At 68.9% G+C, this 57671-nt stretch carries 52 protein-coding genes (1 of these 52 cut by a window edge); 30 read left to right on the forward strand and 22 right to left on the reverse strand.

The annotated features are described in order from the left end of the window. Nucleotides 1-725, forward strand: a 725-nt coding sequence (locus WD271_03835; GenBank protein MEX1006957.1) for a hypothetical protein, incomplete at its 5' end; no start/stop codon positions are given. Here WD271_03835 and ligA read toward each other — a convergent pair. From ligA to WD271_03850, 3 genes are read right to left on the reverse strand one after another with little or no spacing between them, the layout of a single operon-like run. Continuing rightward, the gene (gene ligA / locus WD271_03840) at nucleotides 714-2738 is read right to left on the reverse strand and encodes an NAD-dependent DNA ligase LigA (protein MEX1006958.1); all 2025 of its coding nucleotides are present in this window, start codon (nucleotides 2736-2738) and stop codon (nucleotides 714-716) included. The genes WD271_03835 and ligA overlap by 12 nt on opposite strands. A 30-nt stretch (nucleotides 2739-2768) precedes the next feature. Then, the gene (locus tag WD271_03845) at nucleotides 2769-3353 is read right to left on the reverse strand and encodes a hypothetical protein (GenBank protein MEX1006959.1); all 585 of its coding nucleotides are present in this window, start codon (nucleotides 3351-3353) and stop codon (nucleotides 2769-2771) included. Between the two features lies 1 nt (nucleotide 3354). Then, nucleotides 3355-4365 (reverse strand): hypothetical protein, encoded by a 1011-nt coding sequence (locus WD271_03850; GenBank protein ID MEX1006960.1) that lies wholly within the window; start codon nucleotides 4363-4365, stop codon nucleotides 3355-3357. A gap of 226 nt (nucleotides 4366-4591) precedes the next feature. Here WD271_03850 and WD271_03855 point away from each other — a divergent pair, with 226 nt between their 5' ends. Then, nucleotides 4592-5485 (forward strand): hypothetical protein, encoded by an 894-nt coding sequence (locus tag WD271_03855; GenBank protein MEX1006961.1) that lies wholly within the window; start codon nucleotides 4592-4594, stop codon nucleotides 5483-5485. Nucleotides 5486-5496: 11 nt separating this feature from the next. Here the strand turns inward: WD271_03855 and mnmA are convergent, their stop codons facing one another. Together mnmA and WD271_03865 are read right to left on the reverse strand one after the other, a co-directional pair. After that, nucleotides 5497-6540 (reverse strand): tRNA 2-thiouridine(34) synthase MnmA, encoded by a 1044-nt coding sequence (mnmA, locus tag WD271_03860; protein MEX1006962.1) that lies wholly within the window; start codon nucleotides 6538-6540, stop codon nucleotides 5497-5499. Further along, entirely contained in the window at nucleotides 6537-7709 is a 1173-nt protein-coding gene (locus WD271_03865; GenBank protein ID MEX1006963.1) for a cysteine desulfurase family protein, read from the reverse strand. Before WD271_03865 ends, mnmA begins: the two co-directional genes overlap by 4 nt. A 78-nt stretch (nucleotides 7710-7787) precedes the next feature. On the opposite strand from WD271_03865, the gene WD271_03870 reads away from it, so the two are divergent. The 9 genes from WD271_03870 to moeB all read left to right on the forward strand — a co-directional run bounded on the left by WD271_03870 (nucleotide 7788) and on the right by moeB (nucleotide 17339). Further along, nucleotides 7788-8021, forward strand: coding sequence for a hypothetical protein (locus WD271_03870; protein ID MEX1006964.1), 234 nt, complete (start codon nucleotides 7788-7790; stop codon nucleotides 8019-8021). A 51-nt stretch (nucleotides 8022-8072) separates the two neighbouring features. Further along, a complete protein-coding gene (gene scpA, locus WD271_03875; GenBank protein ID MEX1006965.1) occupies nucleotides 8073-10199 on the forward strand; it encodes a methylmalonyl-CoA mutase in 2127 nt (708 codons plus the stop codon). A 277-nt stretch (nucleotides 10200-10476) separates the two neighbouring features. Further along, entirely contained in the window at nucleotides 10477-10782 is a 306-nt protein-coding gene (locus WD271_03880) for a HEAT repeat domain-containing protein (GenBank protein ID MEX1006966.1), read from the forward strand. Next, nucleotides 10758-11717 carry a methylmalonyl Co-A mutase-associated GTPase MeaB gene (gene meaB / locus WD271_03885; GenBank protein ID MEX1006967.1) on the forward strand — a complete coding sequence of 320 codons (960 nt, stop codon included), beginning with the start codon at nucleotides 10758-10760 and terminating at the stop codon, nucleotides 11715-11717. The genes WD271_03880 and meaB overlap by 25 nt, the downstream gene beginning before the upstream one ends. A gap of 95 nt (nucleotides 11718-11812) precedes the next feature. Next, nucleotides 11813-14026, forward strand: a complete 2214-nt coding sequence (locus WD271_03890; protein MEX1006968.1) for an EAL domain-containing protein — start codon at nucleotides 11813-11815, stop codon at nucleotides 14024-14026. A 161-nt stretch (nucleotides 14027-14187) separates the two neighbouring features. Next, nucleotides 14188-14799 carry a hypothetical protein gene (locus WD271_03895; GenBank protein MEX1006969.1) on the forward strand — a complete coding sequence of 204 codons (612 nt, stop codon included), beginning with the start codon at nucleotides 14188-14190 and terminating at the stop codon, nucleotides 14797-14799. 239 nt (nucleotides 14800-15038) lie between these two features. Continuing rightward, a complete protein-coding gene (locus WD271_03900) occupies nucleotides 15039-15311 on the forward strand; it encodes an antibiotic biosynthesis monooxygenase (protein MEX1006970.1) in 273 nt (90 codons plus the stop codon). A gap of 12 nt (nucleotides 15312-15323) precedes the next feature. Then, nucleotides 15324-16076 carry a Sir2 family NAD-dependent protein deacetylase gene (locus WD271_03905; GenBank protein ID MEX1006971.1) on the forward strand — a complete coding sequence of 251 codons (753 nt, stop codon included), beginning with the start codon at nucleotides 15324-15326 and terminating at the stop codon, nucleotides 16074-16076. Between the two features lie 75 nt (nucleotides 16077-16151). Beyond that, entirely contained in the window at nucleotides 16152-17339 is a 1188-nt protein-coding gene (gene moeB / locus WD271_03910; protein MEX1006972.1) for a molybdopterin-synthase adenylyltransferase MoeB, read from the forward strand. 317 nt (nucleotides 17340-17656) lie between these two features. Here the strand turns inward: moeB and WD271_03915 are convergent, their stop codons facing one another. The 3 genes from WD271_03915 to WD271_03925 are packed head-to-tail and all read right to left on the reverse strand — an operon-like array spanning nucleotide 17657 to nucleotide 21389. After that, nucleotides 17657-19249, reverse strand: coding sequence for a cupredoxin domain-containing protein (locus WD271_03915; protein MEX1006973.1), 1593 nt, complete (start codon nucleotides 19247-19249; stop codon nucleotides 17657-17659). Further along, on the reverse strand, nucleotides 19246-20817 hold the full coding sequence (locus WD271_03920; GenBank protein MEX1006974.1) for a leucyl aminopeptidase: 1572 nt from the start codon (nucleotides 20815-20817) through the stop codon (nucleotides 19246-19248). The genes WD271_03915 and WD271_03920 overlap by 4 nt, the downstream gene beginning before the upstream one ends. Nucleotides 20818-20831: 14 nt before the next feature. Then, the gene (locus WD271_03925) at nucleotides 20832-21389 is read right to left on the reverse strand and encodes a cob(I)yrinic acid a,c-diamide adenosyltransferase (protein MEX1006975.1); all 558 of its coding nucleotides are present in this window, start codon (nucleotides 21387-21389) and stop codon (nucleotides 20832-20834) included. A 43-nt stretch (nucleotides 21390-21432) separates the two neighbouring features. Between WD271_03925 and WD271_03930 the strand changes: the two genes are divergently transcribed. Genes WD271_03930 through WD271_03985 form a run of 12 tightly spaced genes read left to right on the forward strand, consistent with a single transcriptional unit; the run spans nucleotide 21433 to nucleotide 31721 of the window. Further along, entirely contained in the window at nucleotides 21433-22368 is a 936-nt protein-coding gene (locus WD271_03930; GenBank protein MEX1006976.1) for a decaprenyl-phosphate phosphoribosyltransferase, read from the forward strand. A gap of 8 nt (nucleotides 22369-22376) precedes the next feature. Continuing rightward, the gene (locus WD271_03935; protein ID MEX1006977.1) at nucleotides 22377-23735 is read left to right on the forward strand and encodes an FAD-binding oxidoreductase; all 1359 of its coding nucleotides are present in this window, start codon (nucleotides 22377-22379) and stop codon (nucleotides 23733-23735) included. Nucleotides 23736-23750: 15 nt separating this feature from the next. Next, entirely contained in the window at nucleotides 23751-24512 is a 762-nt protein-coding gene (locus WD271_03940; GenBank protein ID MEX1006978.1) for a decaprenylphospho-beta-D-erythro-pentofuranosid-2-ulose 2-reductase, read from the forward strand. Next, a complete protein-coding gene (locus WD271_03945; protein MEX1006979.1) occupies nucleotides 24512-25087 on the forward strand; it encodes a 2'-5' RNA ligase family protein in 576 nt (191 codons plus the stop codon). The genes WD271_03940 and WD271_03945 overlap by 1 nt, the downstream gene beginning before the upstream one ends. Next, nucleotides 25080-25466, forward strand: a complete 387-nt coding sequence (locus tag WD271_03950) for a hypothetical protein (protein MEX1006980.1) — start codon at nucleotides 25080-25082, stop codon at nucleotides 25464-25466. The genes WD271_03945 and WD271_03950 overlap by 8 nt, the downstream gene beginning before the upstream one ends. Then, nucleotides 25463-25795, forward strand: coding sequence for an antibiotic biosynthesis monooxygenase (locus tag WD271_03955; GenBank protein ID MEX1006981.1), 333 nt, complete (start codon nucleotides 25463-25465; stop codon nucleotides 25793-25795). The genes WD271_03950 and WD271_03955 overlap by 4 nt, the downstream gene beginning before the upstream one ends. Before the next feature lie 23 nt (nucleotides 25796-25818). Then, nucleotides 25819-26091 (forward strand): type II toxin-antitoxin system prevent-host-death family antitoxin, encoded by a 273-nt coding sequence (locus tag WD271_03960; protein ID MEX1006982.1) that lies wholly within the window; start codon nucleotides 25819-25821, stop codon nucleotides 26089-26091. Further along, nucleotides 26088-26480: a type II toxin-antitoxin system VapC family toxin gene (locus WD271_03965; GenBank protein ID MEX1006983.1), complete on the forward strand. Its 393-nt coding sequence runs from the start codon at nucleotides 26088-26090 to the stop codon at nucleotides 26478-26480. The genes WD271_03960 and WD271_03965 overlap by 4 nt, the downstream gene beginning before the upstream one ends. Next, nucleotides 26477-26836, forward strand: coding sequence for a VOC family protein (locus WD271_03970; protein MEX1006984.1), 360 nt, complete (start codon nucleotides 26477-26479; stop codon nucleotides 26834-26836). Before WD271_03965 ends, WD271_03970 begins: the two co-directional genes overlap by 4 nt. A 30-nt stretch (nucleotides 26837-26866) precedes the next feature. Beyond that, nucleotides 26867-27520, forward strand: a complete 654-nt coding sequence (locus tag WD271_03975) for an HAD-IB family hydrolase (protein ID MEX1006985.1) — start codon at nucleotides 26867-26869, stop codon at nucleotides 27518-27520. Nucleotides 27521-27575: 55 nt separating this feature from the next. Beyond that, nucleotides 27576-31040: a methionine synthase gene (gene metH, locus WD271_03980; GenBank protein ID MEX1006986.1), complete on the forward strand. Its 3465-nt coding sequence runs from the start codon at nucleotides 27576-27578 to the stop codon at nucleotides 31038-31040. A gap of 3 nt (nucleotides 31041-31043) precedes the next feature. After that, nucleotides 31044-31721 (forward strand): methyltransferase domain-containing protein, encoded by a 678-nt coding sequence (locus WD271_03985; protein MEX1006987.1) that lies wholly within the window; start codon nucleotides 31044-31046, stop codon nucleotides 31719-31721. A gap of 21 nt (nucleotides 31722-31742) precedes the next feature. On the opposite strand, the gene WD271_03990 is transcribed toward WD271_03985, so the two are convergent. Genes WD271_03990 through WD271_04000 form a run of 3 tightly spaced genes read right to left on the reverse strand, consistent with a single transcriptional unit; the run spans nucleotide 31743 to nucleotide 34544 of the window. Continuing rightward, nucleotides 31743-33182 (reverse strand): hypothetical protein, encoded by a 1440-nt coding sequence (locus WD271_03990; protein MEX1006988.1) that lies wholly within the window; start codon nucleotides 33180-33182, stop codon nucleotides 31743-31745. Next, complete coding sequence (locus WD271_03995; protein ID MEX1006989.1) at nucleotides 33175-33606, reverse strand: acyltransferase; 432 nt, start codon at nucleotides 33604-33606, stop codon at nucleotides 33175-33177. The genes WD271_03990 and WD271_03995 overlap by 8 nt, the downstream gene beginning before the upstream one ends. Next, nucleotides 33603-34544 (reverse strand): NAD-dependent epimerase/dehydratase family protein, encoded by a 942-nt coding sequence (locus WD271_04000; GenBank protein ID MEX1006990.1) that lies wholly within the window; start codon nucleotides 34542-34544, stop codon nucleotides 33603-33605. Before WD271_04000 ends, WD271_03995 begins: the two co-directional genes overlap by 4 nt. Nucleotides 34545-34605: 61 nt before the next feature. On the opposite strand from WD271_04000, the gene WD271_04005 reads away from it, so the two are divergent. Genes WD271_04005 through WD271_04020 form a run of 4 tightly spaced genes read left to right on the forward strand, consistent with a single transcriptional unit; the run spans nucleotide 34606 to nucleotide 38521 of the window. Then, on the forward strand, nucleotides 34606-35163 hold the full coding sequence (locus WD271_04005) for a DapH/DapD/GlmU-related protein (GenBank protein MEX1006991.1): 558 nt from the start codon (nucleotides 34606-34608) through the stop codon (nucleotides 35161-35163). After that, entirely contained in the window at nucleotides 35160-36311 is a 1152-nt protein-coding gene (locus WD271_04010) for a DegT/DnrJ/EryC1/StrS family aminotransferase (GenBank protein ID MEX1006992.1), read from the forward strand. Before WD271_04005 ends, WD271_04010 begins: the two co-directional genes overlap by 4 nt. Nucleotides 36312-36324: 13 nt before the next feature. Next, complete coding sequence (locus tag WD271_04015) at nucleotides 36325-37320, forward strand: Gfo/Idh/MocA family oxidoreductase (protein MEX1006993.1); 996 nt, start codon at nucleotides 36325-36327, stop codon at nucleotides 37318-37320. Nucleotides 37321-37327: 7 nt separating this feature from the next. Next, nucleotides 37328-38521 carry a glycosyltransferase family 4 protein gene (locus WD271_04020; protein MEX1006994.1) on the forward strand — a complete coding sequence of 398 codons (1194 nt, stop codon included), beginning with the start codon at nucleotides 37328-37330 and terminating at the stop codon, nucleotides 38519-38521. On the opposite strand, the gene WD271_04025 is transcribed toward WD271_04020, so the two are convergent. Beyond that, nucleotides 38482-39681, reverse strand: coding sequence for a DegT/DnrJ/EryC1/StrS family aminotransferase (locus tag WD271_04025; protein MEX1006995.1), 1200 nt, complete (start codon nucleotides 39679-39681; stop codon nucleotides 38482-38484). The two genes, WD271_04020 and WD271_04025, sit on opposite strands and share 40 nt — an antisense overlap. Nucleotides 39682-39760: 79 nt before the next feature. On the opposite strand from WD271_04025, the gene WD271_04030 reads away from it, so the two are divergent. Together WD271_04030 and WD271_04035 are read left to right on the forward strand one after the other, a co-directional pair. Continuing rightward, entirely contained in the window at nucleotides 39761-41074 is a 1314-nt protein-coding gene (locus tag WD271_04030) for a glycosyltransferase (protein MEX1006996.1), read from the forward strand. Between the two features lie 109 nt (nucleotides 41075-41183). Then, nucleotides 41184-43088: a hypothetical protein gene (locus tag WD271_04035; protein MEX1006997.1), complete on the forward strand. Its 1905-nt coding sequence runs from the start codon at nucleotides 41184-41186 to the stop codon at nucleotides 43086-43088. 72 nt (nucleotides 43089-43160) lie between these two features. Here WD271_04035 and WD271_04040 read toward each other — a convergent pair whose 3' ends face one another. The 9 genes from WD271_04040 to lpdA form a co-directional block, all read right to left on the reverse strand. Continuing rightward, nucleotides 43161-45632 (reverse strand): glycosyltransferase, encoded by a 2472-nt coding sequence (locus tag WD271_04040; GenBank protein ID MEX1006998.1) that lies wholly within the window; start codon nucleotides 45630-45632, stop codon nucleotides 43161-43163. Continuing rightward, nucleotides 45629-46657 (reverse strand): methyltransferase domain-containing protein, encoded by a 1029-nt coding sequence (locus WD271_04045; GenBank protein MEX1006999.1) that lies wholly within the window; start codon nucleotides 46655-46657, stop codon nucleotides 45629-45631. Before WD271_04045 ends, WD271_04040 begins: the two co-directional genes overlap by 4 nt. Then, complete coding sequence (locus WD271_04050; protein MEX1007000.1) at nucleotides 46654-47859, reverse strand: ABC transporter ATP-binding protein; 1206 nt, start codon at nucleotides 47857-47859, stop codon at nucleotides 46654-46656. The genes WD271_04045 and WD271_04050 overlap by 4 nt, the downstream gene beginning before the upstream one ends. A 2-nt stretch (nucleotides 47860-47861) precedes the next feature. Next, a complete protein-coding gene (locus WD271_04055) occupies nucleotides 47862-48686 on the reverse strand; it encodes an ABC transporter permease (GenBank protein MEX1007001.1) in 825 nt (274 codons plus the stop codon). Between the two features lie 68 nt (nucleotides 48687-48754). Continuing rightward, nucleotides 48755-49618 (reverse strand): hypothetical protein, encoded by an 864-nt coding sequence (locus tag WD271_04060; GenBank protein MEX1007002.1) that lies wholly within the window; start codon nucleotides 49616-49618, stop codon nucleotides 48755-48757. Nucleotides 49619-49626: 8 nt separating this feature from the next. Next, complete coding sequence (locus WD271_04065) at nucleotides 49627-50712, reverse strand: Xaa-Pro peptidase family protein (protein ID MEX1007003.1); 1086 nt, start codon at nucleotides 50710-50712, stop codon at nucleotides 49627-49629. A gap of 17 nt (nucleotides 50713-50729) precedes the next feature. Next, on the reverse strand, nucleotides 50730-52406 hold the full coding sequence (lipA, locus tag WD271_04070; GenBank protein ID MEX1007004.1) for a lipoyl synthase: 1677 nt from the start codon (nucleotides 52404-52406) through the stop codon (nucleotides 50730-50732). Next, the gene (locus tag WD271_04075; protein MEX1007005.1) at nucleotides 52406-53818 is read right to left on the reverse strand and encodes a dihydrolipoamide acetyltransferase family protein; all 1413 of its coding nucleotides are present in this window, start codon (nucleotides 53816-53818) and stop codon (nucleotides 52406-52408) included. Before WD271_04075 ends, lipA begins: the two co-directional genes overlap by 1 nt. Nucleotides 53819-53860: 42 nt before the next feature. Then, complete coding sequence (gene lpdA / locus WD271_04080; protein MEX1007006.1) at nucleotides 53861-55267, reverse strand: dihydrolipoyl dehydrogenase; 1407 nt, start codon at nucleotides 55265-55267, stop codon at nucleotides 53861-53863. 323 nt (nucleotides 55268-55590) lie between these two features. Here lpdA and WD271_04085 point away from each other — a divergent pair, with 323 nt between their 5' ends. Continuing rightward, on the forward strand, nucleotides 55591-56937 hold the full coding sequence (locus WD271_04085) for a hypothetical protein (protein ID MEX1007007.1): 1347 nt from the start codon (nucleotides 55591-55593) through the stop codon (nucleotides 56935-56937). On the opposite strand, the gene WD271_04090 is transcribed toward WD271_04085, so the two are convergent. After that, nucleotides 56934-57671: the 3' portion of a tetrahydrofolate dehydrogenase/cyclohydrolase catalytic domain-containing protein gene (locus tag WD271_04090; protein MEX1007008.1), read on the reverse strand. Its footprint extends 156 nt past the window's final position; the window shows 738 of its 894 coding nt (coding positions 157-894); its start codon lies beyond the right edge, outside the window; it ends in the stop codon at nucleotides 56934-56936. The two genes, WD271_04085 and WD271_04090, sit on opposite strands and share 4 nt — an antisense overlap.

The raw sequence follows: 57671 nt of genomic DNA on the forward strand, positions 1-57671 counted from the left end.
CGTACCCGAAGTACGGCAGCACCGCAGTTATCCGGGCCGCCGAGGCACGGCGGGTGGCAGCCGAGGCCGCGCTCGGACTGCCACCGAACCCGGCCAACTTCCAGTCGCCGGCGACGATCGCGCTGTTCTCGGGAGACCTCGCGGCTGCCGCCGAGCACGCCCGCCGGTGGATCGCGGTCGCGCGCGAGGCGGGTGATCGCTACGAGACCGTCCAGGGGCTCACCATTCTCCCGGCAGCCCTGATGGAGGACATCCCGGCCGCACTCCGCGCGATCGAGGAAGCGGTCGACGAGGCTCGACGGCTCGGGAACCCGTCGAACCTCTCGTGGGCACTCACGACCTTCGGGATGAACCTCTCCGTGGTCGATCCCGAGCGCGCCATCGATGTGCTCGAGGAAGCGGTGACGGTGGGAACCACGAGCGGGAACCAGCAGGGCGTCGCGTCGGCGCTCGGCGGGCTTGCCTATGCGCGCGCACAGCTCGGCGACCACCGAGGGGCGCTTCCCGCCCTGGTCGCAGCAATCGGCCAGCAGCTCCAGGTCGGCGACCACTTCAGCATCGCCGGCACACTGCTCACGGTCGCCGAGATCTTCACCGAGCTCGAAGCCCACGAGAGCTCGGCCATTGTCCACGGCGCGGTCGACGCGATGAACGGGGACCGGGGCTGGTTCGGGCCGCCGGCGGAGGACCGCCAGCGGTCGATCGCCGAGCACCTACTCGAGTAGCTCCCGAAACTTCGCTTCGTCGATGATCTCCACGCCGAGCTGTTCGGCCTTCGCCAGCTTCGTACCCGGGCTCTCCCCGGCCAGCACGTAGCTGGTCTTCTTCGACACGCTGCCGGTGACCTTCCCGCCGCGCGCCACGATCTCTGCGGTCGCCTCCTCGCGCGTCAGGCCTTCGAGCGTGCCGGTGAGCACGAAGGTGAGGCCCGCGAACGACTGGCCGGCCGCCGATGGTTCCGCGCGCGGTGGACCCTCGAAGTTCACCCCCGCGGCGCGCAGCTTCTCGACGACCGCGCGATTGCGCTCGTTGGCGAAGAACGTGGCGACGCTCTCCGCGATGATGCCGCCGACCCCGTCGACCGCGGCGAGCTCCTCGCTCGACGCCGAAGCGATGCGGTCGAGGCTCCCGATCTCACGCGCGAGCGCGCCCGCCGCCGCGGGCCCGATGTGCGAGATCCCGAGGCCGACCAACAATCGTGCGAGGGGCTGCCTGCGCGACGCGTCGATCGCGTCGATCAACAGTTGCGCGGAGCGCTCGCCGATCCGTTCGAGCGGAACGAGTTGCTCCGCCGTGAGCGAGTAGATGTCGCCCGCATCCGAGAGGAGACCGGCCTCGACGAACTGTCGCACCCGTTCCTCGCCGAGACCCTCGATGTCCATGGCGCCGCGGCTCGCGAAGTGCACGATCCGCTGCACGCGCTGCGCGGGGCAGTCGACGTTGATGCAGTGGTGGTTCGCCTCGCCCTCGAGCCGCACGAGGGGCTGGCCGCACACCGGACACTGTGTGGGGAACTTCCACTTGCGCAGTCCACGCTTGCGCTTGGCGAGCACCGGGCCGACCACCTCGGGGATCACGTCGCCCGCCTTGCGCACGATCACGGTGTCGCCCTCGCGCACATCCTTCCGGGCGACCTCGTCTTGGTTGTGCAACGTGGCGAGCCCGACCGTGGAACCGCCGACGAAGACCGGCTCGAGCTGCGCGAACGGCGTGGCACGTCCGGTGCGGCCGATGCTGACCATGATGTGGCGCAGCAGCGTGGTCTTCTCCTCGGGCGGGAACTTGAACGCGATCGCCCAGCGCGGCGCCTTGCTCGTGAACCCGAGCTCGTTGCGCTGCGCGAGGTCGTCGACCTTCACGACCGCGCCGTCGATCTCGTAGCCGAACGAGTGCCGGTTCGCCTGTATCCGCTCGCAGAATTCGTAGACCGCGTCGATGTGATCCAGCACCTCGATGTGCTCGTTGACGGGTAGGCCGAGCTCCCGGAGCCACTCGAGCGTCTCGTGGTGCGATCGCAACCTCGGACCGCCGTCTTGCACGCCGAGCTGGTACGAGTAGAAGGCGAGGTCGCGCGACGCGGTGATGCGGGTGTCCTTCACGCGGAGGCTGCCCGCCGCCGCGTTGCGCGGGTTCGCGAAGAGCCGCTCGCCCGCGTCACCCTGACGGCGGTTGAGCTCCTCGAACGACACGAGCGGCATGAACACCTCGCCCCGGGCCTCGAGCCGAGCGGGCACGTTCGACCCGGTGAGCCGGTGCGGGATTCGGTCGATGGTCTGAACGTTGGCGGTGACGTCCTCGCCGGTCTCGCCGTCACCCCTCGTTGCCGCGCGAACCAAGCGGCCGCCCTCGTACAGCAGGGAGATCGCGAGCCCGTCGAGCTTGGGTTCGCCGACGAAGCGGCCGGCCTCTCCCACGACCCGTTCGACTCGCCCGTGCCACGCGAGCAGCTCGTCGCGATCGAACGCGTTGTCGAGCGAGAACATGCGCACAACGTGTCGGACCGGGGCGAAGGTGGAGGACACGACGCCGCCGACCTCGGTCAGCGGCGAGCCTTCGCGGAGCTGCGGGTACTGCTCTTCGAGCGCTTTGAGCTCGCGCTCGAACTCGTCGTACTCGCCGTCGGAGATCTCCGGCTCGTCGCTGTAGTAGCGCTCGCGGTGATAGCGAACGAGATCGCCGAGCGCGGCCGCCCGATCCGCGATCTCCGAAGGAACACCGTCGTGACGATTCGCGGCCATCGACCGCAATCTACCGACCTGGTGTGACAGCTACGTAGTAGTGGTCGGCGGCAGCGTCGTGGTGGTGGTGGTCGTCGTGGTGGTGGTCGTCGTCGTTGTCGTCGGGGGTGCCGTGGTCGTGGTGGGCGCCGTGGTCGTGGGCGGTGCCGTGGTCGTGGTGGGCAGCGTCGTCGTGGTGGGCGCCGTCGTCGTGCTCGACGCCGTCGTGGTGGGCGACGGCTTGTTGTCGTCGCCCCCGCTCAGCGCAACCGCCGCGAGCACACCGACGAGCACGATCACGAGCACGATCACCGCCGCGATGAGCCACCGCTGCGCACGCGACATCCCGCCGTCGGCAGCACCGCCGGGCGGCTGACCGTCGCCGGCTCCTCCACCCCCGGCTCCTCCACCCCCGGCACCGGCCGCGGCACCCGCGGCTGCACCCGCCGCTCCGGCACCGGCTGCGGTCATCGCAACCGTCGGTGCGCCGGTGCCCGGGGCGGCCTCCGGCGTCTCGCCGGCTACGGCGTCGTCCGCAGTTGGTTCGACCGCCGCACCGCAATTGCCGCACACCGTGGCGCCGGCTTCGAGCGGCTGGCCGCACACGCCGCAATAGCGGGTCGAGGTCGACTCCAAGTCAGGCTCCCAGCGTGAGACGGGCGGCAACGGCCTGGTCGTGGACGCGAGCGGCGAGCTCTCGCGCGATACCGAGCACTCGCTCGGCCTGCGAGGCACCATAACCCGCGAGCCCGCACGCCGGGGTGATGATCCCGCGTGCGCGGAGCTGCACCGGATCGCACCCGCGCCGGGTGAGCTCGCACCACACGCTCGCCAACCGGCGCCAATGCTTGTCGGCTGATTCACCGACGGGACGGTCGGTGGGGATGGCGCCCCATGCGATCCAGCCGTCGCCGTCGAGGAACCGCGCGATCGGGATCGTGTCGCGCACGAGCGACTCGCTCACCTCGACACCGAGCACTTGCGGCCCGGCCTCGAGCGCGAGCCCGAGGTCGCCGTCGCCGCACACGTGGACACCAGTGACGCAGTCGACAGCCGCGAGCGCGCCGGACAACACGTCGATGGCCGACTCGCGATCGAGCGGAGCGTCGCCGCGGCGCCACGCCACCAGCGCGGGCTCGTCGAAGAACAACACGACCGACGTGTGCGGCAAACGCGCGCTCACGATGTCTTCGAGCGCAACCGACCACCCGCGCGTAGCCTCGGCCGCCCGCCGGAACGCGCGGCGAGCGGGCATTCCTGCGGTGCGGAGCGCGACGCCGAGTGTGAGTGGGCCGGTGACCTGAACCTTGACCCGAACCGGCGGCCGCTCGAGCGCGCCCGCGGCGTCGAGAAACGCGAGCAGCCCGGCGTGCGCGTGCTCGTCGAAGACGCATTCCGGCGCGAGTTCCGACGCGCCCCCGATGTCGAGGGAACCGTCGGCCGCGACCGTGACTTCGGGGAGCGCGCCGAGCCATTGCGCGAGCATCCCCTCCCGCGGGTCGCGCGCCGGAAGCTGGGGTGCCGCGGGCAACTCGGGGAGGCACCGCAAGACGGCAACGGCTGCGGCCTGCGGATCGGTGTGCGGCAGGCTGCCAATGCCGGTCGCGAGGCCGGGGAGGAGTACCGGCGCTCGGAGGGTCGGCGTCATGCTCTTCCGCTCTTGGTGCAACGCATCGGGCCGCACTGCTCCACGTTCGGCAAACGGCTCACTGCGGTGCAGGAGCGAACGGTAGCGGACCGGGTATCCCGGTCCGCCGTGAGCGACCCATGTATGGGTACCTGCGCCGCGGTCGCTCGCCTCATGGGCTCGTACTATACGGATACTCGGGACGCGCGCCGGAAGCGGGCTTCCGCGTGACGCTTTGCGAAACGGAGTGACCCTGACCCGTTCGATCCCGCTGTGGTTCCTGCGCATCGCGTGGATCACGCTGCCGCTCACCGCCGGCCCCGCGGCCTCGGCCGCACTGAGCAACTGGTCGGACGCGCCGCGGGTGGTCGCCGAGGTGCTCCTCTGGCTCGCGTGGAGCGCGGGGCTGCTGGCAACCCTTGCGCCGCGACCTCAGGCCCTCACCGCGCTCCGCGCCATCGCACCCGCGTTCGGGGTGTTCGCGATCGCGGTCGCATTCGACGGCCGCGCGTCGACGACGGCGACCGTCGCTGCTCTGATCGCGACGACGATCACAGCCGTGCTCGCGTCGGGTCACGACATCGCGATCGCGGCCGTGAACGCGCTCGCGTACGGCGACGAGCAGCGCGTGCCCCTGCGCGTCCCACCCGCACTGTTCCTCGCTCCGCTACCGCTCGCGCGCGCGCTCGTCGTGGGCAGCGTGATCGCAGCCCCGTTGCTCCTTGCCGACGGGCGCATCGTGCTCGGCCTGGTGTCGCTCGCAGTCGGGGTGCCGTTGGTCGTGCTGCTCGTGCGTGCGCTCCACGGTCTGTCGCGGCGCTTTGCGGTGCTGGTGCCCGCCGGATTCGTGGTGGTGGACCCGATGACCCTCACCGATCCCGTGCTCTTCGTGCGCGAGCGCATCGCGGGCATGCAAGCGGTCGATACCGACGTTGCGTCACGTTCCGCGGTGCTCGACCTCCGACTCGGGGCGGCGATGGGCTCGGTGGCGTTGCGCTTCAACGAGCCCGCGGAGATCGTCCGAGCCGGTCGCGCCCGGAAACCGGCGGAGACGGTGCGGACGGCGGGCATCCTGATCGCGGTGGTCCGTCGTGACGAGATGCTCCGCCTCGCCGCCTCTCGGCACATCCGCGTGCAGTAGCGCGCGGCAGTTCAGGCTGCGATGCCACCGCCGACGAGCGTGTCGCCGTGGTAGAGCGCGACGACCTGACCGCGCGCGACGCGCGGTTGCGCGTGCGCGAAGCGGACGACGTTGGCGTGGAGACGAGCGGCAGCCGGCTCGCCGTGCGCGCGCACCTGCACGAGCAGCGATCGCTCACGCGGCGCGCCGTCGACGAACGTGAGATCGCGCACCGCGACCTCGTGGCGCAACAGGTCCGCTCGCGATCCGACCGTGACCGTGGCGGTGCGCGTGTCGATGTCGACCACATAGCGGCGCTCGCCCGCGGCAATGCCCACCCCGCGGCGCTGGCCGATCGTGAACGATGCGACCCCGGGATGCACACCGAGCACCGCCCCCGCGGAGTCGACGACGGTGCCCGGCACCATCGCGCTCCGTTCGGCGAGGAAGTCGACGCGGCCGTCCTTCTTCACGAAGCAGACGTCCATGCTCTCGGGCTTGTTCGCGGTGCGGAGCCCGAGGCGCGTCGCGTGCGCGCGCACTTGGGGCTTCGTGAGCTCGCCGACCGGGAACACGGAACGAGCCAGCTCGCGCTGCCCGAGCATGTAGAGCACGTAGGACTGATCCTTGGCGCGGTCGGCGCCGCGAGCGAGTTCGTACCGATCACCGTGCTGCAGGACGCGCGCGTGATGGCCGGTGGCGACGCGATCGAAACCGAGCGCACTCGCGCGATCCAGGAGCCGCCCGAACTTGATCGCGCGGTTGCACTCGACGCACGGGTTCGGGGTATGACCGGACGCGTACGCGTCGACATAGGGGTCGACCACGCTCGTGGTGAACTCATCGGTGAAGTTGAAGACGTAGTGCGGGATCCCGAGCTGCGCGGCGACGCGGCGAGCGTCTTCCACGTCGGACACGCTGCAGCAACCGGAGTCGGAGTCGCCCCCCCAGAGCTTGAGCGTGACACCAGTGACGTCGTGCCCGCGTTCGTGCAGCAACGCAGCCGCAACCGACGAATCGACCCCGCCGCTCATGGCGACGAGGACTCGGGGTCGAGGCGTCGTGTGCCCCGTCATGTGACGGTGCCGGCAGCGCGCAGCTTCGCGACGGCTTCGGGAACGACGGCGAGCGCGACATCCACATCGCGGTCGACCGAGGCGTGTCCGAGGCTGAGCCGGATCGAGGAGAGCGCGGCGTCGCGCGGCACCCCCATCGCTTCCAGGACGTGCGATGGCTCCGTGGCACCCGACGAGCACGACGAGCCCGCGGCCGCGCACACACCGGCCGTGTCGAGCATCACGAGGAGCGCCTCCGCCTCGACACCCTCGAAGCCGACGTGCGCGTTTCCTGCCACCTTCTGACCGCGCTCACCGTTCTCGAACGAGCCCGAGATCGACGCGAGCAGCCCGTCGACGAGCCGGTCGCGCATCGTTGCGATGCGCGCACCGTCGACGTCGCGTGAAGCAACGGTGGCCTCCAGTGCCGCCGCCATCGCGACAGCGCCGGCAACGTCGGAGGTGCCCGCCCGAAGCCCCTGCTCCTGGCCGCCGCCCTCGATCATCGGCTCGAGCGGCACGACGCCGCGCACGACGAGCGCGCCGGTGCCCTTCGGACCGCCGAACTTGTGCGCGGAGATCGAGACGAGGTGCGCGGGCTGGGTGGCACGGCTCACGTCGAGCCACGGAACCGCCTGCACCGCGTCGGTGTGCACCACGGCCCGGGGAGCACGCGCCCGCACCAGTTCCGAGAGGGCGTCGAGAGGCTGGATGGTGCCGACCTCGTTGTTCACGAGCATCACGGACACCAACACCGTGCGATCGTCGAGCGCGTCCTCCAGCGCGGCGAGGTCGACGATGCCGTCGCGGCGGGCCTGCACGCGCGTGACCCGAAAGCCGGCGCGAACCAGGCGGTCGCAGGACGCGAGCACGGCCTTGTGCTCGAACGCCACGGTGACGACGCCGTCGCCGAGCCCGGCCTCGCGCGCGGCGCGGGCTGCGCCCTTCACGGCAAGGTTGTCGGCCTCGCTTCCCCCGGCCGTGAACACGACCTCCCCCGGGCTCGCGCCGAGGGCATCGGCAACGGTCTCGCGGGCCTCCTCGAGCGCCGTTTTCGCCGCCCGCGCGACCGAGTGACCGCCCGACGGATTCCCGAAATTGCCCGCCAGGAACGGCGCCATCGCCGCGACCGCCTCCGGCCGCATGGGGGTGGTCGCGGCGTAGTCGAGGTAGGCACCGGTGGGCGTCACAGGCGCACAAGTCTAGAAGTGAGCCGTGCGACACCAGGCCGAGGAATAACTGTCATACCCCCGGGCGATACTCCTGATGTGAGCACGCAACTGCGCCTCGTCGAATCCCCCACGAAGCAGCCGAAGCGAGGCGGCACCCACGCGCCCAAGGCCCGAGCGAAGACCACCACCCGCGGTGCGCGCCGCGCGGTCCACTGGGGCGCCTGGGAGCTCGATGACCACACTCGTCGGATCGGGCGCGCCGGCGTGGCCGCCGCCCGGCAAGCCCTCGAAGCGGCTCGGGTGGCCCAGGAGCTGCGCCAGGCAAGCTGAACCCAGGGCTCCGGCTTCGCCCCCCTCGCGGGTGAGCCGTAGCCTTTGCGCATGAGTCACGAGCCGACGCGGCGCGATTGGGAAGAGCTCGCGAACGAGGAGTCGAAGGGCAACCCCGAGACGCTCGTCTGGCACACGCCCGAGGGCATCGCGGTCAACCCGCTCTACACCGCCGCCGACCTCGAGGGCCTCGAAGCCGTCGACTCTCTGCCCGGGTTCGAGCCCTTCCTCCGCGGCGTGCGGGCAACCATGTACTCCAACCGGCCGTGGACCGTCCGTCAGTACGCGGGGTTCTCCACCGCCGAGGAGTCGAACGCCTTCTACCGCGCCAACCTCGCCGCCGGGCAGATGGGGTTGTCGGTGGCCTTCGACCTCGCGACCCACCGCGGCTACGACAGCGACCATCCGCGCGTCGTCGGCGACGTTGGCATGGCCGGTGTCGCGATCGACTCCGTCGAGGACATGAAGATCCTCTTCGACGGTATCCCGCTCGACAAGATGACCGTGTCGATGACCATGAACGGCGCGGTGCTGCCGGTGATGGCCGGCTACATCGTCGCCGCCGAGGAGCAGGGCGTTCCCGAGGAGCAGCTCGCCGGAACGCTACAGAACGACATCCTCAAGGAGTTCATGGTCCGCAACACCTACATCTACCCGCCAGGTCCGAGCCTGCGGATCGTCACCGACATCATCGAGTACACGACGCGGCGCATGCCGCGGTTCAACTCCATCTCGATCTCCGGGTACCACATGCAGGAGGCCGGCGCGACCGCCGTGCAGGAGCTCGGGTTCACGCTCGCTGACGGAATCGAGTACGCGCGCGCCACGGTCGATCGCGGGCTCGACATCGACGAGTTTGCCCCGCGCTTCTCGTTCTTCTTCGGGATCGGCATGAACCTGTTCATGGAAGTGGCCAAGCTGCGCGCCGCGCGCCTGCTGTGGTCACGTTGCATGAGGCAGTTGGGCGCGACAAAGCCGTCGTCGCTCATGCTCCGCACCCACTGCCAGACGTCCGGCGTATCGCTCACGGAGCATGATCCCTACAACAATATCGTTCGCACCACCATCGAGGCGCTCGCCGCGGTGCTCGGCGGTACGCAGAGCCTGCACACGAATTCGTTCGACGAGGCGATCGCGCTGCCCAGTGAGTTCGCGGCGCGGGTTGCTCGCAACACGCAGCTCATCCTCGCCGAGGAGTCGGGCATCACGCATGTGGTCGACCCGCTCGGCGGGAGCTACTACGTCGAGGCCCTCACCAACAGCCTCGCCACTGAAGCTTCGAAGCTGATGGAAGAGGTGGAGGCGCTCGGCGGGATGACCAAGGCGGTCGAGTCGGGCATGCCCAAGCTCCGCATCGAGGAGGCGGCCGCTCGGCGCCAGGCCGCCAGCGATCGCGGCGCGGAAGTGATCGTCGGCGTCAACAAGTACCGACTCGAGCAAGAGCCCGAGGTCGACGTACGCGAAGTCGACAACACGAGCGTGCGCGAGCAACAGCTCGCACGGCTCGCGACCTTGCGCGCCAACCGTGACGAAGCGCGCCTCGACGACGCTCTGCGCGCGCTCCGCGACGGTGCCGCCGGTGACGCCAACCTCCTCCAGCTGTCGATCGAGGCATCGCGCGCGCGCGCGACCGTCGGCGAGATCTCCGACGCGCTCGAGGACGTGTTCGGCCGCCACCGAGCCACGATCCGCAGCATCTCCGGCGTGTACGGCGCGGCGTACGCGGGCGACGAAGACTACGCGCGCATCCACGACGCGGTCGAGAAGTTTGCGAGGCGCGAGGGCCGCCGGCCGCGGCTGCTCGTGGTCAAGCTCGGCCAGGACGGCCACGACCGCGGCGCGAAAGTGATCGCCACCGCGTTTGCCGACCTCGGCTTCGACGTCGACGTCGGGCCGCTCTTCCAGACGCCCGAGGAGGCTGCGCGCGACGCCGTCGAGAACGACGTGCACGTCGTCGGCGTGTCGAGCCAGGCGGCCGGGCACAAGACGCTCGTACCCGAGCTCATCGCACAGCTGCACAAGCAAGGCGGCGGCGACGTGCTCGTCGTCGTCGGTGGCGTGATTCCCGCGCAGGACTACGACGAACTGCGCGACGCCGGCGTCGCCGCCATCTTCGGCCCGGGCACCAACATTCCCGCCGCCGCATCGGAGATCCTGGGCTTGCTCTCATCACGCTGAGCAGCGGGAAGTCCAAATCGGTTGTTCGTCACGCTGGCGGTCTGTTCCACTTTCGTCATGGCATTGACCGACTGTGAGCGCGAGCAGGTCGAGTCGTACGTGCGGACTCGATCTCGTATCCCGGCAACGGAGCTCCGGGCGACGCGGTCGCAGCTTTCGCGGGATGTGGCGGCGTTGGTGCAGCGCGGTGCGCGCGAGCATCCAAACGCGAGGGTCAGGCGGGAGTGTCTCGGCGTGCTCGCACGGGCTCGCGTGCGAGCGATGTCGAATCGGTGCGTTGTGCGTCGAGGACACGGTGACGGATCTGATTGGCGTGCTCGATGCCGATCCGAATCCGAAGGTGCGGCATGAGGCGGTGTTCGTGATCGCTCGGCTCGGGCGTCGCGACCCACGCGTCAAGGAGGTGTTGGCGCGGGCCGCTCGCGAGGACGCCGATCCGTTGGTACGGCAGGTGGCGTTCGCAGCGGCCGAAGGGCGGGGCCGCGATGTGCGCAGTCGGAAGGCGCTGCGACGACGAGAGGCCCGACGGGCGAGCCGTCACGCGGGCAGACTGGCGGTGTGGATACCCTCGCCCAGCAGGTGATCGACGGGGATCGGCGCGCGTTGGCGCGGGCGATCACGTTGGTCGAGTCGACACGGGGTGACCACCGCGAGGACGCGGAACAACTCCTCGCCGAGGTGCTGCCGCACACGGGCGAGGCGGTCCGGATCGGGATCTCCGGAGCGCCGGGTGCGGGGAAGTCGACCTTTATCGAGGCGCTGGGCCTCTACTTGGTCGAGCGAGAGCATCGCGTCGCCGTCCTCGCCGTCGATCCGTCCAGCACGCGCAGCGGTGGGTCGATCCTCGGCGACAAGACGCGCATGGAAGATCTGACGCGATCACCCCTCGCGTTCGTGCGGCCGTCGCCCACCCGGGGAACGCTCGGTGGCGTCGCTCGGCGTACACGCGAAGCGATGCTGCTGTGCGAGGCCGCCGGGTTCGACGTCGTACTCGTCGAAACCGTCGGTGTCGGGCAGTCGGAGGTGAAGGTCGCTGCCATGGTCGATCTGTTTCTCGTGCTCGTTGCGCCGGGTGCCGGCGACGAGTTGCAGGGTCTGAAGCGCGGGATCATGGAGCTCGCCGATCTCGTCGTCGTGAACAAGTCGGACGGCGAACTCGCGCGCGCTGCGGGCGTGACCGCCGGTGACTACGCGAGCGCGCTGCACCTCATGCGGCCGCGCACGCCGGCATGGACACCGCGAGTGCTCCAGTGCTCCGCGCTTCTTGGCGAGGGCATCGACGCGGTGTGGGATGCCGTCGCAGACTTCCGCGCCGCGGTCGGTACGACCCTTTCGGTGCGGCGCGCCGAGCAGGCCCGGGAGTGGATGTGGTCCGAGGTCACCGAGGCTCTCCTCGACGCGCTCCGCGGCGACGAGCGGGTCGCCGCCCTGGCCGCGAGGCTCGAGAACGCGGTTGCAGCAGGCCAGACAACGCCCACAGCAGCTGCTGCGGCGATCGTGGAGGCCCTGAAACCCTGACCGTTTCACGAGCGAACGGCTGCGAGCCGGGTATCCCGGCTCGCAGTGAGCGACCGATGCTTAGGTCGAGGCCGGAAAAATCCGACAGATTGCCCATGAAGTCGGAGACCGTCCTGGTCCTCTCCGCGCTCGCGGGCGCCGTCTTCCTCGCCATTGTGTCCATGAAGATGGTGGGGCGCCGCGCCGCGACCACCGTTGACCGGGTCACCGAGCTGCTCGAGCGGAACGAGGCTCGCTTCCGCGCCATGGTGCGGGACTCGAGCGACATCATGGCGATCATCGACGCGCACGGCTACCTCACCTACGCGAGTCCTGCGACGGAGCGGATCCTCGGGCTCGATGCCGAGGCGCTCGTCGGCACGAACACCTTCGACCTCATCCATCCCGAGGATCGCCCGCGCGCCCTCCAGGCCTTCGACGTCGTGAAGACCGATCCGGAGTCGGCTGAGCGCGTCGAGTTCCGCATGCACCACGCCGACGGCGGCTGGCGCACCATCGAGGCGATGAGCACGAACCTGCTCCACGACTCCTCGATCGAGGGTCTCGTGATGAGCGCGCGCGACGTCACGGATCGACGGCGGGCCGAGGCCGAGCTACGTGAGGCTCAGGAGCGGTTCCGCAGCGCGTTCGAGCACGCGCCGATCGGCATGGCGCTGATGGCGCTCGACGGCCGCTTGTTCCGAGTGAACCGCGCGATGGTGGAGGTCCTCGGACGTTCGACCGACGAGCTGCTGCGCGCAACCGTGCGCGAGCTCACCCACGAAGACGATCACCACGCGTGTGCCGAAGCACTCGGCCGGCTCCTCTCGGGTGAGGTCCCGAGCTGTCAGCTCGACCTGCGGTTCATGCACCACGACGGCCACCCGGTGTGGGTGGCGCTGAGTTGGTCGATCGTGCGCGATGTCAAGGGCAACTCGCTCTACTTCGTGTGCCAGATGGAAGACATCACGGAGCGCAAGGCGAGCGGCGAAGCGCTCGCGCACCAGGCGATCCACGATCCGCTGACGGGTCTCCCGAACCGCGCGCTCTTCGTCGATCGCCTCGGGCGCGAATTGATGCGTGCCGCAAGCCTCCACTCGCGCGTCGCGGTCTTGTTCCTCGACCTCGATCGTTTCAAGGTGGTGAACGACAGCCTCGGTCACTCGACGGGTGACCGGTTGCTCGTCGCCGTCGCCGACCGGCTCAGCGGCGCGATGCGCCCCGACGACGTCGTTGCGCGCTTCGGTGGCGACGAGTTCACGGTCTTGTGTCAGAACGTCACGAGCGTGGAGACGGCTGCGCTCATCGCCGAGCGGCTCTCCGAGGTCATCGCCAAGCCCGTCGCGCTCGTCGAGGGTGAAGTGTTCGTGACCGCCTCGATCGGGATCGCGATGTCCGAAGGACAGGGCGACACTCCCGAAACGTTGCTGCGCAACGCCGATGCCGCCATGTACCACGCGAAGGAACTCGGTCGCGACCGCACCGAGGTCTTCGACGCGCCCACCCATCACCGCGCCGTCGACGACCTGCGGACCGGTAGCGCCCTGCACCGGGCGATCGAACGGGGCGAGCTGCGGATGCACTACCAGCCCGTGCTCGACATCACGCGCGGCGCGCTCACGGGTTTCGAAGCACTGATCAGATGGCAACACCCCGAGCGTGGGCTCGTCCCACCGTCGGAGTTCATCCCGCTCGCCGAGGAGACCGGGCTCATCGTGCCGCTCGGAGTGTGGGCCCTCGAAGAGTCGTGCCGCCAGGCAGTGCGGTGGCACGAAGGCTCCGCCGACGGGACCCGCCTCTCGATCAGCGTGAACCTGTCGCCGCGGCAGCTCGCGGAGCCCTCGCTCCCGAACGAGGTCGCGCGTGTGCTCAGCGCGACGGGTCTGGTCGCCGACTCCCTCTGGCTCGAGATCACCGAGAGCACCGTGATGCGCGACGCCGAGTCGGCACTGAGCGCGCTCGGCGCGCTGCGGGCGCTCGGCCTGCACCTCGCGGTGGACGACTTCGGGACGGGCTACTCGTCGATGACGTACCTCGCGCAGCTGCCGGTCGAGTCACTCAAGATCGACCGCTCGTTCGTGGCCGACGTGGGACGGCGCGCCGACAGCACGGCGATCACCACCGCGATCGTGAGCCTGGCACGCGCGCTCCGGCTGAAGACCGTCGCCGAAGGGATCGAGCACCCGGACCAGCTCGACCGGCTCCGTGCGATGGGCTGTGAGTTCGGCCAGGGCTACCTGTTCGGGCCGGCGCGACCCGCCGACTTCTACGGACCGGACCCGGTGCAGGCGATGCAGGTTCGACGGCGACCCGCAGAAAAGGTCGCCTGACCCCCACCCAGAACGAACCGGCGTCGTTCGGCATGGATTGTCCGTGTCATGCGACGCCAGTTTGGTGGGGCTTGACCGTTTTCAAGAGGTTTGATACACTCTGTCGCATTCAGTGACAGTCCGCACTTCCCCGGTCGCGTCGCAGTTCGGGAGGAAGTGCTGTGCCCCTCACGCTCACCGTCAAGCCCTGGCCCGACCCCCTGATCGACACGCTCGGCTACGACCCCCGGTCGCGCTATGTGGAGACCTTCTGGCTCCCGACCCTGGGGCCCACCGCGCTCCTCCTGCTGCGCCACCTCGCCGATCGCTTCGACCGTCAGCCCGACGGTGTCGAGCTCACCGTCGCCGACACGTGCCACGCCCTCGGGCTCGGCCAGCGCGACGGCACCAGCTCGCCGATCGTGCGCACGCTCGAACGCCTCACGCAGTTCGACCTCGCGTGCGACGACGGCCGCGGCAATGTCGCGGTGCGCCGCAACATCCCGCCGCTCAACCGCCGCCACCTCCGTCGGCTCCCGAGCGACCTCCAGGTCGCGCACGCCGAGTGGGCCGAGGCGCAGCTCGCGGAGCCACCGCTCGCTACTGCACGGCGCAACGCTCGGCGGGTCGCGTTCACGTTGCTCGAGCAGGGCGACGACCCCGATCACGTCGAGCGCGTGCTCCACGCGATGGGCTTCCACCCGACGGTGTGTCACGAGGGCGCCCGCTGGGCGTACGACCGTCACCTCGAGGCGCTCGAGCACGCAGCTGCGCTCCACGCGCCCGCGAGCTGATCCGGCCGAATTGATCCGGCCGGTCCCCCACCCCACCGGCCGTCGACGAGCGGCGCGTCCTCCCCTGGGACGCGCCGCTCGCTCCTGACTATTCGCTCGTTCGCTGCGGCGCAGGGCACCTGCGCCGCAGGCGCGAACTCGCTGGCGAGCGAGCTGCGCTCCTCCGTCGCTTCGCCCGCCGCATGTGCCGGGCACGGCAGCAGGTCGCTACGCTCGCCGCGTACCGCAGAGGAGGTCACATGGCGCTCATGGTGGTACTGCACCGGGTCGACGACTACGGCGCGTGGCGGAAGGTGTACGACGAGGTCGCGCCCCTGCAGAAGTCGGCAGGGGTGCTCGAGGAGAGCGTCTACCGGATGACGGACGACCCGGACCACGTCCTCGTCCTGCACCGGTTCGCGACCGCCGACGAGGCGGAGGCCTTCCTCGCGAGCGACGAACTGCGTGCGGCGATGGGCCGCGCGGGCGTGCAACCCGACTCGCTGCGCGCCGAGCTCTTCGAAGAGGCCTGAGCGCCGCGCACGGTGTCCGACGTCGCGACGATCGCCGGAGTATTGCGCGACGCGCAACGGATCGTCGTGCTCACCGGCGCCGGGATCTCCACCGGATCGGGTATCCCCGACTTCCGCGGACCTGAAGGCGTCTGGACCAAGGACCCCGCCGCGGAGAAGCGAGCGACGATCCAGCACTATGTGTCGGATCCCGAGCACCGCAAGCGTGCGTGGCGCGGACGGGTCGAGGGTGACATCTGGCAAGGCGAGCCGAACGCCGGCCACTACGCGCTCGCCGAGCTCGAGCGCCGCGCCGCGCTCGACACGCTGGTCACGCAGAACGTCGACGGGCTGCATCACCTCGCCGGCAATTCGCCGGAGAAGATCATCGAGATCCACGGCAGCGTGCGCGAGGCGAAGTGCCTCTCGTGTGGTTGGCACGGGCCGATGGAGGAGACGATCGATCGCGTGCGCGCCGGCGAGGAAGACCCGCCGTGCCTGCTGTGCGGTGGGATGTTGAAGGCCGCGGCGATCTCCTTCGGCGAGAACCTCGTGCCGGCCGACCTGCACCGCTCACAGCTCGCGGCAGCGAACTGCGATCTGTTCCTCGCGGTGGGCACGTCGCTCGTGGTGTACCCGGTCGCCGGACTGCCCGAGCTCGCGCTCCGCAACGACGCCACACTCATGGTGCTCACTGCCGAGGAGACGCCGTACGACCAGTACGCGAGCGCCGTCGTGCACGACCGACTCGAAGCGGTGTTGCCGGCAATCGTCGACGAGGTCTGACGCAAGCCGTGCAGTCCCCTTGGGAATACCTGACCTCTGCGGTAGGATTTAGCGGGTTCTGAACAGGAGATTCCCATGGCGAGCTACCGCGACCTGCTGAGCGAGGCCAAGCAACGCATCCGCGAGGTGTCACCCGAGCAGGCCGAGTTCCAACTCGGTGAGGCGCAGTTCCTCGACGTCCGCGAACAGGACGAGTACGACCAGGGCACCATTCCGGGTGCGGTGTTCATCCCCCGCGGGCACCTCGAGTCCCAGGCCGAGTCGAAATTGCCGGCGAAGGAAGCGCCGGTCGTGGTGTTCTGCGCAGGCGGCGGCCGCTCCGCGTTCGCCACCGACACGCTGCAACAGCTCGGCTACACCGACATCGTGTCGATGGCCGGCGGCTTCGGCCGCTGGAAGAACGAAGGGCGTCCCTGGATCACGCCCGCCGCGCTCACGCCCGAACAGCGCAACCGCTACGGACGTCACATCCTGCTGCCCGAAGTCGGTGAAGCCGGCCAGCAGAAGCTGCTGGAGAGCAAGGTGCTGCTCCTCGGCGCGGGTGGGCTCGGATCGCCGGCTGCGCTGTACCTCGCGGCTGCAGGTGTGGGAACGCTCGGTATCGTCGACATGGACGTCGTCGACACGTCGAACCTCCAGCGTCAGATCCTCCACAACATGGACCGCATCGGCGAGCGCAAGGTCGACTCCGCGAAGAAGACGCTCACGCAGCTCAACCCCGACGTCGACGTCGTCACCTACGACGTGCGCCTCGGCGCCGACAACGTTCTCGACGTGATCGACGGTTACGACGTGATCGTCGACGGCACCGACAACTTCCCGACGCGCTACCTCCTGAACGACGCGTCACTGCTGAAGCGGATCCCCGTCGTCCACGGGTCGATCTTCCGATTCGAGGGGCAAGTGTCGGTGTTCAAGCCCTACGAGGGTCCGTGCTACCGCTGCCTCCTCCCCGAGCCGCCGCCGCCCGAGATGGCGCCGAACTGCGCGGAGGCCGGAGTGCTCGGCGTGCTGCCCGGCATCATCGGCTCGATCCAGGCGCTCGAAGCCATCAAGCTCGTCCTCGACGTCGGCGACCCCTTGGTCGGCCGCCTGCTCGCGTACGACGCGCTCGAGGAGTCGTTCCACACCTTCAAGGTGCGGCGCGACCCCGACTGCCCGGCGTGCGGCGACAACGCGCCGCCGATCGTGATCGCCGAGTACGACGAGCACTGCCTTCCCCACGCGGTGCTCGCGGACGGTACCGAAACCGATTCGGGCTAGAAGGGGCGGGCGCTGCTCCGCACCGCGCTGGGCAAGATCCGCCGCACGCTCGAGCCCGGCCGGCAGGCCGGAGAGGCTTCGGAGCGCGTCGAGACCATGGCGAGCGGATCGTCGTCCGCGTCGACACCGACGTTGCGCGCGCGACCGCACTCCTGCGCGGCGTCGATGCGGTCGGCGCATTCGAGCTCCTGCGCCGCCGATGGGCCGAGCTCGGTGGAGAGGGCGACTGGGCACTCGACGAGCGGCGCAAAGTCGAGCGATTGCAGCTCGAGGCTGCCGCCCGCGCGGTGGAACGCCGCTGGTTCGAGGACGAGTGACTACGACGGGCGAGCGACGGAGGCGAGGTCGACCTTCGGTGGCGCGCCCGCTGGTCGCGCCTTCGCGTTCTTGGCGTTCGCCATGTTCTGCTGCTCTGGGGGAACCGGCGTCTTCTTGTAGTCGCGCCCCGTCGGATTGTTCGACGTGTCGAGAAAACGTGTGATCAGCAGGGCGCCATCGCTCGGGTCACCGGTGCCGGCACCGTCGCACGGCATGAGCTGCTCGAGGTTCTTGGGGGCCGAAGTGCCGTACTGGTTGTCGGCGAAACAATTGCCGTCGGCCGGGGTCGCGAGAATCACTGCGAGGTCGGCCAGGCTCGATCCCTGCACGTCGTTGCCGCGCACCTCGTTGCCGGTCGACGGCCAGAAGTTCTGCTGGAGTGCGGGATTGGGCGCGATGGCGATGCCGATCACAGCATTGCCGGGTGCATGGTTTCGCAGGACCTTGTTGTCCGACGCGCCGACGAGCACGATGCCGCCGCCGTAGAGAACGTCGAACTCCTCCGTTGACGATCGGGCCGCGTCGGTGCTGCCGTTCAGCTCGACGAGATTGCCCGCGATCGTGGCGCCTCGTTGCGGCGGCAGCTCCTCGCTGTCGAGCGTGTTCGGGACGATGCCGGTCCGGTTCTTGCGCCAAACGGAGCGAACGATGAAGAGGTCGCCGCCCGCGTTCGTACCCGAATAACCGAGCTGGTTGAACTCCGACACGACGTCGGTGATCACCGCGTGGCACGGATTGCACTGCCCGATGTAGAAGCCGGCGTCGGGGCTGCCCGACGCGTACGAGTTGTCGAACACACCCCACTGCGAGTCGTAGGAAAAGATGCCGTAGTCACCGTTGCGGTACGCCGTGAGGTACGAGCCCCGGTACCCGCGAACGCCATCCCAGTAGAACCCGTTCTCGGTGTAGTTGCGCGCGGTGAGGTTCTCGATCGCGACGCCGTCGGCTCCCACCACCTTCACGCCGTTCTCGCGCTCGAAGTCGCCGTCGAGGATCGTGCGGTTGCGGTCGAGCCCGCGCAGCACGATGCCCTTGGTCGCGATGGTGACCGTCTCGTGGTACACGCCCGGTGACACCAGCACGAGGTCGCCGGGCTTTGCGCGGTCGACTCCCCCTTGGATCGTCTTCGCGTCGGCGGGGACGCGAATCGTGCGGCCCGACGAGGCGATCGAGGGCGCGGGCGAGTCGCCGGACCCGGTCGGCGCGACGTCGGACGCGCCGACGTCGTCACCCACAGCAAGGGTGGCGTGCTGGCCCTTACCGGGCGCGCCGTGCAGCGTGCAGTAGTACGAGAACTTCCCGGCATCCTCGAAGCGGAACGCGTACGACTGTCCGGGCGAGAGGTTCTTGCTGCCGAAGGCGTCACCTGAGTTCGGCGTGACGTTGTGCCGATTCCGACCCTCGTTGACCCAGCGAACGGTGGTGCCGGGCTTCACGCCGAGACGCGACGGACGGAACACGTTGTCGCGCACGTGGACCGTGACGACGGTGCCACCAGAAGGCACGCGCGCCGCGGCCGGACGCGCGACCAACACGAGAGCCGGTGCGAGGAGGATGAGCGCGGCAACGATCGCCGCGCAGCGAGACTTCACCGACGAGTGCGTCGCCGAGCTCCGTTCGTCGACTTCGCGGACTTCGCGGACTTCACGGACTTCGCGGGCTTCACGTCCGACGACGTCGGGGGCTCGAACGTGCGCGCCAACTCGAGGAGCGTACGCACACCGAAGCCGGTGCCGCCCTTCGGGTGGTAGCCGTCGTCTCCGGAGAGGAACGCGGGGCCGGCGATGTCGAGGTGCGCCCACGGCACGCCCTCGACGAACTCCTGGAGGAAGATCCCGGCGGTGAGCGCGCCACCCTCGCGCGGTCCGATGTTCTTCATGTCGGCGACCGCCGAGTCGATGCCCTTGCGATAGTCGGTGGGCAGCGGGAGCGGCCACACGCGTTCGCCGGCGCGATCGGCCGCGGCCTGCACCTGACTGGTCCAGCCGTCGTCGTTCCCCATCAGCCCGGCGATCTTCTCGCCGAGGGCGACGACACACGCACCGGTGAGGGTCGCGAGGTCGATCACCGCGGCCGACTTGTCTTCGGACGCGAGCGACAGCGCGTCGGCGAGGATGAGCCGGCCCTCGGCGTCGGTGTTCAGCACCTCGACGGTCTTGCCGTTGTGGATGCGCAACACGTCGCCGGGGCGGATGGCCGTTCCGCTCGGCATGTTCTCGACCAGCGGGACATAGCCGGTGACGCGCGTCTTCACCCCGAGCTCGCGCAGCGCCGACATCGCGCCGATCACTGCGGCGGCACCCGACATGTCGCACTTCATGGTCTCCATACCCGCACCAGTCTTGAGCGAAAGCCCACCGGAGTCGAACACCACGCCTTTGCCCACGAACGCGAGTGCTTTGCCGCTCGTACCCGCGGGCGTGTAGGTGAGCTTCAAGAACCGCGGGGTCTGGTGCGAGCCCTGACCGACACCCAGCACACCGCCGAGCTTTTGCTGTCGAAGCTGCGGGACGTCGAGCACCTGCACAGTGACGCCGCGGCCGCGGAGCAACCGGCGCGCTTCCGCCGCCATCTCCGCCGGCGGCTTTGCCTGAGCGGGCTGGTTCACGATGTCGCGCGCCCACACCACCGCGTCGGCGATCACCGAACCGCGAGCGAGCGCGGCGCGTACCTCGGCGCCACCATCACTGATCACGCTGACCTTCGAGAGCTTGGTGGGCTTGCCGTCGCGCTTGTACTCGAGGAACTGGTACGCGCCCATCACCATTCCCTCGGCGACGGCCTGGGCGGCGTCGGCGCGCGGCAGATCCGGGGCGACGCTCACGAGCGTGGTGGCCACTGACACCGCCCTTGTCGCGCGACGCGCAACCGCGGCCGCGGCGCGGCGCAGGTCGTCGACGGTGAGCTTGTCGATCTCACCGACACCGACGAGCACCGCGGCCTTCGCGCGCAACTTCCCGGACGTGGGCACCGCGAGCGTCTCGCCGAGGTTGCCCTCGAAATCGGTCTCTTCGAGGAACGCGGCGAGCCCGCCGTCGAGCGCGGCATCGACCGCGTCGGCACCCGGCCCGAGGATTCGCGTCTTCGCGATCGGTACCGCGAGCAGCTCGGCCGCGACGCGGTCCGCGGGTGTCGTGACGACTGAGAACGTGAGCCCCACGGGTTCCTCCGGAGTCAGGATCGCGTTCGCACCGGGCGGAAGGTTCCCTCCTGCCAGCGGGCGAGCGTGTACACGAGATCGGCGAGCCGGTTGAGATACGGGATCACCCGGCTCTCGGGTAGCCAGCCCGCGTGCGCGGCGGCGACAGACTGACGCTCTGCGCGTCGTACCACGGTGCGGGCGACATCGAGCGCGGCCGCCACCCGGTTCTCGCCCGGGAGCACGAACTCGGCAGGCGGTTCGTAGCGAGCCGTGATGTCGTCGATGATCGGCTCGAGCGCATCCACCATGTCCTCGGTGGTGACCGACACGCCCGGCTCAAGCTTTCCCCGGTTCTCCGGCGCGGTCGCGAGCTCCGCCCCTACTACGAAGAGCTCGCGCTGGAGTCGCACGAGCAGCTCGTCGAGCTCCGACCCGCGATCGGTCTCCGCGCGCGCGAGCCCGAGCGCCGAGACCGCTTCGTCGACTGCGCCGTACGCGTCCGGCCCCACCGTGTCTTTGCCGACGCGCCCGCCGTACAGAAGACCGGTCGTGCCGTCGTCGCCCGTGCGCGTGTATACCTTTCGTACCATCGGTGCCGGAGTCTACGACCCCCCGTTCGCGTAGCCTGGGGCGATGTCTGCGGTCCCCGAACCATCTCCGGAGACCCCCACCGGGGACCCAGCACCGCTTCCGCGTCCGTCACAGGTGCGCGCCATCATCAAGACCGCGCGCCCCAAGCAATGGATCAAGAACGTCCTCGTGTTCGCGGCGCCTGCCGCCGCGGGCGTGCTCGACGAGGCCGACGCGATCGCCAAGACGCTCATTGCGTTCCTCGCCTTCTGCCTCGCTGCAAGCGGCACCTACCTGCTCAACGACGCCGCCGACGCGGAGGCGGACCGTCTGCACCCCACGAAGCGCTCGCGTCCGATCGCGGCGGGCAACCTCTCACCGAGCGTCGCTCGGGGCGTGGCCGTCGGTCTGATCGTGGTCGCGTGCGCGATCACCGCGCCCATCAACGACGGCAAGCTCACGGCGGTCGTCGCCGCGTACGTCGCGGTCACCCTCTCGTACACGCTCTGGCTCAAGCACGAGCCGGTGATCGACCTCGCGGCGGTGGCCGCAGGGTTCGTGTTCCGGGCCATCGCCGGCGGCGTCGCCACCGGCGTGCGGCTGTCCGACTGGTTCCTGATCGTCGCGGGTGCCGGATCACTGTTCATCGTCACGGGGAAGCGTCACGCGGAGCAGGTCGAGCTCGGGTCGGCGTCGCACGGCCACCGCAGCACGCTCGGTGAGTACTCCACCGCGTACCTCGGTTTCGTCCGCGCGGTCGCGGCCGGCGTGATGATCACCGCATACTGTCTCTGGGCGTTCGAGAACGCGAGCAAGACCGGCGACACCACGTGGTTCCGCCTGTCGATCGTGCCGTTCGTGATCGGCGTGCTCCGCTACGGCTTCGTGATCGAGGAGGGTGGGGGTGGCGCGCCCGAGGAAGTCGTGCTCGGCGATCGGGTGCTCATGGTGGTCGGCGTGATCTGGGCAGTTACGTTCATGCTCGGCGTGCGCGGCTGAGGAACTTCGTGGCCGACGCGCGCTCCGAGATGCTCACGGGATGGAGTCGTACCGCGCCGAGCGCAGCCACGGTCGTCTCCGTATCGAGTGATACCGAGGTCGACGATCTGCTCGCACACGCGGGCGAGCGCGGGATCATCGCGCGCGGTCTCGGCCGCAGCTACGGCGACGCCGCGCAAAACGCCGGTGGCACGGTGCTCGACGGCCTCTCGCTCGCAGACGTCATCGACGTCGACGTCGCGCGCGACACGGTCCGCGTCGCCGCGGGCATCAGCTTCGACACGCTCATGCGCTTCGTCGTGCCCCTCGGCTTCTTCGTTCCCGTCACCCCGGGCACGCGTCTCGTCACGGTTGGCGGGGCACTTGCCGCCGACGTGCACGGGAAGAACCATCACGTCGACGGCAGCCTGGCCAACCACGTCGAGGCGTTCACGCTGCACACGCCGAAGGGCGTCGTCACCGTGACGCCCGACTCCGACCCGGAGCTCTTCTGGGGCACCGCCGGGGCCATGGGCCTCACCGGCGTGGTCACCGAGGTCGTGCTGCGGCTGCTCCCGGTGGAGACGTCGCTCCTCCGCACGCGCAACGAGCGTTGCCACGATCTCGACACCGTGATGGCGCGGATGCTCGACGACGACGCCGACTACCGCTACTCCGTCGCATGGATCGACTGCCTCGCGAGCGGCACGTCACTCGGTCGCTCGATCTTGTCCCGTGGCGACCACGCGCAGCGCGACGAGCTCCCACCGAAGCACCGAGCCAAGCCACTGCACTTCGATCCGCAGGCGCGGATCGGCGCACCGCCGTGGGCACCGAACGGGCTGCTCAACCGCGCGAGCATCGCGATCTTCAACGAGTTGTGGTACCGCGTGTCGCCGCGACTCCACGGGGGCGGGTTCGAGACGATCTCGTCGTTCTTCCATCCGCTCGACGGCGTGCGCGAGTGGAACCGTCTGTATGGAAGTAGGGGGTTCCTCCAGTACCAGTACGTCGTCCCCGACGACGCCCACGCGGCGGTGCGCCGGTCGGTCGAGATGTTGAGCCACGCGCGCGCCGCCTCCTTTCTCGCCGTGCTCAAGCGCTTCGGCGCACAGAACCCGGGGCCGCTGTCGTTCCCCGCGCCGGGCTGGACCCTCGCGCTCGACATCCCGGCGACCGTGCCGGGCCTCGCGCAGCTGCTCGACGACCTCGACGAGCTGGTCGCCGACGTCGGCGGCCGCGTCTATCTCGCCAAGGACTCGCGCCTCCGCCCGGAGCTCCTCCCGGTGATGTACCCCGATCTCCCCCGCTTCGCCGAGCTCCGCGCCCGCGTCGACCCTGCCGGCGTCCTCCAGTCCGACCTCCGACGGCGCTTGGGGCTGCCTTAGCCCGGAAAGGAAGACATGCAGGACTCGTTGGGGTCGGTGCAGTCGGTGCTCGTGCTCGGCGCCGGGTCCGACATCGCGCACGCGACGTTGCGAGCGCTCGTGAAGCGACGGGCGCGGACGATCGTGCTCGCGGCGCGAGAGCCGGCTTCGCTCGTGCCGCTTGCAGAGGAGCTGCGCGCGCTCGGCGCGGACAAAGTCGAGACCATCGCGTTCGACGCGCGCGACACCGAGCACCACGCGGCGCTCATCGACGACGTGTTCGGCCGCGTGGGCGACATCGACCTCGCGCTGCTCGCGTTCGGCGTGCTCGGCGATCAAGCGCAGGCCGAGCGCGATCCTGATGCCGCGGTCGACATCGCGCGCGTGAACTACCTCGGATCGGTGTCGGTCGGGGTGCCGCTCGCACAGAAGATGCGCGCGCAGGGGCACGGCGCGATCGTCGCGATGTCATCCGTAGCCGGCGAGCGCGCACGCCGTTCGAACTTCGTGTACGGATCGTCGAAGGCGGGAATGGACGCCTTCTTCCAGGGACTCGGCGACAGCCTCGTCGGGAGCGGCGTGAAGGTGATGATCGTCCGGCCGGGCTTCGTACACACGAAGATGACCGAAGGCATGGACCCCGCGCCGCTGTCGACCACCGCGGACGCGGTCGCGGTCGCGATCGTGCACGGCCTGGAGCGCGGCAGCGAGACGGTCTGGGTGCCACCCACACTCCGATACGTGATGTCGGCACTGCGGCACGTTCCACGCCCGATCTTCCGCAAGCTCCCGATCTGATGGGGGCCGCCACCCACAGCGCACTCCTCGTCGCCGTACCGGCCGCTGAGGCGCTGATCAGTGAACATCGAGCCCGTCTCGATCCCTCGGCACTTCGAGGCGTGCCTCCCCACGTCACCGTGTTGTACCCGTTCATGGCCCCGGACGAGATCGACGACGACGTGGTCGAGTGCCTTGCCCGCGGTTTCGCGGCGTGCCCACGGTTCCAGTTCGAACTCGCCGACGTCCGTTGGTTCGGCGACACCGTCGCCTACCTCGCCCCCGAACCCGCTGGACCATTCCGAGATCTCACCCGGAACGCAGTGGAGCTCTTTCCTGCGTTTCCCCCCTACCAAGGCGCGTACGCCGACCTCACGCCACACGTCACGATCGGGCAGGACGCGCCGATCGACGTCCTTCGCGCAGCCGTAGATGCAGTGGCGACAGCGCTCCCGATCCACACCTCGGCCACCGCGCTCACGCTGATGGTCGGCGGTACCGAGCCCGCGTCGTGGCGCGTCCACACGCAATTCCCGTTCGGGAGCGAGCGACCGAGAGCCGGGTATCCCGGCGAGCAGCGAGCGACCCATGATTAGGTCCAACGAGCGACCGGTCGACGCGACCCCGGTACGCACCGACGAGCTCCCCGCGACGCCGCAGCGCGATCGGAAGATTCCTGCCACTGCGTGGATCGAGGCGCCGCGGCCGCTCCTCGAGCTCGGCGCCGACATCGACGAGCCGATCGTCGGGTACCTCCGGCGAATCGGTCCGTGGTTGTTGTGGCGGGCGGGCCCACCGTCGCGCGGGGACGCGCGTTATATGGCGCTCTCGGCCGACGACCTCGGCGCGACGTGGACGTTCCGCGTGTTCCCCGACGGGAGCGGAGAGGGAGAAGGACCCGACGGCGTCGTGCACCACCGCTTCCGCACCTGGAAGGAAGCACTGCGCGACGCCGGGAAGGGAGCTGCGCAATGAGCTCGAAACCGGTGAGCCAGATGGTGACGGTGTTCCGATCGCGACTGCGCGCCGACGCCGGTGCCGACTACGCGCGCACCGCGGAGGAGATGGAGCGACTGGCGCGCGCGATACCCGGGTTCGTCGACTTCAAGCAGTTCGTCGCCGACGACGGCGAGCGCGTCTCCGTCATCACGTTCGCGTCACAGGCTGCGCATGACGCGTGGCGCGACGACCCCCGACACCGCGTCGCTCAGCAGCGCGGCCGCGACCACTGGTACGCCGAGTACCGCATCCAGGTGTGCGAGCTGGTCGCCGAGCGAACGTTCGTGGCCCACGCCGACGACTGAGCAATTGTGCTACCTTGTGCGTCATGGAGCGCGTCGGCGTGCGGGAGCTGCGGCAGAACCTGAGCGTCTACCTGCGGCGGGTGAAGGAGGGCGAGTCGCTCGAGGTCACCGAGCACGGCCACCCCGTCGCGGTGCTGGCCCCGCTGCGCGAGCCGCAGAGCGCGTTCGACCGCATGCTGGCCGAGGGCCGCATCCGCCCAGCCGTCGGCACGATCGATGACATTCCATTTCCCCCGGGTCCGGTGAGCTATGGAGGTACCGAAGCTCTCGCGGCCGACCGGGAAGGAAAAGAGTGACGGTTGCCTACGTGGAGTCGTCGGCGTTGGTCAAGCTCGCCGTCGCCGAACCCGAGACACCCGACCTGAAGGGTGCCCTCGGCGCGCACGATCGAATCGTCTCGAGTGATCTCGGCGCGATCGAAGCGACGCGAGCAGCCTGGCGTCGCGACGGCGACTCCGGTGCTGCGCGAGCCCGCGCCGCGCTCCTCAGGATCTTCCTGATCCCGATCGACCGTCCCGTCATCGACGTGGCCTGCCGTCTCGCAACCCCAACGCTTCGGTCTCTCGACGCGATCCACATCGCGACCGCTCTGGGCCTGATCGCGGACGGCGTCACCTTCTACTCGTATGACCAGCGCGCGCTCGACGCCGCGCGAGCAGCAGGGCTGTCCGTCGCGTCACCGTGAGTATCACCGGACTCGATCACGTGCAGCTGGCGATGCCCGTAGGGCGTGAAGAGGAGGCCGACGCCTTCTACCGCGACCTGCTCGGGTTCGACGTCGTTCCGAAGCCGGCATCGCTCGCCGCGCGCGGTGGGCGCTGGTACCGCGCCGGTGGCGTGCAGGTGCACCTGGGTGTCGACGCCGACTTCCGTCCGGCGAAGAAGGCGCATCCCGCGCTCGTCGTCGACGGTATCGACGAGCTCGCGGCGCGCCTCCAAGCAGCGGGCGTCACGCCGCACTGGGAAGACGAACAACCCGGGATGCGTCACTGCTACGTCGATGATCCGTTCGGCAACCGGATCGAGCTGATCGCCGGCTGACGCACGACGGCTCGCTACCCTCGAGGGCGCGTGCGTTCCACTCCTCCCGCTCGTGTCACACCGGTCGTCGCCGCGTTCGACTTCGACGGCACCCTCTCGACACGCGACAACTTCATGCCCTTCCTGTTCCGGGTCGCAGGCGCGCCCGCCGCCACCCAGACGCTGGCCACGAGCGGTGTGCGAGTCGCGCGGAATGGCCGCTCCGAGTGGGGGCGCGACGCAGTCAAGGCCGAGGTACTACGCCGTATCTTCGCCGACTACGACGCCGACCGTTTCGACACGCTCGGGCGCGAGTTCGCCTCCGACATCGTGCGTCGGCACCTCCGTCCCGAAGCAGTCGACCGCGTCGACTGGCACCGCACGCAGGGCCACAAGCTGGTGGTGGTCTCGGCATCGCTCGGCGTCTACGTACGCCCCGTCGCCGAGCGACTGCGCTTCGACGCGGTGCTGGCCACCGAACTCGAGCTCGGACCCGGAGGCAAGCTGACCGGCAAGCTCGAGGGCGCCAACGTGCGAGGTGCCGAGAAGACGCGGCGACTCGATGTCTGGCTCGGCGGCGAGCCGGCGTACGTGTGGGCGTACGGCGACAGCTCGGGCGACCGCGAGCTCTGGGCGCGCGCCGACCGGCCGGTGCGCGTCACGAGGAAGCGCCGCTTCGCGCGAGACCGCGTCTCCATCGAATAATGGGCATGGAATGACCGGCGGGATCGCGAACCGCCTCCGGTAGCCTGGGACTTCAATGTCGGAGTTTCTCGCCTCCATGCGCGAACGCGTCCTGATCTTCGACGGCGCGTTCGGTACATGGGTCCAAGGACAACAGCTCGGCCCCGACGACTTCGGTGGAGAGGCACTCGAAGGTTGCAACGAGCACCTCGTGCTCTCGCGACCCGATCTCATTCGGCAGATGCACCGCGAGTATTTCGAAGCGGGCGTCGATGCGGTAGAAACCGCCACGTTCGGTGCGTTCGGCATCGTGCTCGCCGAGTACGACATCGCCGAGAAGACCTACGAGCTGAACGAGGCCGCGGCCCGGATCGCGAAGGAGGTCGCGGCCGACTTCGCCACGCCGGATCGGCCCCGCTTCGTGATCGGGTCCGTCGGCCCCGGCACCAAGCTGCCGTCGCTCGGCCACATCGACTTCGCCACGCTGCGCGACTCCTACGTGAGGCAGGTCGAGGGTCTGCTCGCCGGCGGCGTCGACGTGCTCCTGGTCGAGACCGTGCAGGACCTGCTCCAAGGCAAGGCGGCGCTCATCGCGTGCCGCCGCGCGATGGCAACCGTCGGTCGCGAGGTCCCGTTGATGGTGCAGGTCACTGTCGAGACGACCGGTCGGCTCTTGCTCGGCTCCGAGATCGGCGCCGCGCTCACCACGCTCGAGGCGATGCGCCCCGACGTGATCGGCCTGAACTGCGCGACCGGTCCGGCCGAGATGACCGAGCACCTGCGCTACCTGTCGCGCCACGGGCGCACGTTCCTGTCGTGCCTCCCCAACGCCGGACTGCCGTCCGTCGTCGACGGTCGCGAGCACTACGACCTCACGCCCGAGGTGCTCGCCGACGCGCACGACCGGTTCGTCACCGAGTTCGGGCTCAACATCGTGGGCGGCTGTTGCGGCACCACGCCGGCGCACCTGCGTGCAGTCGTCGACCGCATCGGCGCACGCGCGCCCGTGCCGCGCAACGTGGAGTACGAACCCGCGTGCTCGTCGATCTACACCCCGGTCACGTTCCACCAAGACACTGCGTACCTCGCCATCGGCGAGCGGATGAACGCGAACAGCTCCAAGAAGTTCCGCAACTCGATGATCGACGCCGACTGGGACACCTGCCTGCAGCTCGCGCGCGAGCAGGTGAAGGAAGGTGCCCACGTGCTCGACCTCTGCGTCGACTACGTGGGACGCCCCGGCACCGACGACATGGCGGAGCTCGTGAGCAGAGTCGCCACCCAGGCCGGGCTGCCGCTCGTGCTCGACAGCACCGAGCCCCAGGTACTCGAGGCCGGTCTCCAGCACATCGGCGGCAAGCCCGTCCTCAACTCCGCGAACCTCGAAGAGGGCGAGGAGCCGGGCAAGCGGTTCGACCGCGTGATGTCGCTCGCGCGCGAGTACGGCGCTGCGGTCGTCTGCATGTGCATCGACGAAGAAGGGCAGGCGCGCACGGCCCACCGGAAGGTGGAGATCGCACGCCGCATCCGCGACCTCGCCGTCGAGCGCTACGGCATCGAACCGTCCGACCTCCTGTTCGACTGCAACACCCTCACGCTCGCCACCGGCATCGAGGAGAGCCGCGGCGACGGCGTCGAGACCATCGAGGGGATCCGGCGCATCAAGACCGAGCTCCCCGGCGTGTGGACCGTGCTCGGCCTCTCGAACATCAGCTTCGGGTTCAAGCCCGCCGCGCGCCACGTGCTCAACAGCGTGTTCCTCAACGAGTGCCGCGCAGCCGGGCTCGACGCCGCGATCGTGCACGCCGCGCGCATCCTGCCGATGCACCGCATCGACGAACAGGTGAGAGACGTCACCCTCGACCTCATCTACGACCGACGCCGCGAGGGCTACGACCCGCTCACCGCGTTCCTCAGCGCGTTCGAAGGCGTCGAGGCCGACGCGGTCGAGCGCGAAGACCGCTCGGGCTGGCCGGTCGAGGAGCGCCTCAAGCACCGAATCATCGACGGCGTCCGCGACGGCCTCGAAACCGACCTCGAGGAACAGCTCGGCACGCTCCCCGCGCTCGCGATCGTCAACGACGTGCTGCTCGACGGCATGAAGGTCGTCGGCGACCTCTTCGGGTCGGGCCAGATGCAGCTCCCGTTCGTGTTGCAGAGCGCGGAGACGATGAAGGCCGCGGTGTCGTACCTCGAGCCCCACATGGAGAAGGCGGACGCCGGCGGCAAGGGCACGCTCGTGATCGGCACCGTGAAGGGCGACGTCCACGACATCGGCAAGAACCTCGTCGACATCATCCTCACCAACAACGGCTACGAGGTGCACAACATCGGCATCAAGGCGCCGCTGTCGGCATTCCTCGAGAAGGCCGAGGAGGTGAGCGCCGACGCGATCGGCATGAGCGGGCTGCTCGTGAAGAGCACAGTGATCATGCGCGAGAACCTCGAGGCGCTGAACGAGCGCGGGCTGTCCGACACTCCCGTCCTGCTCGGCGGCGCCGCGCTCACGCGCACCTATGTGGAGCGCGACCTGCGCGGGATCTACGAGGGCCGGCTCTTCTACGGCAAGGACGCGTTCGAGGGACTCCACACGATGGACCGGCTCATGGAAGGCAAGCGCACGGGTGAGCTCGATCCCGACTTCGGCCGCGCGCTCGGCGGGCGCGACCTGCCCGCGCGCAAGTCGGCGTCGCGCGAGAACGATCTCGCACCCGTCACCACGCGGTCCGACGTCGCCACCGACGTGACGGTGTTCGTACCGCCGTTCGTCGGATCACGCGTCGCCAAGGGGATGCCGCTCGACGACATCGCCGCCTACCTCAACGAAACCGGGCTGTTCCGAAATCAGTGGCAGTTCCGTCCCGACAAGTCGATCGCCGAGACCGACGCCGACTTCAAGGAGCGCCTCCGCGCCACGTTGCGCGCCGAGCTCGACATCGCGAAGGCCGAGGGCTGGCTGGTCCCTGCAGTGGTGTGGGGCTACTTCCCGGTGAACTCCGAGGGCAACGATCTCGTCGTGTGGGCCGACGACGACCGCCGTACCGAGCGCCTTCGCTTCACGTTCCCGCGCCAGCGCGACGAGCGCCGCCTCTGCATCGCCGACTTCTTCCGCTCCGTCGCGAGCGGCGACGCCGACTACGCCGCGTTCCACGTGGTCACGGTGGGCGAGCGCGCCTCGCAGCGCGAGCGCGAGCTGTTCGCGGAGGATCGTTACCAGGAGTACCTGCTCTGCCACGGGCTCTCGGTGGAGATGACCGAGGCGCTGGCCGAGCTGTGGCACTACCGGATTCGGGAGGAGTGGGGCTACGTCTCCGAGGACGGCCCCACACTCGCCGGCCTCTTCCGCCAGCAGTACCGCGGGTCGCGCTATTCGTGGGGCTACCCCGCGTGTCCCGACCTCGAGGACCAGGCGAAGCTCGACGACCTGCTCGAGTTGCGCCGCATCGGCGTGCAGCTCACCGAGGAGTTCCAGCTCGAACCCGAGCAGACCACCACGGCGATCATCGTCCCCCACCCCGACGCGAAGTACTTCATCGCCTGACGAATGGGTTCCGCATTGCGCGTCGATCTCGGCTGTGGAAACGTCAAGCGTGATGGGTTCGTCGGTATCGACCAGTTTGCGGGTCCTCGAGTCGACTACGTGCTCGATCTCACGACCGACGTCTATCCGTTTCCCGACGAGTCGGTCGACGAAGTGTTCTCGGCGCACTTCCTCGAGCACATCGAGAGCCCTGACCATGTGTTCAGCGAGATCAGCCGTATCTGTCGTGATGGCGCCCGGATCGAGTTCTGGACACCGTACGCCTTCACGAACGAGGCGTTTCTCTACGGCCATCTGCATGGAATCACCGAAGCGATGTGGAACCACATCGGTGTCGCCCACCGAGACGAGTACATTCCGATGCTCAAGGGCCGGTGGCAACTCGAGCGCTTCGTCTATGTCGTCGACGAGGTCACGATCAACGACCTCGCCGATCATGGTGTCGATCTCGATTTCGCGTTGCGATATTTCAAGGGCGTGGTTCAGGAGTTCGGTGTGGTGATCCAATTCCGCCGAGACCTGAGCATCGCCGCCGCCACCCCCGAGCGTTGCCACGCGACCAGCCGCTTCGGGGAGCACCATCCGCTCGATGCCCAGAGCTCCGGGAGGGTCGCCGCGCCCGCACGCGCGGCACGGGTCACGACAAGGATCCGCCGCCTCGCCCGCAAACTCCGGCCGTGAGCCGGGCGCACTCGTTCGGCGTCAGTGCTTGGCGGCGCACTCCGCGGCGATCGCGAGCACGCTCTGCCGGAATGGTTCGAACACCGACGACTCGGGCGTTGCGTTCGGATCGGCGACCGCCGCGTCGAGAATCGGGCGGAACGCCGGGTCGGACACGACGCCGTTCGCGGTGCAGTCGGCGGTCTTGATACCCACTCCTTGCTCCGCCATCGTCGCCAGCAGGGCATTGCGCACGCCGGCGACGGTCAACGCGGCAACGGACCCGTCCCGGCGCGTCCCACCGGCAGCGCCCGGGTCGCACGCGGTGAGCGTCGAGAGCGCCCCGTCTTGCTGCACGTCGGCCGCGCCCGCCGCTCCCCGCGCCCACTGCCGGAGCGCGTCGCGGAGAGCGTCGCTCGCGTCCTTCGTGCGGCCGGCGAAGCTCGCGCGCACGCACGTCGTACCGTCTCGCTCGAACGTCACCATCGAGTCGCCGGCCCAACCGTCGGCAACCGCGAGCGCGGCGACCGGATCCGACCTGGCGGCCAGGATCAGATAGAGCGCGAACGCGCCGAACACTTCGGGCTTCCCGTCCGCCCGCTCACCCGCTGCCAGCGCCGGCGGCGCCACCTTCGTGGGCTTGGCCCCGTCGACGAGCGTGGTCGGCGTGAGGTACGCGGAGTCGGTGGTGGGCGGATCGCGGAAGAGACCGTCGATCGCGTGCTCGCCTTTGGTCGCCTTCACGACCTGCAGCATCAGCGGCCCGAGCGTGTAGGGACTTTGGAAGATGGTGACGAGCGAGTCGGGCACGCCCTTCGCGCGGGCCTCGTCGAGCGCGTTGCCGGCGGCGGCGTTGCGGGTCTTGTCGTACTGGGCGCGCTCGTCACCCGGCAGCTGGTCCGCGTAGAGCTGCTGCACACGAACCGCATCGCCCTCCACCAGCGCCTTCAGGGCATCCGACGAGTGGTTGCGGTCCGCGGCCCGTTGCAGTTCGACCAGGTCGAAGTGCTGGTCCTGCAAGGCGTGCGTGAGCTCGTGCGCGAGCGTCACCTTCGTGGCCGCGTCGAGCACCTTGCCGCGCACCGTGGCGCGCTTCGTTTTGGGGTCGTAATAGGCGAGCGCCCCGGCCGTCCGGAGCGACGACACCGCGTCGATCAGGTTCACGTCGCCCGCGAGCAAGCCGACGGAGCGCAGTTGCGCCTCGGCCCGTTTGACCTCCGCCTTGTCGTCCGCCGAGAGCTTTCCCTGTTTGACGGTTACCTTCTGCTCGAACGCCGCTTCCGACAGGAAGGCGATGGGCACCGGGTGCTCGAACTTCAGGCCGCGGAGCTGCTCGACCTGCTTCGCGATCGGGAGCACGCGCTGGTCCCAACGACCGTTCGTCGATACCGCGTGCGCGAAGGGCGCGCTCGTCGCGGCGATTGCGAAGACGGCGAGGACCGAGAGTGCACGCGCTCGGAACCAACCTGGCGCGCTAGGCATCATGGACGATGCGCGGCGCGTCGCCGTCGAGCTCGACGTGCCCGATGATCGCGGCCGGGACCCCGCCGACCACGGTGTACGCGGGTACGTCGCGGGTCACAACGGCACCCGCGGCGACCACCGCGCTCTCACCGATCGTGACGCCCATCATCACGACTGCGTTGGCACCGAGGAACACGTGATCGCCGATGACGACGGGCGCGCGGTCGATCCGGTCGTAGCGCCGTCCACTCACGCATCGTCGGACCGTGGAGTGCGTGTAGATGTGGACCCCGCAGCTCACGTCGCACCCCCGGCCGATGGTGAGCCCCCCGGACCCGTCGACAACCGTGAAAGCCCCGATCCAGGTGCCTTCCCCGATCGCCGGCTCGCCGATGATCCACGCGTGCTCGTTGTACGGGTTCTCGGGAAGGGGCGCGCTCACCGCTCCGCTCCCGCCCGCGCGGCCCGCACGATGTCTTCGACGCCTTCCTTCACGCCGATGCCCGGCTCCCAGCCCAGCCGCTCTGCCGCGCGCCGGATGTTGGCCACGCGTCGCGTGACGATGACCGGGCGTGGCCGGAACTGCGGCTCGATGTCGACGCCGACGCTCTCGACGAGGAGGCGCGCGAGCTCGGCCACCGACGTCTCGATGCCGGTTCCCACGTTGCAGACGTTTCCGCTGCTCTCGGCCTCGAGCGCGTGCACGAGCGCCCGCGCGACGTCGGCAACATGGACGAGGTCCATCGTCTGTTCGCCGCTGCCGTCGACGATCGGCGGCTGCCCGTCCAGAAGGCGCTCGAGAAAGATCGACGCGACGGCGGTGTAGTACGCGTCGTTGTGCTGACCGGGGCCGTACACGTTGAAGAACCGGAGGATGTTCCACTCGAGACCGCGGGCGCGGCCGTAGAACTGCAGCAGGTGCTCGCCGGCGAGCTTGCCGAGGCAGTACGGCGTCTGCGGGCGCAGCGGGTCGTCTTCCGTCATCGGCAAGCGCTCGGGTTGCCCGTACACGGATGCGCTCGACGCGAACACGACTCGGCGGACACCGGCGTCGGCGGCAGCCGAGAACACATGCTCCGAACCGCGGATGTCGATGTCGACGCTCTCGGCCGGCGCGGCCTGGCTGCGATTGATGGATGTAGCCGCGAGGTGCGCGACGAGGTCGACGCCCTGCATCGCGTCCGCGACCACGCGCTGGTAGCGGATGTCACCGTCGATCAACTCGGCTCGACCGTCGTCGAGCAGCCGTTGGATCGCGGGAAGATTCGCGCGCCGGAGGTTGTCGAGGATGCGGATGCGGTACCCGCGATCCGCGAGTTGGTGACAGAGGTACGAGCCGATGAAACCCGCGCCACCGGTGACGAGCACGGTCGCGTCCATGCGCCGAGGCTACCGGCAGACTTCGGTCGAACCGTGGCGCGGCGCGGGTATCCTCGTCACGGTGAGCGCGCGACCAATCGACGGGCACGTGCACGAGTCTGCCGTCATCGAACCCGACGCGCTGATCGGCACTGGCACGATGATCTGGCACCACGCGCACGTTCGGTCCGGCGCGCGGATCGGATCGGGCTGCACCCTCGGAAAGAACGTCTACGTCGATGCCGGCGTGCAGATCGGTGACCGCGTGAAGATCCAGAACAATGTGTCGGTCTATGCCGGTGTCACCCTCGACGACGAGGTCTTCGTCGGGCCCAGCGCCGTGTTCACCAACGATCGCTACCCGCGTGCGACCAACGAGACGTGGCAGGTCGTTCCCACCCTCGTACGGCGCGGCGCGTCGATCGGCGCGAACGCGACGATTCGCTGCGGCATCGAGATCGGTTCCTTTGCTGCGGTCGGCGCCGGCGCGGTCGTGACGCGATCGATCGCCGACCATGAGCTCGTGGTGGGCAACCCGGCGCGCCACGCGGGCTGGGTGTGCCGGTGCGGTGCCGTCGTCAGCCATAGCGACGAGCGACCCGAGGACATGCGCTGCGCGGCCTGCCGCGCGCGCTCGTGATCTCGAAATCCCGCGCGCAGATCGTGCCCGAGCCGCCGATCTCCCTCAGCACGGTCGACATCGGCAGCGAGGAAGAGGAGCTCGTACTCCGCGTGCTCCGCTCCGGGCATTTGGCGCAGGGTGAGATGGTCGCGCAGCTCGAGGCCGGGTTTCGCTCGCTCTGCGGTGTGCAGCACGCGATCGCGGTGAGCTCCGGCACGGTTGCACTCGTCGGCGCGCTCGCCGCGCTCGGCATCGGGCCGGGTGACGAGGTGATCACGAGCCCGTTCACCTTCGTCGCGACCCTGAACGCGATCCTCGAGGTTGGGGCCACTGCACGGTTCGCCGACATCGACGCCGATGACTTCACGATCGACCCGGTGTCGGTGGAATCCTGCATCACCGCACGCACACGCGTGGTCATGCCCGTTCACCTCTACGGGCAACCGGCCGCGATGGACCGGCTCACGCCACTTGCACACGAGCGGGCCTTCGCGATCGTCGAGGACGCGGCACAGGCGCATGGCGCCGCGGTCGGAAACAAGCGCGCCGGTTCGTTCGGTGTGGGCTGCTTCTCGCTGTATGCGACGAAGAACGTCACCACTGGTGAGGGCGGGATCGTCACCACCGACGACGACGACGTCGCCGATCGAATCGGGCTGCTGCGCAACCAAGGCATGCGCGCGCGCTACGAGTACGTGCTGCCGGGGCACAACTGGCGCCTGACCGACCTGCAGGCCGCGATCGGTGTGCCCCAGCTCGGGCGGCTCGCGTCGATCTGCGAAGCCCGCCGGCGCAACGCGGAACGTCTCTCGGACGGCCTCGCCGGGATCGAAGGGATCGTCGTGCCCACGGTCGCGCCCGGACGATCACATGTGTTCCACCAGTACACCGTGCGCGTCACGTCGGATGCCGCGTGCGACCGGGACGCGCTCGCCGCACAGCTTGCGCGGCTCGGGATCGCCACCGGCGTCTACTACCCCCGAGTCGTGCACGACTACGAGTGCTATCGCGACCACCCGCTCGTCGTCGCCGATCCGACGCCGGTGGCCAGTCGGGCCGCAACCGAGGTGCTCTCGCTGCCGGTCCACCAGGGCCTCGACGACGGAGACCTCGACCGGATCGTCGACGGAGTGCGGAACACGGTCGCGGGCCGAGGCCCGCGCTAACCTGCGATCCCTGGTGCCCGGTCGTCAGCCGCTCCGCATCGTCCTCGTGGGCGCAGGCGCGATGGGCTCGCTCCACGCCCGTGCCCTCACGCAGTCACAAGACACCGAGCTCGCGTGGGTCGTCGATCCGAATCGGGAGTCCGGCGAGCTGCTCGCGGAGCGGTTTCGCAGTCGTTGGACGCCCGAGCTCGACGGCTTCGACGGATGCGACGCGGTCATCGTGGCATCCCCCACGGCGACACACGTGAAGTGGGGTCTCCTCGCCCTCGAGGCCGGCCGCCCCGCGCTCGTCGAGAAGCCGCTCGCGGACTCGATCGACGACGTCCGGGTGCTCGTCGAGACGGCACGACGAAACGATGTTCCACTCATGTGCGGATTGCTCGAGCGCTTCAATGCTGCAGTTCTCACCGCGATGCAGATCGTCGAGGAACCCGTTCACGTGACGACGGTGCGTCACTCTCCGTACGCGCCCCGCATCGTCACCGGCGTCGCCCAAGACCTGCTGATCCACGATGTCGATCTCGTGTTGCGCCTGAGCGGTCGGCTGCCCTCGCGGGTAGATGCGCGGTTCGCCTATTGCCACCCAAGCTCGGAACCACGTGCCGAGGACATCGCGGAGGTCACGTGTGACTTCGGCGGCGAGATGCTGGCGTCTCTCTCGGTCAGCCGCGTCGCTCAGCGCAAGGTCCGCAGCCTCGTCGTCTCGGAGCTCGAGCGGCTCATCGAGGTCGACATGGTGCGCCAGGACATCACCATCTACCGCCATGTGCTCAACGAGGCGATGGACGGCGACGGCCCGGGCTATCGCCAGCAGACGATCATCGACATCCCCGCGATCCACGATGCGCGCGAACCGCTGATCGGCCAGCTCGAGATGCTCGTGGCCCTCACGCGCGGAGAGGTCGACGCCGGCGCGGAGCTGGCCTCGTTGCTACCCCCGCATCTCGTCGTCGAGGAGGTCACGCGCGTCGCACGGGGCGATTGCAGCCCGACGCTCCTCGAGGCGTAACCGCGCCATGCGCATCGCGTTGGTCAACAACTTCTTCCTCCCGCGCGCCAGCGGGAGCGCGCACCTGACCGAGGGGATCGCACGACGCCTTGCGACACGCGGTGCCGACGTGCTCGTGGTCACCGCTGCACACGACGGGGCGGAGGCCCTCGAAGCGCGCGACGGTTATCGCATCGTGCGCGTCCCGAGCCGCAGCCTCCCGAAATCGAACCTCACCATGCGCTTCGACGTGAACTTCACGCTCGGTCCGAGCAACGTACGTCGAGTGTCAGCCGCGCTCGACGAGTTCGACCCCGAGATCATCCATCAGCACGGGCAGTTCTTCGATCTGACCTTCATGACGTCGTGGTACGCGCGTCGGCGTCAGATCCCGACCGTCCTCTCGGTGCATACGCGACTCGAGCACACGAGCCCGTTCCACAACGTCGTGCTGGCGATCGGAGACATGACCCTCGTGCGAGCCATGGTCGTGCTCTCGCGGCCGCACGTCGTCGTGATGGATCGGCAGATGCACCGGTACGTCGTGCGCCGGTACCACGTGCCCGAGGATCGCCTCGTGCCCATCCCTGTCGGCGTCGATCCGGCGAAGGTCGAGACGAATGGCGGAGCGGTCCGCCGCGCGCTCGGCCTCGAGAACCGGCCAATCGTGCTGTCGCTCGGCCATGTGATCCCGGTGCGCGATCGCCTGGCCCTGGTGGAGGCGATGCCGATGCTGGTCGAGAAGCGCCCGGACGTTGCCGTCGTGGTCGTCGGGATCGTGTACGACGACCGCTTCATTCGGCGGGCGGAGGAGCTGGAGGTGGCCGACCACCTCGTCGTGACCGGCGGCATCACCAAGGACGAGGTGCCCGGCTACCTCGCGGCCGCCGACGTGGAGTCGCACGACCTCCAGGGCTTCGGACTGGGTACCGCGAGCCTCGAGACGATGGCGGCGGGCGTGCCGGTCGTGGCGAGCGTGCGCGACGACAACTTCCTGGGTTTCCGCCTGCGCTCGGGACGCGATCTCGTCCTGGTTCCCGAGGGCGACCCCGCCGCGCTCGCGACCGCCATCGTGGAACTCCTGGACGATCCGGAGCTCGCTCGTCGCGTGGCACGAGGCGGGCAGGAGCTGATCGAGGAGCGGTTCACGCTGGACGCAGTCACCGAGCTCCACGTGGAGCTCTACGAACGATTGATCGCAGACCGAGGTCGACGGGGATAGCGGAGGCGCGCGCTACCCGAGGTCGGCCGTACCGCCTCGATGACTGCGGCGCCGACGCGCTCGACATCGGCATCCGAGAGATCCGCGTACATCGGGATCGCCAGGTGGCGCGCGAAGAGGTCAGCGGAGATCGGGCAGGGCGCCCGCTCGCCGTACACCGGTTGCCCATACACCGGCTGCAGGTGCGATGCGTAGGTGCCGATGTTCGTCTGCACACCCAGCGCACGCAGCCGCGCCGCGACCCGCGAGCGCGACACCGACGGATCGAGCGTGACCACGTACGACTGCCAGGTGTGGTCGCGATCCTCGCCGACGGTGGGAACGAGCACCGCGTCGACACCCGCGAACAGCTCACCGTATCTCTCGGCAACTCTGCGCCGCGACGCGAGCAACCGTTCGAGCCGATCCAGCTGCACCAGCGCGATGGCCGCCTGAATGTCGCTCAGCTTGTAGTTGTACCCGAGCTGATCGAAGACCGGCACCGGCAGGTCGCCGGCATCCTCGCGGACGAGCGCGCTCTCCAACCCGAAGCACGAGAGCTTGCGTGCGGTGTCGGCGAGGGCACGGTTGTCGGTGACGACCAGCCCACCCTCGCCGCTGGTGATGCCCTTCCTCGCGTGGAGCGAGATGCACGCGACGTCGGCGAGCGAACCGGCGGGTTGGGAGCGGTACGTCGCGCCGACGCTGCATGCGGCGTCCTCGAGCAGGAAGATCCCGTGACGGTCCGCGAGCTCGCGCAGCGGCCCGTAGTCCGCACACTGGCCGAACACGTCGACCGCCGCGATGCCGACGGTGGCCGAGCCGATCGCAGCCGCGGCGGCGTCGGGATCGATCGTCCCGGTGTCGGGGCGGACGTCGACGAACACCGGCGTGGCACCCGTGTAACAGACCGCGTGCCCGGTGGCCGGGTAGGTGTAATCCGCGACGAGCACTTCGTTGCCCGCGCCCACTCCGAGCGCCAAGAACGAGAGGTGCAGCGCGGCGGTGCAGTTGCTCACGGCGACCGCATGCTCGACACCACACTGCTTCGCGAATCGCGCTTCGAGCTCGGTTCCGCGCGGTCCCTGGCCGGCGACCCAGCCCGAGCGGAGCACCGCCCGGACCGCCTCGACCTCGTCGTCGTCGAACGTCGGGCGCGCCAGGGGAATGGGATCGCTCATGCACCGCTTCCGGGTTGGACGGTCGCGGGTAGCATGCTACGCGTGACCTGCTCGCGTTCGCGAGCGGAAGCGCCTCATGATGAAGCCACCGAGCACGAGCGCGCCACGGGTCCGAATCGTCACCGTGCACTACAACAGCGGCCCGATCACCCTCGACTGCATCCGGAGCCTGCTCGCGACGCGATGGCCGAAGGAGTTGCTCGAGATCGTGCTCGTCGACAACGCGTCCCGTCACGGTATCGCCGCGCGGGTGCGAACCGAGTTCCCACAGGTGCGCGTCATCGAGAGCCCGACGAACGTCGGCTTCGCCGGCGGCTGCAACCTCGGCCTCCGTGACCTCGGTACCGTCGAGTACGTAGCGCTGGTCAACAACGACGCTGCCGTCGATCCGAACTGGCTCGAGCCACTGGTGCGGACCCTCGAGGCAGATCCGTCCCTCGGCGCGGCCTGTCCCAAGATCCTGTTCAACGAACGGTTCCGCGAGATTCACCTGACGTCGACGACCACTCGGCGCGGTCGAGGAGACCGGCGCCAACTCGGCGTGCGCGTCAGCGGCGCCCGCATCGGCGAGGACGATGTGTGGCGCAGAGTCCAGTTTGTTGCGGGCGCGTGGGAGTACGAGCACGGTGGGGCGGGCGAGCCCTCGTTCCGGTGGCTCGGGCACGAGTCGATGCTCCGCCTCCCCGACCGAGAAGGTACGGCACGATTACGGCTCGCGGGCGACGGCGCGGCGGAGGTCACGGTGCGTTCCGGCACGACCAGCGCGGTGCTCCGGGTGAACCGCGACCCACAGTGGTACGACATCCCGTTGGCGCCACCCGCGCTGGACGTCGTCAACAATGCCGGCTGCGAACTCGCGCTCGGCGCGCTGGGAGCCGACCGTGGGCTGTACGACGCCGACGGCGTGCGGTACGCACACGGCACCGACGTGTTCGCGTGGTGCGGCGCCGCGGTGCTGATGCCGGTGCGCTACTTCGAAGACATCGGTGTGTTCGACGAACGGCTCTTCCTCTACTCCGAAGACTTCGAGCTCGCATGGCGCGGCCGCGAGCGGGGCTGGCGCTACCAGTACGTACCCGAGTCGATCGTCCGCCACGTGCACACCGCGTCGAGCGTCGACGGTTCGAACCTCAAGCTCTACTACGACGGCAGGAACCAACTGCTCGTCGCGCTCCGACACGCACCGCCGGGAGCGGCGGCGAAGGCCGTGATCCGCTACTCCCGCGCGACCGCATCACGGGCGCTTCGCGACATCATGGCGCCCCTGCTCTCCGGCCGTCGACCCAGCTCGGAAGCAGTGACAATTCGCATACGCGCGCTGGGCAGTTTCGCACGCCTGGCACCGGCAATGATCCGTGAGCGCGCGCGACTTCGGCCGCCGGCCGGAAGGTAAGGTCCAACGCCGCGGCGGCCGCCGAGGACGAGAACCGACGACCAGGAGAGCTCCGATTCGCACCGCGCTGACACGCTCGCGCGCACTTGGGCTCGACCTCTGGTTCCCGGTGGCGGTCGTCGGCGCAGCAATCGTGCTCAGCGCATTCGCCGTCTCGGGATCGAGCCTTGCGGCACTGTCCACGACGGGATCGCCGGACGAGAACGCCATCGTCACCGGCGAGGTTCGCGCCGTCCGGGCAGACGAGTACATCGCGATCTCGCCGATCAAGGTGGGACAGGCTCGCGCCGGTTTCCCGTCGCCGCGTACGTTCGGCCTCGGCGCGATCGATGCGGGCGACTCGTGGCGTCCCCAAATCCCGTCGCGCAGCCCCGCCGCCGCGCTCTTCGCGCCGTTCAACCTCCCACTCGTGGTTCTGCCCGTCGTGCAGGGCTTCGCGCTCTACTGGTGGCTTCCGTTCGTTGGCTGCGCGCTCGGGCTCTACGCGTGGCTGCGACTCCTCGGCGTCGGTCGGGGCGTTGCCCTCGCGGCGTCGGTGGTCACGACCGCCTCACCCGCCGCGGTGTGGTGGTCGGGATGGCTGTGCCAGGTCATCGCGCAGGCGGTGGTGCCGTGCGCGGTGCTGCTCCTCGCAACCCGGTTGTGGACGCGCCGCCGCGGAATTGCCATCCCGGTCGCGGTCGTCGCCGGCCTCGCCGCTGCCAGTCTGCCCTGGGCCTACCAGCCCTGGAGCGTGCCCGCCGCCCTGTCGATCGGCAGCGTCACCGCGATCTGGGGCCTCGCGAGCCCGACCCGGCGTCGCCCGTTCCTCTGTGTCGCGGCGATCGCCGCCGGCGTCTTCGCGGCGGAGTCGGCGGTGTACCTCCTGCACGAGCGCTCGTACTACGAGGCCCTCGCCAGCACCGTGTACCCCGGGGAACGGCGAGAGGTGGGGGGCGGTGTCGGGATCGGCAAACTGCTCTCGAGCCTGTTCCCCTTCGCGCTCTCGGGAGACTCCGGCGCCTCGCTCATGCAGGAGAACCTGTCCGAGGTCTCGATGGGCTGGACCATCACCGCACCCGTGGCGATCTTCACGGCGATGCTCGGCAGGAGCGCGCTCCGTCGCGATCCCGATCGTGCCCTGCTCTGGGGATCGCTCGCGGTGACCGCGCTCGTGTCGGCGTGGTGTCTCATCCGGTGGCCGCGCGCGCTCGCGACCGTCACGATGCTGACGTTCTCTCCGGCACCGCGCACCGCACCGTTCGTGGGGTTGACCGGAACCGTGTCGCTCGCGTTGTTGCTGGGAACCGAAGAGCGCCGCGAGAGCATTCGACGAGCGCTCGGCCGCAGCGGAGTGCTGCTCGTGGCCGCAGCGACGACGTTCGTCGCCGCGTGGGGAGCGACCGACTTTCGTCTGACGTTCCTGAATGTGTCGGAAGCACGTCTCGGCCTGGCCGTGCTCGTGGTCGGCGTGCTGGTCGTGCTGCTGTTCACACGATGGAGCGCCATTGCCGTCGGCGTGAGCCTCGCGATCGTCGTGGTCAGCGCCGCCGTCGTGAATCCGTTGATGCACGGTTTGGGCGAGCTCGCCGACTCACCAGCCGCTGCCGCGGTTCGGCGAATCAACGGCCGGGTTGTGGCGCCCGCGCACGGGACGTGGGCAGCCGACAGCATCTACGCCGATGCGCTCTTGAACGGACAGGGCGTGAACTCGTTGTCTTCGTACAACGACCCGGTCGACGAAGACGCCTGGCGAATCCTGGATCCCCGGCGCGTCTCTGAACCCGCGTGGAACCGCTTCGGGTACATCGTGTTCGACTGGCAGGACGGAGCCGGAGAGCCCGTGATCACCAACCCTGCTCCCGACATCGTGGCGGTGAAGATGGACCCGTGCGACGCGCGGCTGTCGAGGCTGCACATACGAGCGATTCTGTCGTCGAAGCCCTTGTCGTCGCAGTGCCTCACGAAGCTCGACGACATCGAGTGGCAGGGAACGCCGTATTCGGCGTACCGGATCAGATCGAGCGCTCGGTAGAGGCGAGCGTCCGCGAGCCGTGGCCATGCGGCCCGGGCGCGAAGCGCCCGAGAGCGGAGTAGAGGCGAGCATCTACTGCAGGAGCGCGCGCATGCGGTCGCGGAGCTTCTTCACGATCTCGCGCCACTCTCCCCGGCGAAGGTGTTCGGTGAGACGCGCGAAGGTGTCCCGTCCCACCAAGCCGGCGCGGGGTACGTCCACCCTGCCGATCATCTCGGTCATCGCCGGGTCGAGAAGATCCGGCGCGCGAACCGGCGCGCGGCAGAAATCGAGCAGCGGCGACAGGACTTTCGACCAGCGGAAGTCGTCCTTGACCCCGGCGATGTTGCGCCGGCACTGAGCGTTGCGTTCGGCGTCTGCAAGCAGCGAGTACAGCGCGGCTTCCAGCGCGTCCACATCTTGGGGCGGCACCGTCACACCAAGGTCGTGACGCGCAATGAGCTCGGCCAGTGAGTCTCCGTCGGTTGCCACTACGGGAACAGATGCCCAGAAGTAGTCGAGGATGCGCGTACGGAACGAGAACTCGGTCTCGACATGATCGAGATGCGTGCTCACGCCGACGTCGGCTTCGAGGAGATAGTTCTCGCGGTCCTCGTATTCGACCCACCCCTCGTTGAAGAACACGTGGGTGCCGGTGAGACCGAGCTCGTCGGCGAGCCGCCGGGTCTCCACGGCCATGCTCATCTCGGGTACGTGCGGGTTCGGGTGGTGCATCCCGAGGAAGTAGAGGCGCACTTCGGGAACGCGCGCGCGCAGCTTGTCGATCGCGTACAGCAGAGTGAGCGGGTCGAACCAGTTGTAGACGCCACCGCCCCAGAGGACGACCTTGTCGTCGAGCCCGATTCCGGGCACGACACCCTTCAACGCGGGGCGAGTGTGGCGCGGGGGTACCTCGCTGATTCCGAACGGAACGACGCTGATCAGCTGGTGGAGTCCTTCGTCGGCGTCGTAGGTGGCCGGGTTGATCCGACCGAGCGCGGCGAGCTGGCCCAGCCAGAAGTCACGCTGCTTGTCACTCGCGCAGGTGAAGAAGTCACCCCGCTCGAGCTGCTGGTTGAGCACACCGGTGGCCGCGTGCACCTCCTTCCGGCGCTTGTCGGCTCCGAGGTCCCGCGCCTGCTCGAGCTGCTCCAGATGGAAGGGGTCGTAGATGTCGACGACCACAACCTTGTCGGTCCTCGCGATCGCCGGATGCTGACTCATCAGGAAGCCCTGGAAGATGATGACGTCACACCAGTCGATCAGGCGGCGGAGCTCGGCTGCGGCGACGTAGCGCACCCTGAAGTCGGGATGGCTCATGCCCGAGCAGGCCGTTGTGCTCACGAGCTCGACGTCGTGCTCGCGTGAGAGTGCCTGCGCGATCTGCCACGCACGGATCGCCGGCCCCGCCATGGTCGGGCTGATGGTGTCGTTGCTCGCCACGAGAATCCGCCGTCCGCGATGAAAGACGTCGTCAACGCCGAAGGCGTCGACCGCGGCGTTGAACCCTGCCACGAAGTACGGGTGAGCGATGTTCGCGTGCAAGGGCAGCCGGAAGAGCCTCAGAATGTCGGCATCGGATCGTCGGCGTAGCGACTGAACCGCGCGCCGCTCCTTCTGAAGCCGAGGGAGGTGTTCCACGAAGGCATCCACTGCGAAGGCGGAGGCGAGCATGGCCTTGTGCGCAGGCTGGCGTTCGTCGTCGTCGAGTGCCGAACGCTGGAGATCGAGTGAATGCGGGTCGTCGCCGCCGAGCGCGACACCGCGGCGGATAGCAAGTGCGAGCGACGGCGGGAGGAGCGTGCGGAGGTTCTCGTCGTCGTAGTTCTTGTAGATGGTGAAGAGTGCGTTGCGCTCGAGCAGATAATTCTCGCGCCACAATGCAACCTCCGACATCGACGCGTGATGCCGATGGAACACGACGGACGACGGCACGTACCGCACCTCGTAGCCGAACAGCCACAGGCGCCATCCCAGATCAACGTCCTCGAAGAACATGAAGTAGGTGTCGTCGAATCCACCGACGTCGCGGAATACCGTGGCGTCGATCACCATCGCGGCGCCGTGGGGGAACAAGACGTCGTGTGGCGTGTCGGCGTCGCCCGGATCCGGAACACCGACGTTGAGCTTGAACCCGTGGCCGTAGAACGCGGCCCCTCCGTCGGTGAAATCGGTGAGGTTGCCGTCCCAGTCGAGCACCTTGCACGCGACACAAGCGACCGAACTCAAGCGCTCGAGCACGCCGACCGCGGCGCGGAGCCACTGCGGATCGGGCCGAGCGTCGTTGTTGATGAACGCGATGTAGTCGCCGGTCGCGGCGGCTGCGCCTCGGTTGCACCCGCCGGCGAAGCCGGTGTTCTCGTGCAGCGCCAGGAGCTGAACGCCCGGGGCGGCGGCCCGCAGTCGGTCGACGCTCTCGTCGCCGGATGCGTTGTCGACCACGATGATCTCGAGTTGATCAGCCGGCCAATCGAGCTCGCGCAGCCCTTCGATGCAGGCGATCGTGTCGTCGGGCCTGCGGTAGTTGACGGTGACCACCGAGACCTTCGGCTGAGCCTCACTCACAGACGCCTTCCCTTCCACCAGTCGGACAATCGGTCGGCAACGCGTGCGGATACCGGTCGCCGGCCGGCAAGCAGCTTTTCGTTCAGCACGCGTAGCTCGATGAGGTGCGCATCGCGGTCGGCAACCTGGCGCTCGAGATCGGCCACCTGCCTGCGCAGCGCGTCGAGCTCGGTTTCGAGAGCAACAGTCTCGCTCGATCGCACGACCGTTCCCACGCGCTGCGCGAACACCGCGCTCGCGATCGCGTGGAACGCAGAACTGGCAGCCGGAGCATGTTCCGGCGATCGCAGCGCGTCCGCGGCCGCGCGCAACTCGGATTCGGCCCGAACGCGCGAGGCGATGATCACGTGCCGATAGGCGGGATCACGGCAATCGGACGGACCAACCGCGGAGTTGTAGTACGCGTGGAGCTTGCCGAGCTGCGGCAGGTTGTTGGCGCGGAGCTCCTCGTGCAGCAGCATCATCGCCAACCACCGTGAGAGCAGCCCACTCGGGAGCGTGGCCGTGGCCCAGCCGCCGTCGCGAAATGCGCGCTCCACTTCGTCGAGATTCGGGAGACCGAACTGCAGATGCTCGGCGAGCATCGGGTGGGGAACGTTGAAGCGGAGCGCGAAGAACTCGGCAAGCGCGGCTTCGGCCAACTCCACGTCGGGATCTTGAAACGGCGCGGTCAGGATCACGACATCGTGGGAGACACGCTGCAGTTCCTGGACGAAGCTGTGCCGGTCTTCCGGGAAGACGTGTTCGAGCGTGTCGAAGGTGACGACCGCGGAGAACGATCCGGTGCGGAACGGTAACGCGGCGCCGCTGGCGTTGACGTAGAGGCCGTCGCGCGACTTCTCGAGGTCGGCGACGAACGCGACGTGATCCGGAACGAAGCGCTCGATCGGCCCCGGTCCCCCACCGACGTCGAGCAGCCGCGCGCCGGGTTCGACGTGGAGCTCGGCCAGGAGTTGCGCGGTCACCGAGTACCGCTGGTACTGGTCGAATGGGAGCTCGAGGAGATCACCGCCGTCCCGCGTCACGGTGCGGCCTCGAGGTCGTGCCCTTCCCAGCAACCGCCGAGCGAGACGACCCCATAGTGATCGCGGGGTTCACCGAGCTCCACGTCGAAGCGATGCGCCCGGTGACGGAAGTCGAACGGATGGAGGCACGCGAAGTCGAAGATCGACGCGCTCACGTCGTAGATCCCGGGAACGAGCAGCAATCGGGGAACCTTGAAGTCGACGTAGCCCGACCGTTCGGGATGCAGCAGCACGAGTCCCTCGTCGCGGGTGTTCGGGCCGGTGACGTGGTGCCCTTCGATCGAGTGGACACCCAGGCCGACGACCAGCTTCTCGAGCGGTTCGTCGAGGTTGTAGTGGAGTCGAAACGTGACTTGATCGCCCGTACGGGCCGTTGTGACCGGCTTCTCGTCGCGGTCGAGGATCTCGATGACGTCGACGCGGGCTTCGCCCGAGCCCCATCGCATGCCGGCACCGTCGTCGACCACGCGGGCGGAGTGCACATCCCCGAGATAGGTGTCGACGACGTCGGTCGCCGGGCCCACCGTGATCAGGCTCCCGTGCTCGAGCAACGCGATCTGGTCGCAGAGGGTCCGCATCGCGCCGAGCGCGTGTGACACCACGACGACGGTCTTGCCGCTGCTCTTGAGCTCCGAGAGCTTCTCGGAGCACTTCCCTTGAAATTCCTCGTCGCCGACGGCGAGCACCTCGTCGATGAGCAGGATGTCGGGATCGACGTTGATCGCGACCGAGAAACCGAGGCGCACGTACATCCCCGACGAATAGGTCTTCACCGGCGTGTCGATGAACTGCTCGAGGCCCGCAAAGCCCACGATGTCGTCGAACCGGGCGTCGAGCTCACGTTTCGACAGGCCGAGGATGGCGCCGTTGAGAAAGACGTTCTCGCGGCCGGAGAGCTCCGGATGGAAACCCGCGCCCAGCTCCAGGAGCGCCGAGACTTTCCCGCGCGTCGTGATCGATCCGCGATCCGGTCGGAGGATGCGTGCGATGCACTTGAGCAACGTGCTCTTCCCGGAACCGTTCTCGCCGATCAGCCCGAAGGTCGAGCCCTCCGGAATCTCGAACGCGACGCCTTTGAGCGCGTCGAACTCGCTGTAGCGGGCGCGACGCCCGCGGAGCAGCGCGACTTTCAGTGACTGGTTGCGCTCGTGGTAGAGGCGATAGCTCTTCCACACCTCGTCGACGGAGACCGCGACGTCCACCGTCAGACCTCCTCCGCGAGACGGCCGTCGAGCCGCCCGAACACCCACATCCCGAACACGAGGAGCCCGCCGGTCCACAGCACGAGGTACGCGAGATTGCCGAGTGGCGGGAACCGGAGGTCGTACAGCACGCTGCGGAAGGCTCCGATGAACGTGACGAGCGGATTGAGCCGGTAGATGTCGCCGATCGGGATCGTGACACCGAGCACCGTCGCTTCGTCCGGAACGTACGAGATCGGGTACACGATCGGCGCAGTGTAGAAGAGCACTTGGAGCACGATCGCGACCAGATGCTGCACGTCGCGGAAGTACACGTTGCACACCGAGAGCACGAGCGCGATGCCCAACACGAAGCCGGTCAGGAGCACGACGAGCAGCAGGACAACGGGGATCCATGGCAGGACCATGTTGCCGACGAGGAGCAGGATGACACCGAGCACGGACAGCTCGATCAAGATCGTGACCACGAGTGACGCGATCGCCGAGAACACGAGCAGCTCGCGCGGGAAGTAGACCTTCTTGATGAGGTTCCCGTTGCCGATCAGGGTTCCCATGCCCATCGTGAGGCCGTTCGAGAAGAAGGTCCACGGGATGAGTCCGCACAGCAGGAACAGACCGAACGACTGCAGCCCGCTCGGATCGCCGACGGGCGGCTCGATCTTGAGGAAGAACGAGAAGACGAGCGAGTAGATCGCCACCGCGGCCAGCGGGTTCAGGAGCGACCACGTCCAGCCGAGCAACGTTCGCTTGTACCGACTCCGCAGGTCCCGCAGCGTCAGGTTGACGGCTAGATCGCGCGTGCCCACGAAGTCGCTGAGCCGGGACATCGTCAACCCACGGTAGCGCAGCGCGCTCGGCCCTTTCGGCTCCGCAGATCGCTTCGCCCAGTGTCGAGCTACGACAGCAGGGCTCGCGGCAGGAGGTCCATCCCGAAACCGGTGAGGATCGCAAGATAGAGCAAGCCGGTCGCCGCCATCACCGCGGAGTACTGACGCTCTTTCAACGCGAACCAAGTCGCGACGACCAGGCCGATCGTCGTGACCGAGGCCACGATCCACATCCAACCGATCAGCCCGTCGTAACCGTCGTCGATGCTGCCGTTCAGCACCGACACCATGCCGGTGGGAATCAGCCACACGAGCAGCTCGAGGGGCCACAGTGCGGCGACGACCTTCACCATCTCCTTGATCGGATCGCGCCCGAGCCCCGGCTGCACGAGATACCAGTGGCCGAGGAGCATCGCGTCCGTGACCGCGCCGAGGAAGCACGCGCCGATCTCGAGCCGGGCGAGGCTCAGCGGGTAGTCACTACCGACGAACGCGGCCGCGCCGGCGACTGCGACGATGCCTGCGATCGGTGCGAGGAGATCGAGCCGCGGGTCGAACTCCTTCAGCGCGTCATAGGCTCCGCGGCCGGCGACCTCGTTCCGAGTCGTGCCGACCATGGCGGCAACGCGGTCGGCGCGCGCGCGCCGTTGCTCCACCCGTCCGCTCACGCCGGCACCACGGCGGACGTACGAAACCCACAACGCGATCCCCGCCGCGAGCGCCATCACTGCCGCGGCCACGTTCCGCACCCGAGCACCGGTGCCGTCGTCACCCAGCCCGGCGACGACCCCGAGGATCGCCAGCGTGCCGAACGTGATCCGCACCAGCCACCCGTAGCCGAGCCCCACCTCTCGACGGCGGGTCGTGACCCAACAGAACAACAGGCCGCCGGTGGCGACCTGCACCAGCACCGTGGCGAGGTCGAGCTGCATCGCGGCGCTCAGTCGACGATCGTGAGGTCGCGCGGCGCGTGATTGAGCCGTTCCGGACCGGCAGTCGTCGCGACGACGATGTCCTCGAGCCGCAGACCGAAGCGTCCGGGCACGTAGATGCCCGGCTCGACACTGAACGCGTGCCCCGGCGCGAGGGGTGTGGTGTTCCCCGACACGACGTACGGGTCTTCGTGGGCCTCGGCGCCGATGCCATGACCGGTGCGGTGCACGAAGTAGTCGCCGTAGCCGGCGTCGGTGATCACATCACGGGCAGCCGCGTCGACGGCTTCGCACGATGTACCGACCGTCGCCGCGCATACGCCGCGCTCCTGAGCCTCCACGAGCACCGCATACGCGTCGCATACCTCCGCGGGAGGCTCACCCACGCTGAACATGCGCGTGATGTCGGAGCAGTAGCCGTGCATCGTGCCGCCGAAGTCGCAGAGTACGACGTCGCCACGTTCGATCACGCGGTCGGACGGATCGTGGTGCGGGCTCGCCGCGTTGGGTCCGGTGGCGACGATCGCGAAGTTGGTGCGTTCGTGACCGGCATCGAGCATCCGCTCGACGAGCTCGCGGTGGATCTCGACCTCGCGCCGGCCGGAGAAGACCGCGTCGCGCATGGCAACCGCGATGGCGTCGACCGCGAGCGCGGCCGCGCGCAGCGCGTCGACCTCGGCTGCGTCCTTCACGATGCGGAGCGGTGCAGTGACGTCGAGCGCACGGCGGAACCGCACGCGCGGGAGCGCGCTCTGGAGCTCGATCACGAAGCGCGCCCAGGTCTGGTCGCCGATCGCGGCACTGGACGCTCGCTCTGCGCCGCCGACGAGCCCCGCGAGCCCGGCGACGACTGCGATGGGATCCTCGGTCTCTTCCCAGGCGCGGATCGAGAACACGTCTGGCCGCTCGACGACGCGCGGCGCCTCGAGCCGCGGCACCACGAGCACGGCGTCGCCGTCGGCAGGTACCACGAGCATCGTGAGCCGCTCGAGCGGCATCGCCTCGTAGCCAGTGAGATACGGCAGGTCGGCGCCCGTCGACAGCAGCAGCACGTCGATCCCCAGCTCCCGCATCCGCTCGCGTGCGCGCCCCATCCGAGCCGCGTGCACGTTCACCCGGACGCCACGACCAACGAACCTGCGTCGTTGGAGGTCGTATAACGGCCTTCAACGACGCCAGTTGGCGGGGAAGTAGCTGCGGCGCGCTTGGCGTGGTAGCTGGAGCGGACGAGCGGGCCGGACTCGACGTGGGAGAAGCCGAGGCTCTCGGCGTAGGCACCGAGAGCGGCGAACTCGTCGGGGGTCCACCAGCGGACAACGGGGAGGTGGCGAGCCGAAGGCCGGAGATACTGCCCGAGCGTGAGAATTTCGACGCCCACGTTGCGCAGGTCGGCGATCGCGCCGCGGAGCTCGGTCTCCGTCTCGCCCATGCCGAGGATGACGCCCGATTTCGTGAGGAGACCGGCGTCCTTGGCGCGAGCGAGCAGGGCGAGCGAGCGGAAGTACGCGGCCGACGGCCGCGCCGCGCGCTGGAGGCGCGCCACCGTCTCGAGGTTGTGGTTGAGCACGTCGGGGCGCGCCGCGAAGATCACGTCGAGCGACGCGGGATCTCCCTTGCAATCCGGGATGAGCACCTCGACGCGGGTGTTCGGTGTGCGGGCGCGGGCGGCACGGATCGTGGCCGCGAACACAGCCGCGCCACCGTCGGCGACGTCGTCGCGCGCGACGCTCGTGATCACGGCGTGCTCGAGCCCGAGGTGCGCGATCGCCTCCGCAACGCGTGCCGGCTCGTGGGGATCGAGCGCGAGCGGCCTGCGCGTGTCGACGAGGCAGAAGCCGCAGGCGCGCGTGCAACGGTCGCCGAGGATCATGAACGTCGCGGTGCCGTCGGCCCAGCACTCGTAGATGTTGGGGCACCCGGCCTCCTCGCACACGGTGTGCAGGTCGAGCTCCCGCATCAGGCGCTTGGTGGCCCGGAACCCCTCACCGAGATCGGCGCGTACGCGCATCCACGCCGGGCGGCGCGGTGCCCCGTCGACCGACGCGACCACCCCTGCTTCGGCGAGGCGCCCGAGGAGACGCACGGGCGTGCCGCTGCCGCTCGCGTCGCGTGTGAACTGGCTCAGGTCTTCGGCGCGCTCGCGCCACACGACGTCCTGTCGTTCGACGTGACAATCACCGAAGTGCCGGGCGAACTGCGCCACTACCACGTCGACGACCTCGTGCATGTCGGGCGCCGTGCCGAGCACCGTCGTGAGCGAAGTGACCCCGCGGTCGCGGATCCCGCACGGGACGATGTGGTCGAACATCGTGAGATCAGGATCGACGTTCAGCGCGAAGCCGTGCCGCGTACGACCACGCGCGACCTTGACGCCGACAGCAGCGATCTTCTCGGCGCCCACCCACACGCCTGGGAGTCGCGGCTCTCGGCGCGCCGCGACTCCCAGATCGGCGAGCGCGTCGATCAGCACTCCCTCGAGCGCGCGCACATAACCCACCACGTCGCGGAGTCCGTCGCGCCAGTCCGGGAGCGTGACGATCGGGTAGCCAACGAGCTGGCCCGGACCGTGGTAGGTGACGTCGCCGCCGCGATCGGTGCGCACGAGGTCGGCGCCGACCTGTGCCGGCGGCACCAACACGTGCTCGGGATCGGCCGTCGTGCCGAGCGTGTACACGTGCGGATGCTCGAGCAGCAGCAGGTAGTCGTCGCTCGCACGCGCGTGCAACGCGCACTGGAGCTGGTCGGCCTCGTGGTACGGAACGCGGCCGAGCCAGCGCGCCCGCAGCATCAGTCGAGCTCGGCTTCCCAATCGCGTTCTTCGAGCTCGGTCTGTATCGCGCGGAGGAATGCGGCCGCATAGGCGCCGTCGAACGCGCGGTGGTCCCACGTGAGCACGAGCATGCCGGTGTGGTGGATCGCGACTGCGTCTCCCCCCGGGCCGGACACGACGACCGGTCGTTTCTTGATGCCGTCGGTGGAGAGGATCGCGACCTGTGGCTGGTTGATGATCGCCAACGTCATGTAGGTACCGAAGGGTCCGGGGTTCGTGATCGTGAACGTTCCACCGATCACGTCGTCGGGCATGAGCCGCTTCGCCCGCGCGCGCGACGCGAGGTCGTGTACCTCGCGTGCGATCTGGCGAAGTCGCTTACCGTCGGCATTGCGGATCACTGGCGCGACGAGACCTTCGAAGTCGAGGTCGACGGCGATCGAGAGGTGGACGTCGTGGTGGACGACGAGCGTGTCGTCACCCACGCTCGCGTTCGCCCGCGGGAACTCGTTCACCGTGTCGCAGAACGCGCGTGCGATGAAGGGGAGATACGTGAGCGAAAAGCCCTCGCTCACTTTCCACTCCGCTTGGTACGCGGCGCGCACACGCTCGATCCGTTCGAAGTCGACCTCCACCGACGTATACACGTGCGCGCTCGAAGCCTTCGACCGCACCATGTGCTCGGCGGTACGGCGTCGGATGTTGTCGAACGGGACGACCTCGTCACGCGACACGGTGGGCACCGGCACCGGCACCGGCACCGGCACCGGAGCGGGTGGGGGCGTCAGATCTGGAGCAGGTGCGGTCTCGGGGAAACTGGCCGGCGGCGCAGCCGGGGGTGGCGCGTCCGGAGGCGTCGCGTCGGCGTGGAGGACGTCCTTTCGGGTGAGCCGCCCTCCGGGGCCGGTACCCGTGATCGTTGCCGGATCGAGCCCCCGCTCGGCCACCAGGCGGCGCACGATCGGCGAAGTGAGCCGCGATTCGTCCCCGGCGGCTGCGGCGCCCGCGGGCTCGGGCACGGGCTCGAGGACGGGCTCAGGGACCGGCTCCGGTGCGGTCGGGACCGCCGGAGCGGCGGCAGCCGGAGGTGGGACCGCCGGAGCGGCGGCAGCCGGAGGTGGGACCGCCGGAGCGGCGGCAGCCGGAGGTGGGACAGCCGGAGGTGGGACAGCCGGGCGCGGGGCAGCCCCGGCCGGCACGACCTCGGACACCACCGCGAGGCGCGTCCCCACCTCCACGGTCTCGCCCTCGGGCACGAGGATCTCGGTGACGAAGCCGCCCGACGGCGCGGGCACCTCCGAGTCGACCTTGTCGGTGGACACCTCGAACAGCGGCTCGTCGGCCTCGACGCGCTCGCCCACTTGTTTGAGCCAGCGCGTGATGGTCCCTTCGGTGACCGTCTCCCCGAGTTGCGGCATCGTCACGTCCACGCGCGACTCCTCATCTCCACCCGATCCAACGGTTCTGTCACCTCAGTGCAACGGCCGGCCGATGCGCGCGAGCGCGGCTTCGCCGAACACCTCGCTCAACGTGGGATGCGGGTGCACCAACGCCGCGAGATCGGCGGCGTTCGCCTCCCAGTTGACCGACAGGTAACCCTCGGCGAGCAGTTCGGTTGCCCACGGCCCGACGACGTGCACGCCGAGCACCAGGCCATCCGCGTCGGTGACGAGCTTCACGAGCCCCTCGGTCTCACCGATGATCTGCGCCCGACCGTCACCCGCGAACCGATGCTTGGCAACCACCACATCGTGGCCACGCTCGCGCGCCTGCTCCTCGGTGAGCCCGCACCACGCGACCTCGGGCCGGCAGTAGATCACCCAGGGCACCTTCTCGTAGTCGATCGGCGTCGCGGCCTCGCCGAGGATGGTCTTCACCACGAGGATCGCCTCCATGAAGCCCACGTGGGCGAGCTGCGGCGTGTCGATGACGTCGCCGGCCGCGAAGACGCCGTCGACACTCGTGCGGCACTGTGGGTCGACCACCACGAAGCCGCGGTCGTCGACGTTGATGCTGGCAGCCTCCAGGCCGATCCCGTTCGACAGTGGCGCGCGCCCGATGGACACGATCACCTTGTCGACGACAACCGACTGCGCACCCGAATCCGCGTCCCATGACACGGTGAGCTCGCGCGCGCCGTCGATCCCCGTGATCCGGACACCTTCCTGAACGTTCACGCCGCGCTTCTTGAACGAGCGCGTGACGACACTGGCGACTTCGGTCTCGACGGTCGACAGGATTCGCGGCAGCGCCTCGAGCACCGTGACTTCGCTGCCCATGTCGATCAGCATCGAGGCAAACTCCGCGCCGACCACACCGCCGCCGACGATCGCGACGCGCGGCGGCAGGTCGGTGAGCTCGAGCACGTGATCCGACGAGAGGATGCGCGCGCCGTCGAAATCGAGACCCGCGAGCGGGCGCGGCGCGGAGCCGGTGGCGACGACGAGATTGCGTCCCGCCAGTTCGGTGCCGTCGGCGACACGGACTCGGTGCGCGGCACCGTCGACCACTTGGCCCCGACCTTGCACGACGGTGACGTTCCGTCCCTTCAGCAGCGTTTCCAGGCCGTTCGTGAGCTTGTCGACGACCTCCTGCTTTCGGGCCTGCGCGCGACCCAGGTCGAGCATGGGCTCGCCGGCGTTCACACCGAAGTCGGACGCCTCCTGCACGGTGCGCAACACGTCGGCCGTCTGCAGCAACTCCTTGGCCGGAATGCACCCGCGGTGCAGACACGTACCACCGATCCGCCCTTCTTCCACCAGGGCGACGTTCAGCCCGGCCGCGGCGCCGTAGAGCGCCGTTGCGTAGCCGGCCGGACCCCCGCCGAGCGCCACGATGTCGAATTCGTCGACCAGGACGGCCACCTCCTCAGATTCCACTGGCTCAGATTCCACTGACTCAGGTCACGAGAGCGCTGACGTCACCATTCTCGCAGGCGCGCGAACCCGACCGGCACTTTCAGCGCGCCAGGAGGATCTGCACCGCGCCGGCCGCGAGGATCGCCACTCCAGTGACGGCGGCGAGGATCAGCAGCGTGCGGGTGCTCACGCTCGAAATCCTCGCGCGGCCCGGTCGGAAGCCCTCCATCCGCGTGGCCTTCTGTATCGAGTCGACAGGGTTCACCCCGGTATGCTGCTCGCGCTCGCTTGGCCGCACCGTGCGGACCCTCCGAGCTCGACTCGGGCCACTCGGAACCTGCGAAATGTCGCAACGCGCACAACGCATCATCGAGGCTGCCCGCAAGGTGCCGCTGCCGGAGGGCACCTACGCCGTCGGCGCCGGGCTCCTGATCTCGGGCCTCACCGCGTATGGGTTCCAGATCCTCGCATTCAAGGCGCTCGACAAACCCGAGTACGCGGCCCTCAACGGGCTCTGGATCTTCGTGTTCGTGGTTGCGCCGGGTTTCTTCCTCCCACTCGAGCAGGAGGTCGGGCGCGCCGTTGCCGACCGACGCGCCCGCGGTATCGGCGGCGGACCGGTCGTGAAGAAGGCGGCCTTCGCAGGTTCGGTGCTCACGGGCGCGCTGATCGTGGTGACGCTGCTCCTCGCTGCCTTCACGCCACTGGTCGACCGGCTCTTCCACGGCGAGGAACAACTTCTCATCTGCTTCGTGATCGCGCTGGTCGCCTACGCGATGCAGCACATCACGCGGGGGACGTTGTCGGGCAACGGGCGGTTCGGCCCCTACGGGACCATTCTCGCCGCCGAGGGTCTGCTTCGCCTGATACCGGTCGTCGTGCTCTACATCGCGGGTGTCGACGACATCATCTGGTACGGGCTCGCCCTCGCGATCCCGCCTGCCATCGCCGCCGCGATCGCCCTGCGCGGACAACGCGACCTCCTCGCGCCGGGACCGGAGGCGGAGTGGTCGGAACTGTCGGCCAATCTCACGCTGCTGTTCCTCGGGTCGCTCACCGCGCAAACGCTCAGCTACTCGGCCGCGCTCGGCGCGATTCTCCTCGCCAAGGGCCCGAGAGAACGCGCCGAGGCCGCCGACTTCATCGTGGGCTTCTTCATCGCCCGGATCCCGATCCTGCTGTTCCAGGCGATCCAGGCTGCGCTGCTCCCCAAGCTGGCAGCACTTGCGGGCGCGGGTCGCCACGAAGACTTCCGCGCCGGACTCAAGAAGCTGCTGCTGATCGTCGTCGGGATCGGTGCGCTCGGCGTCGTCGCCGGCGCCACCATCGGGCCGATCGTGGGCAAGATCCTCTTCGGCGAGAAGTTCCACCTCGACAACGTCGATCTCGGGCTGCTCGCGGCGGGAAGCGCGTTGTTCATCCTCGCCCTCACGCTCGCGCAGGCCCTGATCGCGCTGCTCGGCCACGGGCGTGCGCTCGTCGCCTGGAGCATCGGTCTCGCCACCTGCGTGGTGGTGACGGCGTTCAGCTCCGACGACCTCTTCCTGCGGGTGGAACTCGGCTTCCTCGCCGGGTGTGGCGCCGCCGCCGCCGCGATGGCGCTCCTGCTGTTCGGCCGGCTGCGCACAGAGTCGCCGGAGAGCCTCGGCCTCTTCGTCGAGGCCATCGAGCACGAACCACTGGAGATCTAGCGAGAACCTGCTACCCCGGCCCGTCGCTCGGCAGCACGCACGCAATTCTCGAGCAGGCTCGCGCGCGTCATCGGCCCGACCGACCCGATCACCGGCGCGAACCAACCCGCCACTTCGCGGACGTCGTCGTCCACGTCGGGCGCGTACTCCCCGTCGACGATCGCGGTGCCGGTCTGCACCACGGCCGCGCCCGGCTTCACCATGTCGGCACGCACGATGCCCGGTGAGCCGGCGGCCGCGACCACCACATCGGCTGCTTCGACGAACGGCCGGATGTCGGGCACGCCGGTGTGGACGAGGATCACCGCTGCGTTGGCGTCCGGCTCCTTCAGCGACAGCAGGTTCGCCAGCGGCTTCCCCACCGTGAGGCCGCGCCCGATGATCACGACGGTGCGGCCCTCGATCGGCACGCCGTAGTGCACGAGCAACCGCTGGATGCCCGCGGGCGTGCACGGGCGCGGCCCGGGTACACCCATCACGAGCCGCCCGAGGTTCACCGGGTGGAGGCCGTCGACGTCTTTGTCGGGATCGAGCCGCAATACCGTGGCGTCGTAGTCGACCCCGGATGGGAACGGATACTGGATCAGCACCGCGTCGACGCCCGCGCGCTCGTTGAATCGCTCCACCACCGCGTCGGCGTCGCGCTGCGAAGCATCGGCCGCCAGGTGCTCGTGGAAGAATTCGATCCCAACCTGCTTGCAGTTCTTGTGCTTCATAGCCACGTACTTCGCGCT

It is taken from the genome of Acidimicrobiia bacterium (assembly GCA_040880805.1).
Taxonomy (GTDB): domain Bacteria; phylum Actinomycetota; class Acidimicrobiia; order IMCC26256; family DASPTH01; genus DASPTH01.

Bases quoted from the DNA above. Each gene is read 5' to 3' on its own strand.
- WD271_04000 (MEX1006990.1), bottom strand. From the start codon at position 34,544: ATGGACGCGACCGTGCTCGTCACCGGTGGCGCGGGTTTCATCGGCTCG.
- scpA (MEX1006965.1), top strand. From the start codon at position 8,073: ATGAGTCACGAGCCGACGCGGCGCGATTGGGAAGAGCTCGCGAACGAG.
- WD271_03900 (MEX1006970.1), top strand. From the start codon at position 15,039: ATGGCGCTCATGGTGGTACTGCACCGGGTCGACGACTACGGCGCGTGG.
- moeB (MEX1006972.1), top strand. From the start codon at position 16,152: ATGGCGAGCTACCGCGACCTGCTGAGCGAGGCCAAGCAACGCATCCGC.
- WD271_04055 (MEX1007001.1), bottom strand. From the start codon at position 48,686: ATGTCCCGGCTCAGCGACTTCGTGGGCACGCGCGATCTAGCCGTCAAC.
- WD271_03950 (MEX1006980.1), top strand. From the start codon at position 25,080: ATGATTAGGTCCAACGAGCGACCGGTCGACGCGACCCCGGTACGCACC.
- WD271_03985 (MEX1006987.1), top strand. From the start codon at position 31,044: ATGGGTTCCGCATTGCGCGTCGATCTCGGCTGTGGAAACGTCAAGCGT.
- WD271_03990 (MEX1006988.1), bottom strand. From the start codon at position 33,182: ATGCCTAGCGCGCCAGGTTGGTTCCGAGCGCGTGCACTCTCGGTCCTC.
- WD271_03850 (MEX1006960.1), bottom strand. From the start codon at position 4,365: ATGACGCCGACCCTCCGAGCGCCGGTACTCCTCCCCGGCCTCGCGACC.
- metH (MEX1006986.1), top strand. From the start codon at position 27,576: ATGTCGGAGTTTCTCGCCTCCATGCGCGAACGCGTCCTGATCTTCGAC.
- WD271_03955 (MEX1006981.1), top strand. From the start codon at position 25,463: ATGAGCTCGAAACCGGTGAGCCAGATGGTGACGGTGTTCCGATCGCGA.
- WD271_04030 (MEX1006996.1), top strand. From the start codon at position 39,761: ATGAAGCCACCGAGCACGAGCGCGCCACGGGTCCGAATCGTCACCGTG.
- WD271_03930 (MEX1006976.1), top strand. From the start codon at position 21,433: ATGTCTGCGGTCCCCGAACCATCTCCGGAGACCCCCACCGGGGACCCA.
- WD271_03960 (MEX1006982.1), top strand. From the start codon at position 25,819: ATGGAGCGCGTCGGCGTGCGGGAGCTGCGGCAGAACCTGAGCGTCTAC.
- WD271_04085 (MEX1007007.1), top strand. From the start codon at position 55,591: ATGTCGCAACGCGCACAACGCATCATCGAGGCTGCCCGCAAGGTGCCG.
- WD271_04025 (MEX1006995.1), bottom strand. From the start codon at position 39,681: ATGAGCGATCCCATTCCCCTGGCGCGCCCGACGTTCGACGACGACGAG.
- WD271_04065 (MEX1007003.1), bottom strand. From the start codon at position 50,712: ATGGGGCGCGCACGCGAGCGGATGCGGGAGCTGGGGATCGACGTGCTG.
- WD271_04060 (MEX1007002.1), bottom strand. From the start codon at position 49,618: ATGCAGCTCGACCTCGCCACGGTGCTGGTGCAGGTCGCCACCGGCGGC.
- WD271_03925 (MEX1006975.1), bottom strand. From the start codon at position 21,389: ATGGTACGAAAGGTATACACGCGCACGGGCGACGACGGCACGACCGGT.
- WD271_03945 (MEX1006979.1), top strand. From the start codon at position 24,512: ATGGGGGCCGCCACCCACAGCGCACTCCTCGTCGCCGTACCGGCCGCT.
- ligA (MEX1006958.1), bottom strand. From the start codon at position 2,738: ATGGCCGCGAATCGTCACGACGGTGTTCCTTCGGAGATCGCGGATCGG.
- WD271_04020 (MEX1006994.1), top strand. From the start codon at position 37,328: ATGCGCATCGCGTTGGTCAACAACTTCTTCCTCCCGCGCGCCAGCGGG.
- WD271_03940 (MEX1006978.1), top strand. From the start codon at position 23,751: ATGCAGGACTCGTTGGGGTCGGTGCAGTCGGTGCTCGTGCTCGGCGCC.
- mnmA (MEX1006962.1), bottom strand. From the start codon at position 6,540: ATGACGGGGCACACGACGCCTCGACCCCGAGTCCTCGTCGCCATGAGC.
- lipA (MEX1007004.1), bottom strand. From the start codon at position 52,406: ATGCTGCGGGCGCGCTGGCTCGGCCGCGTTCCGTACCACGAGGCCGAC.
- WD271_03890 (MEX1006968.1), top strand. From the start codon at position 11,813: ATGAAGTCGGAGACCGTCCTGGTCCTCTCCGCGCTCGCGGGCGCCGTC.